The organism is Streptomyces sp. NPDC057950, from assembly GCF_042887295.1.
Classification (GTDB): Bacteria; Actinomycetota; Actinomycetes; order Streptomycetales; family Streptomycetaceae; genus Streptomyces; species Streptomyces kaempferi.
The window spans coordinates 1-56,821 of sequence record NZ_JBHVPP010000037.1; the positions used below are offsets into that span (position 1 = coordinate 1).

At 67.7% G+C, this 56,821-nt stretch carries 50 protein-coding genes and 4 pseudogenes (1 of these 54 cut by a window edge); 18 read left to right on the forward strand and 36 right to left on the reverse strand.

All coding sequences use genetic code 11. The features are described 5' to 3' along the window. Positions 1-148 precede the first annotated feature (148 nt). Positions 149-1,309, forward strand: a complete 1,161-nt coding sequence (locus ACFVTC_RS40185; protein ID WP_390134400.1) for an IS701 family transposase — start codon at positions 149-151, stop codon at positions 1,307-1,309. A 273-nt stretch (positions 1,310-1,582) separates the two neighbouring features. On the opposite strand, the gene ACFVTC_RS40190 is transcribed toward ACFVTC_RS40185, so the two are convergent. From ACFVTC_RS40190 to ACFVTC_RS40205, 4 genes are all read right to left on the reverse strand, one after another. Continuing rightward, positions 1,583-2,125, reverse strand: a complete 543-nt coding sequence (locus ACFVTC_RS40190) for a DUF6328 family protein (RefSeq protein ID WP_390134402.1) — start codon at positions 2,123-2,125, stop codon at positions 1,583-1,585. Between the two features lie 472 nt (positions 2,126-2,597). Continuing rightward, complete coding sequence (locus ACFVTC_RS40195; protein ID WP_390134404.1) at positions 2,598-2,942, reverse strand: STAS domain-containing protein; 345 nt, start codon at positions 2,940-2,942, stop codon at positions 2,598-2,600. Between the two features lie 426 nt (positions 2,943-3,368). Beyond that, positions 3,369-3,647: a hypothetical protein gene (locus ACFVTC_RS40200; protein ID WP_390134405.1), complete on the reverse strand. Its 279-nt coding sequence runs from the start codon at positions 3,645-3,647 to the stop codon at positions 3,369-3,371. Positions 3,648-5,531: 1,884 nt separating this feature from the next. Beyond that, on the reverse strand, positions 5,532-6,221 hold the full coding sequence (locus ACFVTC_RS40205; protein ID WP_390134407.1) for an ANTAR domain-containing protein: 690 nt from the start codon (positions 6,219-6,221) through the stop codon (positions 5,532-5,534). Positions 6,222-6,443: 222 nt separating this feature from the next. Between ACFVTC_RS40205 and ACFVTC_RS40210 the strand changes: the two genes are divergently transcribed. The 3 genes from ACFVTC_RS40210 (at position 6,444) to ACFVTC_RS40220 (ending at position 9,213) form a co-directional block, all read left to right on the forward strand. After that, positions 6,444-7,448 (forward strand): ATP-dependent DNA ligase, encoded by a 1,005-nt coding sequence (locus tag ACFVTC_RS40210; RefSeq protein ID WP_390134409.1) that lies wholly within the window; start codon positions 6,444-6,446, stop codon positions 7,446-7,448. A gap of 1,113 nt (positions 7,449-8,561) precedes the next feature. Then, the gene (locus tag ACFVTC_RS40215; protein WP_390134411.1) at positions 8,562-8,699 is read left to right on the forward strand and encodes a hypothetical protein; all 138 of its coding nucleotides are present in this window, start codon (positions 8,562-8,564) and stop codon (positions 8,697-8,699) included. A gap of 283 nt (positions 8,700-8,982) precedes the next feature. Then, the gene (locus ACFVTC_RS40220; RefSeq protein WP_390134413.1) at positions 8,983-9,213 is read left to right on the forward strand and encodes a DUF5133 domain-containing protein; all 231 of its coding nucleotides are present in this window, start codon (positions 8,983-8,985) and stop codon (positions 9,211-9,213) included. Between the two features lie 691 nt (positions 9,214-9,904). Here ACFVTC_RS40220 and ACFVTC_RS40225 read toward each other — a convergent pair. Further along, positions 9,905-10,744 (reverse strand): alpha/beta hydrolase, encoded by an 840-nt coding sequence (locus tag ACFVTC_RS40225; protein WP_390134415.1) that lies wholly within the window; start codon positions 10,742-10,744, stop codon positions 9,905-9,907. 1,124 nt (positions 10,745-11,868) lie between these two features. On the opposite strand from ACFVTC_RS40225, the pseudogene gvpO reads away from it, so the two are divergent. From gvpO to ACFVTC_RS40250, 5 genes and pseudogenes are all read left to right on the forward strand, one after another. Beyond that, positions 11,869-12,159 (forward strand): annotated as a pseudogene (gvpO, locus tag ACFVTC_RS40230) (gas vesicle protein GvpO). Positions 12,160-12,192: 33 nt separating this feature from the next. Continuing rightward, positions 12,193-12,607: pseudogene (gene gvpJ, locus ACFVTC_RS40235) on the forward strand (gas vesicle protein GvpJ). Positions 12,608-12,649: 42 nt separating this feature from the next. Next, complete coding sequence (locus ACFVTC_RS40240) at positions 12,650-13,369, forward strand: histone protein (protein ID WP_390134417.1); 720 nt, start codon at positions 12,650-12,652, stop codon at positions 13,367-13,369. A 6-nt stretch (positions 13,370-13,375) separates the two neighbouring features. Continuing rightward, complete coding sequence (locus tag ACFVTC_RS40245) at positions 13,376-14,443, forward strand: SRPBCC family protein (RefSeq protein ID WP_390134420.1); 1,068 nt, start codon at positions 13,376-13,378, stop codon at positions 14,441-14,443. Positions 14,444-14,567: 124 nt separating this feature from the next. Then, positions 14,568-15,334 (forward strand): annotated as a pseudogene (locus tag ACFVTC_RS40250) (transposase). Between the two features lie 54 nt (positions 15,335-15,388). On the opposite strand, the gene ACFVTC_RS40255 reads toward ACFVTC_RS40250, so the two are convergent. Continuing rightward, complete coding sequence (locus tag ACFVTC_RS40255) at positions 15,389-16,006, reverse strand: hypothetical protein (RefSeq protein WP_390134422.1); 618 nt, start codon at positions 16,004-16,006, stop codon at positions 15,389-15,391. A 160-nt stretch (positions 16,007-16,166) separates the two neighbouring features. Here ACFVTC_RS40255 and ACFVTC_RS40260 point away from each other — a divergent pair. Further along, positions 16,167-16,984, forward strand: a protein-coding gene (locus ACFVTC_RS40260) for an IS5 family transposase (RefSeq protein WP_390134424.1) whose coding sequence is annotated in 2 segments (ribosomal slippage) — positions 16,167-16,518 and positions 16,518-16,984 — 819 coding nt in all. Because the reading frame shifts where the segments join, the coding sequence is not laid out codon by codon here. Positions 16,985-17,105: 121 nt separating this feature from the next. On the opposite strand, the gene ACFVTC_RS40265 is transcribed toward ACFVTC_RS40260, so the two are convergent. Continuing rightward, positions 17,106-18,302 carry an MFS transporter gene (locus ACFVTC_RS40265; protein ID WP_390134426.1) on the reverse strand — a complete coding sequence of 399 codons (1,197 nt, stop codon included), beginning with the start codon at positions 18,300-18,302 and terminating at the stop codon, positions 17,106-17,108. Positions 18,303-18,306: 4 nt separating this feature from the next. Then, a complete protein-coding gene (locus ACFVTC_RS40270) occupies positions 18,307-19,671 on the reverse strand; it encodes an FAD-dependent oxidoreductase (RefSeq protein ID WP_390134428.1) in 1,365 nt (454 codons plus the stop codon). 111 nt (positions 19,672-19,782) lie between these two features. On the opposite strand from ACFVTC_RS40270, the gene ACFVTC_RS40275 reads away from it, so the two are divergent. After that, positions 19,783-20,157 carry an ArsR/SmtB family transcription factor gene (locus tag ACFVTC_RS40275; RefSeq protein ID WP_390134430.1) on the forward strand — a complete coding sequence of 125 codons (375 nt, stop codon included), beginning with the start codon at positions 19,783-19,785 and terminating at the stop codon, positions 20,155-20,157. Between the two features lie 78 nt (positions 20,158-20,235). Continuing rightward, positions 20,236-20,607, forward strand: coding sequence for an ArsR/SmtB family transcription factor (locus ACFVTC_RS40280; RefSeq protein WP_390134433.1), 372 nt, complete (start codon positions 20,236-20,238; stop codon positions 20,605-20,607). Between the two features lie 117 nt (positions 20,608-20,724). On the opposite strand, the gene ACFVTC_RS40285 is transcribed toward ACFVTC_RS40280, so the two are convergent. From ACFVTC_RS40285 to aroA, 19 genes are all read right to left on the reverse strand, one after another. Further along, complete coding sequence (locus tag ACFVTC_RS40285) at positions 20,725-21,663, reverse strand: GNAT family N-acetyltransferase (protein WP_390134435.1); 939 nt, start codon at positions 21,661-21,663, stop codon at positions 20,725-20,727. Then, the gene (locus tag ACFVTC_RS40290; protein ID WP_390134437.1) at positions 21,660-23,996 is read right to left on the reverse strand and encodes a heavy metal translocating P-type ATPase; all 2,337 of its coding nucleotides are present in this window, start codon (positions 23,994-23,996) and stop codon (positions 21,660-21,662) included. Before ACFVTC_RS40290 ends, ACFVTC_RS40285 begins: the two co-directional genes overlap by 4 nt. A 133-nt stretch (positions 23,997-24,129) precedes the next feature. Continuing rightward, a complete protein-coding gene (locus ACFVTC_RS40295) occupies positions 24,130-24,354 on the reverse strand; it encodes a heavy-metal-associated domain-containing protein (RefSeq protein WP_390134439.1) in 225 nt (74 codons plus the stop codon). Then, positions 24,351-25,544, reverse strand: a complete 1,194-nt coding sequence (locus tag ACFVTC_RS40300) for a pyridoxal phosphate-dependent aminotransferase (RefSeq protein ID WP_390134441.1) — start codon at positions 25,542-25,544, stop codon at positions 24,351-24,353. Before ACFVTC_RS40300 ends, ACFVTC_RS40295 begins: the two co-directional genes overlap by 4 nt. A 6-nt stretch (positions 25,545-25,550) precedes the next feature. Next, a complete protein-coding gene (locus ACFVTC_RS40305) occupies positions 25,551-26,057 on the reverse strand; it encodes a FixH family protein (RefSeq protein WP_390134443.1) in 507 nt (168 codons plus the stop codon). A gap of 36 nt (positions 26,058-26,093) precedes the next feature. After that, complete coding sequence (locus tag ACFVTC_RS40310) at positions 26,094-26,405, reverse strand: hypothetical protein (protein WP_390134445.1); 312 nt, start codon at positions 26,403-26,405, stop codon at positions 26,094-26,096. Further along, entirely contained in the window at positions 26,398-28,320 is a 1,923-nt protein-coding gene (locus ACFVTC_RS40315; protein WP_390134447.1) for an ABC transporter ATP-binding protein, read from the reverse strand. The genes ACFVTC_RS40310 and ACFVTC_RS40315 overlap by 8 nt, the downstream gene beginning before the upstream one ends. Beyond that, a complete protein-coding gene (locus tag ACFVTC_RS40320; RefSeq protein WP_390134449.1) occupies positions 28,320-30,014 on the reverse strand; it encodes an ABC transporter ATP-binding protein in 1,695 nt (564 codons plus the stop codon). Before ACFVTC_RS40320 ends, ACFVTC_RS40315 begins: the two co-directional genes overlap by 1 nt. 289 nt (positions 30,015-30,303) lie before the next feature. After that, complete coding sequence (locus tag ACFVTC_RS40325; protein WP_390134451.1) at positions 30,304-31,551, reverse strand: acetyl-CoA carboxylase biotin carboxylase subunit family protein; 1,248 nt, start codon at positions 31,549-31,551, stop codon at positions 30,304-30,306. Positions 31,552-31,559: 8 nt separating this feature from the next. Continuing rightward, complete coding sequence (locus tag ACFVTC_RS40330) at positions 31,560-32,741, reverse strand: acetyl-CoA carboxylase biotin carboxylase subunit family protein (RefSeq protein ID WP_390134453.1); 1,182 nt, start codon at positions 32,739-32,741, stop codon at positions 31,560-31,562. Beyond that, complete coding sequence (locus ACFVTC_RS40335; RefSeq protein ID WP_390134455.1) at positions 32,741-33,868, reverse strand: GNAT family N-acetyltransferase; 1,128 nt, start codon at positions 33,866-33,868, stop codon at positions 32,741-32,743. Before ACFVTC_RS40335 ends, ACFVTC_RS40330 begins: the two co-directional genes overlap by 1 nt. 9 nt (positions 33,869-33,877) lie before the next feature. Then, positions 33,878-35,077: an acetyl-CoA carboxylase biotin carboxylase subunit family protein gene (locus ACFVTC_RS40340; RefSeq protein ID WP_390134456.1), complete on the reverse strand. Its 1,200-nt coding sequence runs from the start codon at positions 35,075-35,077 to the stop codon at positions 33,878-33,880. Positions 35,078-35,186: 109 nt separating this feature from the next. Continuing rightward, on the reverse strand, positions 35,187-35,534 hold the full coding sequence (locus ACFVTC_RS40345; protein WP_365869618.1) for a carboxymuconolactone decarboxylase family protein: 348 nt from the start codon (positions 35,532-35,534) through the stop codon (positions 35,187-35,189). A 33-nt stretch (positions 35,535-35,567) separates the two neighbouring features. Beyond that, positions 35,568-36,797, reverse strand: coding sequence for a M28 family metallopeptidase (locus ACFVTC_RS40350; protein ID WP_390134458.1), 1,230 nt, complete (start codon positions 36,795-36,797; stop codon positions 35,568-35,570). A 12-nt stretch (positions 36,798-36,809) separates the two neighbouring features. Beyond that, entirely contained in the window at positions 36,810-36,989 is a 180-nt protein-coding gene (locus tag ACFVTC_RS40355) for a hypothetical protein (protein ID WP_390134459.1), read from the reverse strand. An 85-nt stretch (positions 36,990-37,074) separates the two neighbouring features. Then, a complete protein-coding gene (locus tag ACFVTC_RS40360; protein WP_390134461.1) occupies positions 37,075-38,103 on the reverse strand; it encodes an anion permease in 1,029 nt (342 codons plus the stop codon). Between the two features lie 59 nt (positions 38,104-38,162). Then, positions 38,163-38,861 carry a hypothetical protein gene (locus tag ACFVTC_RS40365; RefSeq protein ID WP_390134463.1) on the reverse strand — a complete coding sequence of 233 codons (699 nt, stop codon included), beginning with the start codon at positions 38,859-38,861 and terminating at the stop codon, positions 38,163-38,165. 49 nt (positions 38,862-38,910) lie between these two features. Further along, a complete protein-coding gene (gene gpmI, locus ACFVTC_RS40370; RefSeq protein WP_390134464.1) occupies positions 38,911-40,428 on the reverse strand; it encodes a 2,3-bisphosphoglycerate-independent phosphoglycerate mutase in 1,518 nt (505 codons plus the stop codon). Then, positions 40,425-41,723 carry a 3-phosphoshikimate 1-carboxyvinyltransferase gene (gene aroA, locus ACFVTC_RS40375; protein ID WP_390134500.1) on the reverse strand — a complete coding sequence of 433 codons (1,299 nt, stop codon included), beginning with the start codon at positions 41,721-41,723 and terminating at the stop codon, positions 40,425-40,427. The genes gpmI and aroA overlap by 4 nt, the downstream gene beginning before the upstream one ends. Before the next feature lie 243 nt (positions 41,724-41,966). Between aroA and ACFVTC_RS40380 the strand changes: the two genes are divergently transcribed. Continuing rightward, a complete protein-coding gene (locus tag ACFVTC_RS40380) occupies positions 41,967-43,040 on the forward strand; it encodes a LuxR C-terminal-related transcriptional regulator (RefSeq protein ID WP_390134466.1) in 1,074 nt (357 codons plus the stop codon). 89 nt (positions 43,041-43,129) lie between these two features. Here ACFVTC_RS40380 and moaA read toward each other — a convergent pair whose 3' ends face one another. The 4 genes from moaA to ACFVTC_RS40400 form a co-directional block, all read right to left on the reverse strand. Next, positions 43,130-44,128 (reverse strand): GTP 3',8-cyclase MoaA, encoded by a 999-nt coding sequence (gene moaA / locus ACFVTC_RS40385; protein WP_390134468.1) that lies wholly within the window; start codon positions 44,126-44,128, stop codon positions 43,130-43,132. A gap of 77 nt (positions 44,129-44,205) precedes the next feature. After that, positions 44,206-44,592, reverse strand: a complete 387-nt coding sequence (locus ACFVTC_RS40390; protein WP_390134470.1) for an ArsR/SmtB family transcription factor — start codon at positions 44,590-44,592, stop codon at positions 44,206-44,208. A gap of 182 nt (positions 44,593-44,774) precedes the next feature. Then, positions 44,775-47,282, reverse strand: coding sequence for a molybdopterin-dependent oxidoreductase (locus tag ACFVTC_RS40395; protein ID WP_390134472.1), 2,508 nt, complete (start codon positions 47,280-47,282; stop codon positions 44,775-44,777). Positions 47,283-47,624: 342 nt separating this feature from the next. Beyond that, positions 47,625-48,002, reverse strand: a complete 378-nt coding sequence (locus tag ACFVTC_RS40400) for a hypothetical protein (protein ID WP_390134474.1) — start codon at positions 48,000-48,002, stop codon at positions 47,625-47,627. Between the two features lie 337 nt (positions 48,003-48,339). Between ACFVTC_RS40400 and ACFVTC_RS40405 the strand changes: the two genes are divergently transcribed. Continuing rightward, positions 48,340-49,080, forward strand: a complete 741-nt coding sequence (locus tag ACFVTC_RS40405) for a YcnI family protein (protein WP_390134476.1) — start codon at positions 48,340-48,342, stop codon at positions 49,078-49,080. 18 nt (positions 49,081-49,098) lie between these two features. Further along, positions 49,099-50,904, forward strand: a complete 1,806-nt coding sequence (locus ACFVTC_RS40410) for a copper resistance CopC/CopD family protein (protein WP_390134478.1) — start codon at positions 49,099-49,101, stop codon at positions 50,902-50,904. Here ACFVTC_RS40410 and ACFVTC_RS40415 read toward each other — a convergent pair. Then, positions 50,891-51,322, reverse strand: a complete 432-nt coding sequence (locus ACFVTC_RS40415; protein ID WP_390134480.1) for an arsenate reductase ArsC — start codon at positions 51,320-51,322, stop codon at positions 50,891-50,893. The genes ACFVTC_RS40410 and ACFVTC_RS40415 overlap by 14 nt on opposite strands. A gap of 118 nt (positions 51,323-51,440) precedes the next feature. Between ACFVTC_RS40415 and ACFVTC_RS40420 the strand changes: the two genes are divergently transcribed. Continuing rightward, positions 51,441-51,752 (forward strand): ArsR/SmtB family transcription factor, encoded by a 312-nt coding sequence (locus tag ACFVTC_RS40420; RefSeq protein WP_390134482.1) that lies wholly within the window; start codon positions 51,441-51,443, stop codon positions 51,750-51,752. 129 nt (positions 51,753-51,881) lie between these two features. Here the strand turns inward: ACFVTC_RS40420 and ACFVTC_RS40425 are convergent, their stop codons facing one another. Then, a complete protein-coding gene (locus ACFVTC_RS40425; RefSeq protein ID WP_390134484.1) occupies positions 51,882-52,313 on the reverse strand; it encodes an arsenate reductase ArsC in 432 nt (143 codons plus the stop codon). A gap of 222 nt (positions 52,314-52,535) precedes the next feature. Between ACFVTC_RS40425 and arsB the strand changes: the two genes are divergently transcribed. After that, positions 52,536-53,651 carry an ACR3 family arsenite efflux transporter gene (arsB, locus tag ACFVTC_RS40430; protein WP_390134486.1) on the forward strand — a complete coding sequence of 372 codons (1,116 nt, stop codon included), beginning with the start codon at positions 52,536-52,538 and terminating at the stop codon, positions 53,649-53,651. A gap of 326 nt (positions 53,652-53,977) precedes the next feature. On the opposite strand, the pseudogene ACFVTC_RS40435 reads toward arsB, so the two are convergent. The 3 genes and pseudogenes from ACFVTC_RS40435 to ACFVTC_RS40445 all read right to left on the reverse strand — a co-directional run. Next, positions 53,978-54,223, reverse strand: a pseudogene (locus tag ACFVTC_RS40435) (IS481 family transposase); the annotation flags it as partial. Between the two features lie 58 nt (positions 54,224-54,281). Continuing rightward, positions 54,282-55,709: a sensor histidine kinase gene (locus ACFVTC_RS40440; RefSeq protein WP_390134487.1), complete on the reverse strand. Its 1,428-nt coding sequence runs from the start codon at positions 55,707-55,709 to the stop codon at positions 54,282-54,284. Then, the gene (locus tag ACFVTC_RS40445; protein ID WP_390134489.1) at positions 55,706-56,440 is read right to left on the reverse strand and encodes a response regulator transcription factor; all 735 of its coding nucleotides are present in this window, start codon (positions 56,438-56,440) and stop codon (positions 55,706-55,708) included. The genes ACFVTC_RS40440 and ACFVTC_RS40445 overlap by 4 nt, the downstream gene beginning before the upstream one ends. 169 nt (positions 56,441-56,609) lie before the next feature. Here ACFVTC_RS40445 and ACFVTC_RS40450 point away from each other — a divergent pair, with 169 nt between their 5' ends. Continuing rightward, positions 56,610-56,821, forward strand: partial view of a ferric reductase-like transmembrane domain-containing protein gene (locus ACFVTC_RS40450; RefSeq protein ID WP_390134491.1) — the beginning only. The gene runs 1,156 nt beyond the window's last position; only the first 212 of its 1,368 coding nucleotides appear in the window; the start codon lies at positions 56,610-56,612; its stop codon lies off the right edge, out of view.

A 56,821-nucleotide genomic window follows, 5' to 3' on the forward strand; every position in this document is an offset into this window, starting at 1 on the left:
ATCGCCACCTTGGTATCCGACCGCAGCATCACCACCTGACGGGCGCCATGAGCAGGACAAGCACGGCCCACGCGCTATCACGCACCAACTCGTAATACTGCAACGGTCTATGCCGTGACTGTTGGCCAGTCTGGTCGTTGGTCTGGTTATGGGTGGGGACCTTGCTGATGTCAGGTTGTGGGCTGATGAGTTGGGCCGGTTGCAGGAGCGGTTCGTGCATCGGTTCAGCAGGACGGAGCCCCGGGAGACGGCCCTTGCGTATATGCGGGGGCTGATCGCTCCGCTGGATCGGAAGAATGGCTGGACACTCGCCGAACAGGCAGGCCATACGGCTCCGGACCGTATCCACCGGTTGCTGAACCGGATCGAGTGGGACGCCGATGAGGTCCTGGACGACGTGCGTGACTATGTCGTAGAACACCTCGGGGACCGGGACGCCGTGCTGATCGTCGATGACACCGGCTTCCTGAAGAAGGGCGTCCGTTCGGCCGGGGTCCAGAGGCAGTACTCCGGCACCGCGGGACGCACCGAGAACTCCCAGATCGGGGTCTTCCTCGCCTATGCCAGTGCCCGCGGCCGCACGCTGATCGACCGGCGGTTGTATCTGCCCACGTCATGGACCGACGACCGGGAACGCTGCTGGCGGGCCGGCATCGGCGACAGCGTCGCCTTCGAGACGAAAGTGGCGATGGCCAAGGCGATGGTCCGCAAAGCCATCTCAGACCGGATCCCGTTCGCCTGGGTGACCGCGGACGCGGCCTACGGCTTCAGCAAGGGCTGGCGGTTCGAACTCGAGCAGGCCGACGTCTTCCACGTCATGGCCACCACACGGCACGACACCGTCGTCACCCGCTGGTCCATCGACCATCCCGTCCACGACCTGTTCCCCGACCTGCCGCGGCAGAAGTGGAAACGCCGTTCCTGCGGCGACGGCGCCCACGGAAAGCGGGTCTATGACTGGGCCAGGGTCGAAGTCCGCCCCTGGCACCGCGAAGACCGCCGGCACTGGGTCATCGCCCGCCGCAGCGTCAGCCGGCCCGAACAGATCTCCTACTACATCGCCTACTGCCCCGCCGACACCACCCTGGACCAGCTCATCCGCATCGCCGGCACCCGGTGGGCGGTCGAGGAATGCTTCCAGAGCGCGAAGCAGGAATGCGGCCTCGACGACTACCAGGTCCGTCGCTACCCGGGCTGGCACCGCCACATCACCCTCGCCATCGCCGCCCACGCCTGCCTCACCGTCCTGCGAGCCCGCCAGCTGGACACAGAGAAAGCAGAAACGGATCCTCCCCGCTCATCCGCCTGAGTCTCGCCGAGATCCGGCGCCTGATCACCCGCCTCACCAACCGCCGGCCCACCCCCGTCGAGCACATCCTGCACTGGTCGACATGGCGCCGCAGACGCCAACACCAAGCCCGCATCAGCCACTACAAACAACGCGGACACACCCCACCAGAGACCACCCAACCATCAGAACAAACACCGTTGCAGTACTAAGCGGCCCGATCGGGACCCCAGCGTCGCCGAATCGGCGCATGGCGTGCCTGACTGTCTGATTGCTTTGGACCGCAGCACGTCGTCAAGTGGCGTCCTCTGTCCGGGTCGTGTACCGCTGCCGTGCCCACATCGGCAGCACCACCCAGCACGCGAGGTACCAGGCCACCACCCCACCCACCAGCCAGGGTACGAAGCCGTCATGCGTGGCCACCCTTAGGATTAGGAACAAGGCCGAGGTGAGCGTGGCGATCAACAGCGCCAGGCCCAGGAAGGTGAGACGCGCGGCCCAACGCACCGTCTGCGCCTTGATACTGCGGCCAGACACCCATCGGTGGAACGGGACCGGTGCGATGAGTGCGCCGGTCGCGGTCGCGCCGAACACAACCGTGGTGATGTAGATGATCCGGTCCGTGTCGGACAGGTGCCCGAAAGCCGGAGTGAAGGCTACGCTCAGCAGGAATCCGAAGAGGATCTGGACACCCGTCTGCGCGACCCGGATCTCCTGCATCAGTTCGTTCCACTGCCGGTCGGCACGCTCAGCCTCGGACTCCTGCCGTCCTGCCTGCACGGCTCCATCTGCAGGCCTTGCCGTTGGTATCGCTTCCGCAACCCTGTCGTCCGCCATGACCCCTCCCAGTGTCGTCACCCGTGTCGGCATGTACCCCCGATTGCCGTATTCGTGCCCAGCGAACTTGGCCTCGTGTTGACCTTTCATTTGGGTCTGCTATACGCGATGAGGGCGTACGCGAGCACCGGTTACCTGCACCTCAACTTCTTTCGCCGTGACGACCACCGTCTTCAGGCGTGCGTCGACGCACAAAGACGTTCCTGACCGACGGCCAGGAACGCCCGGTGAAAGTCGGGGTTCCGCCGTGCACGGGCCTGACGAGGGGAAAGGCCGCGCACGGCGAGGGGCGCCCTGTGCCGCGCCGAGCGGGGCACTCGCCAGCATGGTGGCATCGTAATAAGAGCGTGCCGTGTTGAAGGTGGCATCTGTATTGCCGGCCGGCCTCTGGAGAACTGATCGTCGTGGAGGCCGGGGCGGAGGAACGTAGTGCACCGCCGGGCGGGAGCTGCCGGGCGCGGTCGTGCGGGCGTCAGCGGGCTGCCGCGAGGAGGCCGCCGGGCAGAAAGTCGTCCCAGTGATGATCGGGGAACAGTTCCCAGGCTAGGTCGAGCAGCCGCTTCGACTGCTGCTGCAGGCCGACGACGGTCAGGATCCGGCCCGTGTCCTGGCAGGCTTGCCGCTGATGGGTCAGCAGGTGCAGGCCCGCGACATCCATGAACTGTGCGTGCCGCAGGTCCCAGGTCACGCCGGTGACGGGCTGCGGCAGCTCCCGGGCCCGGGCGAGCACGCTGGGCAGCGTGTCGAAATCAATCTCCCCGCGCGGGGTGAAGACGGCCGTGACCCCTGTGTCCCTGACAGTGATGGTGAAGATCATGCTGGGCGCGCCCCCTCTGGGGGTCATGAGCCCAAAGACACCGGAGCGATGGACCCGGCTCTGGCGGCGATGGCGGGACCGGATGCCTGTGAAGGAGGCAACGCCCGGAGCCCGTGAACCAGCCCTCCACCACCGCGGCGGCAGAAAACCGATCAATCTCGCGTTCCGCCATCGTGGCACAGCAAGCGTTTCCCGCCTACAGGCCCGCACCCGCCGCCCCACCCCGCTGGCGTGCGTGGGGTGCTCCCATCCCGTCCGCCGCCGACCCAGGCAGAGCCGAGCAGTCGCGGCCCAGGGCGTCAAGGTCGTTCGTCCAGCAGGGCGCTCCACCTTGACGCCCTGAACCACGCCCGCTCCACGGTGTGTGGGTCGACGGCGGACGGGATGGGAGCTGGGGTGCATGGTGGGTCGAGGGCGGGTAGGCAATCAGCCGGTGAGCGTGCCTGCAACAAGCAGGGCGCCCCCCGTGAAGAAGACCGCTCCCCAAAGCATCAGGAAGTACGGGAGGGCCATGGTCATGATTCTCTGAACGGATTGACGGCCGCGGGGATCGGGTCCGGTCGGCTTCGGGGGCAGGCCGTCCCGACGCAATTTGCGGCGCATGGCCACGCCCAACCCGAGCGCGGCCACCCCGAGCAAGAGGAACGGAAGATCGAAGGAAAGGGGTGGCGCCACCACGAATTCGCAGTGCCCGTTCTGCCACACCGTGCCGTTTCCGCACCCAGACAAGTCTCTGCCCCTCCTGCCGACCGTCCGGGATCGTAGCGCGCAGGAGCCGTCAGCCACGTCGTCTCGGTGAACGAACGTCGCTACTGCAATGGCTTAGTTACCTCACGCTTCACGGGAAGCCGCTTCAGATACCGGGCGATCGTGCCCGATCGATCGGGGAACCACGACAAGCCAGCCGGAGGAGCAAGGCACCCTCGCCAAGGACCGCCGCGGTCCGAATGGTACCGACTGCCGGTCAGCCCACGGCTCAGGGACGGCCGACGCGGGGCCGTCTCTGGGCCGTCCCAGGGCGGCCGACGACGACCAACGCCGACAACCACCGACAGCCAAGCCGCAGGTCGCAGCATTTATCGTCAACATGTCCGCAGGTCAGGAAACCGGTCCCGCACTTCTTCGTCGACTGACACGTCCCGCAGCGGTGGCGCGACAGCACAGCAGCGGAGTACAGCAACCTCGGTACCTACGACTGACCCCCGCTGGCCGCAGGCGACCGGCTGACGCTCTCAGGAAACCTCGAAGACCGCCCCGCCCGTAGTTCGCATCGAGAGGGCTACGGGCTTCACGACCCCCGTCAACCGTGCCCCCATCGTCGCCGTAGCGCAGGCGGGACGAAGGTCAGACAACGAAGGGCCTACCCGCCTCCAGCCGGGTCATACCCGGCGATTCGACAGCCCGGCCACGGTGCCGGGTTGAGAACAGGTGAGAGGGATACCCGTCTGGTACACGAGGTTTAGCCCCAAGCCCCGTGCGGCGGTTCGCCCGGATGACATCCGGGCGAACCGCCCCGATCCTTTGTCTGCCGGGGCGGACTCCAGGACCTGCCCGTACCCGCCGGGCCCGGCTAGGGGCGAGTACTCTTGACCGCACCGTGATGCCCCACCGCGCCTGCTGCTCGGTCATGCACCAACTGCACAGCGGCAGGCCTCCGTGGCCGTAGCGCCACGTCTGGCGCTGGCACCCGCACACAGGCCGATCTGACTCCGGGCGCAGTGCATCGTGCTGGGATCCGGCTCCGACACCCGGGGCGCTGCGCTCGTCATTGCTGTGTCCTCAACCGGGCAGCGAACGCTCACCGCTTCGAACGAAGAACAGAACACTCCCTGATTGTCGGACCCCCGCCATCCCGTGCTGGTATGCCACGAGTCCAGACGGGCACTCACTGTCAGTATTCGGCAGGTCCGCGCGGCTGCGGGTACCGGCCGCCTGAATAGAATCGAACGCATGTTCGATATGCCGCCCGATCCCGCTCGCCTACGCGTGATCCTGGCTCACTTCGACATGCAGCTCGCCGAAGCGGACACCATACGTACTTACCTCCGTCTGCAACGCGACGAGGTGCAGTGTGCTCTCCAGGCCGCCGGCCGGCCGACCCGCCCGTCCCTGCCGCAGCTATGGCCGGCTCTGACGCTGGCACCGTTCCCCTCCGAACGGTCTCCCAGCGGCCCCGCCGGGGCGGGAGACGGCTACATGCTGGGGAGCAAGCGCCACCCCGAAGACCCCAGCCAGCCTGCTGTCCTGCACGTCGAATGCTGCACCAGGGCGAGCCGGAAGACGTCGCCGATCTCCGCAGTTCAGTTCCGCGTCGCACCCCGTGACGCCGAGTACATCAAGACCTGCGGCTTCTGCCGACCGGAAGACAAGCGGACGACGCTTCCGAATGAGACGCTGTGCAGCCGGTGCGCAAGGACCAGCTGTGCGCCGCTTACTGCGCAACCCGGTTCCCGGACCACCCCAGTGGGCATCGATCGCTGCGCACTGATGGGGCGCCACCAGTGCCCGACCACGACCACAGCAGGTCTCAACGTCGCGCAGTCGATAGGCACCATCTGTGCAGCCCGGCCGACGAGACTACGCAACGAGTCAGCTCAGGCCGCCCTTCTCGCATACCTGGCGGGCCACCTCCCGCAGCTTGACGTTGTTTTCCTGCGAGTAGCGGCGCAGCGTGGCGAACGCCTGGTCCTCGGTGAGGCGCAGTTCGCTCATGAGGATTCCCATGGCTTCCCCGATCTGGTGGCGGGTGGCGACGGCCTGTTCCAGCTGTGCGTGGGTGCGGGCGCTGGAAAGAGCGACCGCGGCGTGGGAGGCCAGCATCACGGCGGCGTCCTCGCTGACCTTCGTGAATGCTCCGGGCCTGCGGGAGTAGAAGTTCAGCGCGCCGAAGTCCTCGTCGTCGGTGAACAGCAGGAAGCCCATCATGCTGCCCACCCCCTGTTCCAGCGCCGCGGAGACGAAGTGGGGCCAGCGCAGTTCTTCCGCTGTGAAGTCGAGGATGCGGAACACGCGTTCCTTCTCCGATTCCCGGGCCGCGTCGAAGCACGGCCCCTGTCCCAGCCGCTGCTGCAGCCGGTCGAGGTCGGCCACCAGCTGCTCGGTCGGCGCCAGCGTCTCCACCTCGAGGCCGTGCACGAGGAGGATCCCGGCAGCGTCGCAGCCCTCCACCAGCTCGGTCGCCGACCCTGTGATCCGCTCCAGCGTCGCAGCCACCGACGACTGTGCCAGCAGATCACGTGCCATCGACGCCATCTGCTGCGCAAACCGGTGCCAGTCCATGCCCTTTTCCTCGCTCTCAGCCAGGTATGCCCTGATCAGACTGCTACCCCCTCCCCTGACGAGCATCTCCCGAACGCTCCGCACGCCACCCCTGCGGACAATGCCTCCCGGCTGGCCCCATAGGCACCCGTCCGGAAGCGACAGCGCGGGCACGGCGGTGTACATGGACGGCGGCACCGCCTTGTGGAAGAACTCACGGGTGACCTGGACGCTGCCCGACCGATGCTCACCACCCCCGTACCCGTCCCCAACCTGCCGCCGGGATGGGCCGGTGAACCGAAGTGGGACAGCTTCCGCGCCCTGCTCCATACCGAAGCGGGAGGGGTCGTACTGCGCTCCCGCCGCGGCACCGAGATGGCGCCCGCGTTCCCCGAGATCGCGGCTGCCGCAGCGCAACTGCCGGACGCCACGGCCCTGGACGGCGAGCTCGTCGTGTGGGAGGACGGCCGGCTCGCGTTCGAGCGGCTGCAGAACCGGCTCCAGTGCCGCGGTGCCGCAGCCGCCCGGGCCGCCGATGCGTGGCCGGCGCACTTCGTCGCGTTCGACTTGCTCCGCTTGGCCGGGGCGGACACGACCGGCTGGCCGTACCGCCGCCGCCGGGCCGAACTCGAATCGATGTTCGCCGCCCGCCGGCTGCACGCCCCGTGGACACTCAGCCCCTTCACCACCAACCCCGACACCGTCCGCGAGTGGCTGACCTGGACCTCAGCAGGAGTGGAAGGCATCGTCCTCAAAAAGATCGACGCCCCCTACCGGCCCGCGGCGAGAGGCTGGTTGAAGTACATGGTGCGCCAGACCACTGAAGCGATCGTCTGCGCTGTAACCGGGCCCCCAGCCACTCCTCACGGCCTCCTGCTCGGCAGATACGACGACCACGGACAACGTCAGTACATCGGGCGCACCATCACCCTCCCCCGCACCGCCGGCGCCGCAGTCTCCGAACACCTCACCGCAGCACAGCGCGAACACCCTTGGGCGGGCTGGTCGTTCGCCTCCGGCTGGGGCACCCAAGAAGCTCTGGACGTCGCCCTCGTCGAACCCGACCTGGTCGTCGAAGTCGGAGCCGACGTCGCCCGCGACATTGCCGGCCGGTGGCGGCACCCAGCACGCTGGCACCGCACCTGCACCTGCACCTGCACCTGCACCTGCACCTGCACCTGCACCTGCACCTGCACCTGCACCGACCTAACCCCCACTGACATCCCCCACACCACGATCCGCCGGTGAGAGGCACGCAGCCCCGCCCCGACTGCACAACCGCGCAGCGGCCGGGCTGGCTGCACCGGTGTGGGCTGTGGGGAGACCACACCAGCGCCCTACTGCGAACGAGGTGAGGCCCTCCTCTCGTTCGGGTCCAGCCGTGGCGCCGGGGCACTGCGCAGTCCCGGCACGTTGCGCAGCAACACTGCGCACCACGCCGGCCGATGCCCTGCACGCGCGCCACCCTGGTTCCAGCCTCCAGATCCCTGCGCGCGCGGGTCGCGCCAGGGGCCCTTCAGCGTGAGGGGCAGTCGTCACGTGGTGACACGTACGGCAATGGCCGTTCGGCGCGTCATGCGCCTTCAACGGCGTCGTGACGCGTACGCCACGCCCTGGTTCGGCACTTCGGCGAGCAGTACACCGCATCCGTCCTCTTCTGCAACGGGACCGACACCCGACACACCGGGCACCGGCCCTGCCCTCGCAGGAACTCGCCCCTGACGACGTCACGGCTCTGCTCGACAGCACGCCGGTAGATCTGGCTGTACCGCTGCGCCCGCCGCCAGTGACGGTTGCGGCACGTCGAATCGCAGTACCGCCGGCCGGCGCTAGCATCCGCGGGCAGCAACTCCCGGCACTGCGCACACCGCCGCCTGGACTTCCTCGACACCCCACCAGCCTCCCGCCCAAGACCCCGGGCGGGAAGCGCGCGAACGGGTGCTCAGTACTCCGCCGGCCTCCGCAGCCGCAGGAGCAGAATCGCTGCTGAACAGTTCCGGACCTGATCAGTGACACTGGACATGTCTCACGGTGGGCAAAACGGCGGTCCGATGACACAGGCACGGCATCAGCCATCAGGAGACTCCGGGGGCCGGTGGCGACCGGCAGCCGGGCTGCGAGGCAGCGCGGCGTGTCTGGCCGCAACAGCTGTCGTTGAACGGGCATGGCACACGGGTCCCCTATAGCCCGTGGGCGGGGCGAGGGCTCGGGCTGCTTTGTGGCTTCGGGCCCTTAGCTCGCCCCAGGCCGAGAGAGCCTGACGGAGCATGGAACTGGCGAAGACCGCCCCGACACCGATCACGTGAAGTGGCGCGCAGCGGCCAGACAAGCCGCTGCGCGCCATGAAACAGAACTCAGCCGGTGATCGATTCCACGGTCACCCGGAACGCGGGATCAGTGCTGACCACTCTCTTGCTGGCCGCCACCCTGGCCGCCCTGCTGCTGGCCGCCGCCCCGACCGTTCTGACCCTGGTGGCCACCCTGGCCCCGGTGGCCTGATGGCCTTGGTTGCCCCGATCTCACCTCACCAGTGCGCAGCCATTAGCCGGGGCAACTGCACCGTTGGGGCTGCGGGGCGGCCATCCCGCTGCCCCATTACGCACACGGAAATCCCCCGCATCCAGCCTGAGGCCAGCGCCCGGAGCCCGGTGCCGTCTCAGGCACTCCTCTCCCCAGCACGCAGGTGGCAGTCGACGATCTGTCCGAAACAGTCACCGCGTGGGGACCTTGAGCCGGGGTATCCGGGATATCGGTAATGGTGCGGTTGGTAGAGGAGATTTTCATGTTGATGGCCCACCCGATAGTCCTGCAGGGCCTGGTCAGCGAATATGAGACGCTGCGAGACCTGCACGCGCAGAACGGGAGCCCGAGCGCGGACATGCGCATGCAGGACGTGGCCTACACGCTGTGCGTGTCCACCGGCACCCGTGACGTGGACACCGCCCTGATCGCCGCACGCCATCAACTGCCCGGGGCCCGGCCCGAAGACGACTCTCTGCTCGCCGCCGGCTGAACCCCACCCGGCCAGAAAGCCCCTGCGACACACCGTCCATCACCGCCCGGCTCAACGTCCGTGCCGGACATAGAGCTCGCGAACCCGCAGTCGCATCCCATAGATCACGATCCCAGCCTCCCCCGTTGCCGCTGCCCTACCCCCTCTCCAAATCTCCCCTAGAGGGCAGGGCAGGGCGCACTGCGGCTGAAATCACCAAAAGGTCTCGATCGCGCAGGCTTTGCGATCAGGGCACTGCAGAGGGAAGCCGCGTACAGCTCGCGCCGCGCCTGCTGTGTCAGCCGGGCCTGCTGCGTGTCCTCAGCGAGCCCTGTGGCGTTGAGCGAATGACGCGTGCGTTTCGTCCATCCGAGACGTCGCTTAGGGCCCTGGATGCCACGCCCGGCCGTCCGGGGCCCGCACCAACACAACACGCACCGCACGCCCCCGTCCCGTGCGATCAGAACACGAGCCTGTGAAGACGAGCTGTCCAAACCACACCAGCCGATGGCGCACCCGCCCGATAGCGCGGGGCCGTCTGCGCAACGACCGGTTTGGAGGGGATGCCCTCGCCGGTGGGTGTGGGCTGTGGGAATGCCACACCACTTACGCGTAAAGCCGCGTACGGGGATGGGGTTTCCGGCCGGCGTACACCAGATGCCACACGCCGCGCGGCATGTACAGCACGCCGGCCCGCGACGGGCCCTCTGCCTCAGGACCGGTTCTGCAGCAGGCTGGTGATCGTGCGGGTGAACTCGGCTGGCTGCTCGACATGGCCGAAGTGGCCACTGTGTTCGAGGACGGTCAACCGGGCCCCGGGAATGGCGTCCCGGAGCATCACGGCCCAGCGGGGGCCGCAGATGAAGTCCCGCCGCCCGGCGATCACGACGGTCGGTGTGGTGATCGCGCCCAGCCGGTCGCGGACGTCGAACGGCTCCGAGTTGGGCGCGGTGGCCGGCTCGGCGGAGATGCGTACGCCAGAGAGGAAGTCGGCGAACTCCTCCCGACGGGCCCAGAAGTCGGCGAAGTAGACCGGCAGTGCTTCGCGCAGTCTCCTGCTGACCTGCTCGTCGTCGGCTGCGTTGAGCGCGTTCTGGAAGGCTCCAGGAACGTCGGCCGCCTCGGGCTGGTCGGGATAGAGGTCCGGGTATGCCTTCAGTCCTGCCATCGCGGCCGCCCACCAGTCCGGGCCCGCGACCGGTGAGGTGTGGTAGAGAATCAGACCGGCCAGCCGGCCGGGATGGTCCAGGGCGTATTGCTGGGCGATGAAACCCCCGTGCGAATGCCCGAGCAGGTGCACCCGCGGCTCCCCGAGGTGGTCGATGAGGGCGGCCAAGAAGTGAACGTAGGTGTCGAGGCCGTAAGCCGGCGGGCTGTCGGACGATCCCGTGCCGACCGGCTCCGGGTAGACCACGGTGAAGTGCTTCTCCAGTTCAGGAGAGCGAAGGTAGGCGTAGTCGAAGCCGGGGCCGCCTGGATGGGCGACGAGCACGGGCCCGCTTCCCGACACGTGGTACTTCATCCGGACGCCGTCGATACTGATGGAGCTCATGCGATGTGTTTCCTGCCCGTTCAGAGGGGTTATGCCTAAGCAGGTAGTGAGCGGTGTGCCGCCCTCGAAGGGCATGGCTGTAGTACGGAGGCTCCCTGGGGTTCGGCCGACTGCGGTGCGGCCTGTTTCGCGCCTGCACTCCGAAGGTAGGCCGCCTCACCATTAACATCAAGTGCATGCCATGCACTCATAAAGTTACCTGCATGCAATTGGATTTGGACCTGCCCACGGCTCTGAGCGCAGTATTCGAAGAGAGCAGTGGCGCTGGCGTCACGACGCGCCTTGATGTCACTGCACCATCACTGAGACGGTTCCCGGGGACGCACGCAAGGCTGGCCGCCCAGGTCGTGCTGCAAGCAATCCCGTCAGGGACCGGTTGCCAGCCAGTCGTGGAGCGCTTCCTCCGAGGCGACCTCCATGACCTGAAACGTCGCCACACGCGTCCTGACCGCCTTCGCCGCGGCGGTAACGTCTTGAGTGCTATCCAGCGGGAAGCTGGCATGTGGTGGACGATATTAGTGAGGCCGCTCCTTACCCGGCCTCCGTCCCGAGCGTCGAGGGACCGATAGATCTGATCCTCGGTTCCTCCGCCGGGTACGGGCTTGCGGCCATGATCGCCGGGATCAGGAGCATCTTGGTGCGCTATTTGATCTCTCCGGCGCGCACCACCGCTGATTGCTTGGGATTGAAACCCATGTGTGATTCCCACGGTTGGGACAGTCAGCTCGCCATCGCGACGGCTGTGCGCGTGGAACGCCCCCCGCGAGTTGCAGGGCCTCGGCCCTGCTCCCTCATCCGTCTCCCGTCCGTCGACCCGAACAGGGCACCCTATGCGACGACCTCCGGGGCTGCGTGAACGGGCTGACAGAGGCCGGGAAAACGCGATTGCGATATCCCGCCGGGGCCCATACAGCGAGCGCCGTGCCAACGCTTGTAGGGCCTGGACAGCCACAGGGCCCTCCTGCCCTGCCACCCCGTATGGGGGCACCGTGGTAAGCATAGCCACCGCCGCCGACACTCCCTGACCTCAGAGACGCCGAAGGATTATCCGCCGTAGGTCCAACACGTGCACGTTCTGATCTGCTCGACGTGCGTGATGCCCGAGATTGACCAGACTTGTAGGCATGGCAGAAGAACGTCGGCCGCGCGCCGGGAGATGTCGCCGGCAGCCGCTCGCCGCCCGCCGGCTGTGAGGGGCGCCGGTCAGGCCGCGCGGGCTGCTTGCCAGAGCCTGGAGGGGCTGATCGGTCACCCCACGGAGGGCGTATCAGCGGTGAAGCGTGTCGAAGAAGGTGCCACGGATTCCTGACACGACGAGTCTTCTCGCCTCGTACGAGGTGCAGCTCGATCAGGTCGGCGAGCTCTTGGAGTACAGCAGGATCCGCCGCTATCGGCATGGATCCGCCGACGAGTGACCCGGATTCTGCCGACGACCGGGAGGACAACCTATGCCTGCGACCACCTACTCCGACGAGATAGTGGCGTGCCCACCGCGCGCCGGCACATTGTGCCACGTGCTGGAACTCATTCTCGATCGGGGCATGGTGATCGACGTCTTCGTCCGGGTCTCCCTGCTCGGCATCGAGATCCTCAAGATCGACGCACGCATCGTCATCGCGAGTGTGGACACCTATCTGCGATTCGCCGAGGCATGCGACCGGCGCGGCCTGGAACGGGACTCCGGCAGCGTGACCGTTCCTTCGCTGTTCTTAAGCGGCAGCGCCGCCAAGTCCATCAGCGAACGAGGTCCGTAAGGCAGTCGGCGGCCGTGCCGACCAATCCGACGAGCAAGAAGAGGACGAGGAAGAGCACCAGGAGCGGCTGCGGCAGCGCCGTCCTCGTACCCGTGGTGGCTCGAGTTGACGACCGATGGAAATTTGAGCCGGGGCCGGCAACGGGGCGTCCGTGTACGCGATCAACCTGACCCGAAAGCTCGAAGGGGACACGCTCATGGATGAGAAGGAAAAGGTAGTGCTCGCGGCCGCTGTAGTGGGCGGCTACGTGCTGGGGCGTACGAAGAAGGGCCGTCTGGCTCTGTCCGTTGCGACGTATCTGGCGGGCCGACGCTTCGGCCTTGAACCTCGCCAGCTCGCGGCCGAGGGAATGCGGAGGCTGGGTGAAATACCCCAGTTCGCCGAACTCCAGGAGCAGTTGCGCGGTGAAGCCCTTGAAGCGGGACGCAAAGCAGTGGCTGCCGCAGCCGACCGGGGGATGAGCACGCTGGCCGACGCCATCAGCGACCGCACGGCCCGGCTCGGCGAAACCTCGGACAGGCATGAGGAGGACGAGGAGGACGAAGAAGAGGAGGCACCGGAAGAGGAGGAAGACGAGCCAGAAGCCGAGTACGAGGAAGAGGAAGAGGACGGGGAGGAGGAGGAGCCTGAGGAGAAGCCGCAGCGTCGCCGTAGCTCGTCTCGAGGGACGCGGCCAGAAAAGGCCTCCGCACCGACTCCCAAGAAGGCTGCCGCGTCGAGAAGGAGCAGGCAGGGCGAGCCCGCGCCGCGGAAGTCCGCGTCGGCATCGAAGACGGCGGCGAAAAAGTCAGCGCCCGCCAAAAACGCCCAGGCCAAGAAGACGACGTCATCGAAGCGAGCAGCATCCAAGCGCGCCGATCGTCGGAGGTAGGCAGTCATGGCCAAGACGGAGAACGAACAGCCCGCAGAAGAAGCTTCGGGCGTGGACCGGATCCGCGGAGAGCTCACAAAGTTCCTGTCCGCGCAGGTGGAGCACCTTGCCGAGAAGGCGGGAGAGAAGCTGACAGACGTCACGGGAAAGCTCTCTGACTCAGCTGAGTCCGGCTCGCTTCCTGCCATCGGCTCCCGCATTCTTCAAGGTGACTCACCGCTGAAGGCATTCGTTTCGGAGAAGGCCAAGGGCGTCAAGGACAACGTCGTGGGCAAGGTGAAGGATGCCTTCGGCGGAGGAAAGGGGAAACGCAAGGCCAGCGGCGGCAAGGTCATGAACATCATCGAGGTCCTCGATGTGGGAGTGCCCCTACGTGACGCCTACGACTACTGGACCCAGTACGACAAGTTCAGCAGCTTCGCCAAGGGCGTTCGCGACGTCTCGAAGACCGACGAGGTCGGAAGCAACTGGAAGGTCAAGGTCGGCCCTTCCTCGCGCGGTTTCAAGGCGACCGTCCAGGAACAGATCCCCGACGACCGTATCGTCTGGACCTCCGAGGGAGCCAAGGGCACCACGCGCGGCGCGGTCAGCTTCCATGAACTGGGCCCGACCCTGACCCGCATCGTCCTGGTCGTCGAGTACTACCCGGCAGGGTTCTTCGAGAAGACCGGCAACCTGTGGCGGGCCCAAGGGCGCAGAATGCGGCTGGACTTCAAGAACTTCCAGCGTTACGTCACGCTCACCAACGAGGAACCCGAAGGCTGGCGCGGCGAAATTCGGGACGGCGAAGTCGTCGTGTCGCACGACGACGCCATCGAAGAAGAAGAGGCCGAGCAGGAGGACTCCGAGTACGAGGAGCCCGAAAGCGATGAGGACGGTCCCGAGGAAGACGCCGACTCCGCATACGAAGACGATGCCGAAGCTGCCTACGAGGACGAACCCGAGGACGAGGAGGAAGCGGGAGCGGAGGACGAAGAAGCCGCCAGGGACGAAGACGAAGAAGCGGACGGCGAGGAGGAAGAAGAAGAGGTTTCCAAGACATCACGGCAGAAACGACATCGTGGCCAGCGCTGACTTGCGGCAGAGGAACAACCATTCAAATATCGTTGCCGGTGGCCCATGAGGCGTGGGTTGGGTCCGGCTGCTTCGCACTAAGGGCTGTCCCGTAACTGCCGGTCGCGGGTGAGATGATCTTGTCGTGGCTGTTGTGATCACGGCGTCTGAGCCGTCCTGGATAGCCCCGTTCACCGGGCCGAGTTCGCGTCAGTTCGGCAGGCTGGTCACCGCACTGCGGCGCGAAGGCGCGGATCCGGTCCGCAAGGGTCGGCCGTGGGGCCTGCCGCTGGAGGACCGAGTCCTGCTGGTCGCCGCGTACTGGCGAACGAACCTGACCCTGCGCCAACTCGCCCCGCTTTTCGGGGTATCGAAGTCGGCGGGGGACCGTGTCATCGACCATCTCGGACCGGCGCTGGCACTGCAGCCGCGCAAACGGTTCCGCGACGACGCCGTGCTGATCGTGGACGGCACCCTCGTCCCCACCCGCGACCACCAGGTCGCCGAGCAGTCGAAGAACTACCGGTATTCGACCAACCACCAGGTCGTCATCGACGCCGACACCCGCCTCGTGGTCGCCGTCGGCCGGCCCTTGCCAGGCAACCGCAACGACTGCAAGGCATGGGTGCTGTCCGGCGCGACGCCATCGGCAACACCACGGTGATCGCAGATGGCGGTTATCGGGGCACCGGGCTGATCATCCCGCACCGCCGTGAGCCCGGCCAGCCCGAACTCCCGGCCTGGAAAGAGGAACACAACACCTCTCACCGCAAGGTCCGCGCGCGGGTCGAGCACACCTTCGCTCGCATGAAAACCTGGAAGATCCTCCGCGACTGTCGCCTCAAAGGCGACGGCATCCACCACGCCATGCTCGGGATCGCTCGCCTGCACAATCTCACCCTCGCTGGGTGACCTGCAAGAACAGGCAGGACAGCCAGCACGACGAAGACCCAGGAAGCAGGCTGGTTATAGCTCCTCTCTCAACCGCGCCCAGGTGTGAGTGTCCAGGCTGTCATTAGGGCCGATGCGGGAGAGTTCGGCGCCGTCGCGTCCCAGGGCCACGATGACGGGACGGACTCCGCGGCTGATGTAGGGGGACGTCCAAACCGTGATGAGCTCGCAGTGCTTGGGGTTCTCGATCCGGCGGGCACCGATGAGAACTTGACCCACGTCCCGCCTCAGGCGCACTTTGGCGCAACCGATCCACGGGGCTGCGGTGATGGAATGTGGAGGGTCAGTGCTGCGAGTAAGGCTGAGGACGCCCCCGCCGCTGCGAACGTTGAGTACATCGACGTTGACAGGATCGTCTCCTGGGCCGCTGCCGCCCCCCACGTACCGCCACTGCTCGCCGAACCACTCCAGGAGCGCAACGTGCTCACGCATCCGCAGTGACTTCGGACGCCACACGATCCAGATCGCCCCGACACCGGCAGCGGCGTCGACATCGGCCGACACCACACTCAGCACGCGCCGCGGGATCCACCACGGCTGCGGCGCATCTCTCGCCAGCACCCGCCGCACCACGCCCCGCAGAAAAGTCTCCCACCGGGGTCCCGTCCACATGGCTTCTCCCCATGCCTGCATGCGCCTGCGATACCCGGCGTGCGAGAGCATCAAGCCCGAAGCCGGTGAGGCAAAGCCTCACAACCCTCCGACCAAAAGATCATTACGGGACAAGTCTTACTGGCTCTAACAAAAGCTGTTGGTCATGTGACTGTTGGCTTGCCCGCTCGTTGGTCTCGTCGTGGGGAAACGTCAGTCGCGACCGTGGATCGTGTCGGATGAACTCTGGTCACTCATCGAGCCGTTGCTGCCCGACCCGGCGCCGAAGCAGGTCGAGGGCAGACCTCGAGTGCCGGACCGCCAGGCCCTGTGCGGGATCCTCTTCGTCCTGCATACCGGCATCCAGTGGGAGTACCTGCCCCAGGAGCTGGGCTTTGGCTCGGGGATGACCTGCTGGCGGCGCCTGGCGGCCTGGAACGAGGCCGGCGTCTGGGACCAGCTGCACGTGCTGCTGCTGGAGAAGCTGCGGTCGAAGAACCAGCTGGACTGGTCGAGGGCGGTGATCGACTCCTCGCACGTCCGCGCGGCCCGACGGGGCCCAAAAGCGGACCCAGCCCGGTCGACCGCGCACGGCCGGGCAGCAAGCACCACCTCATCGTCGACGGGCAGGGCATCCCGCTCGCGGTGTCGCTGACCGGCGGGAACCGCAACGACGTCACCCAACTCGAGCCGCTGCTGGACAAGATCCCGGCCGTCGCGGGCCGGGCCGGCAGACCTCGCCGGCGGCCGGACGCGCTGCTGGCCGACCGTGGCTACGACCATGACAAGTACCGACGCCTGCTCTGGCAGCGAGGGATCCGCCCCGTGATCGCGAAGCGAGGCGAGCCGCACGGCACTGGCCTGGGCATCTTCCGCTACGTCGTCGAGCGCACGATCGCCTGGCTCCACGGCTTCCGCCGCCTGCGCATCCGCTGGGAACGACGCGACGACATCCACGAAGCGTTCCTCGGACTCGCCATCTGTTTGATCACCCACCGCCACGTCCAACGCCTTTGTTAGGACCTCTAAGCGCGCCTCCGAATCGGCGTACTCGGTGACGCCCAACGGCATGCCCCGCAGGCGATGCTGCGCAGTAGCGTGGCGTTGAGAGTTCGTCCCGCGCCGCAGCTCTACTCGCTTCTCAAGTGGCGTAGGCGAGCATCGATGCGACGAAAGCGACCAAGGCAAGAGCCAGGAAGAGCGGCGCGTAGCCGCCCACGGGGCCAGCCAGCACGGCGCCGGCGAACGGGGAAATGGCCGAAGCAGTGGTGACAGGGGCACCGAGAATGCCGGACAGACGGCCGTAGTCTGCGGCAGCCCCCCATCGGTCGGTCACTGCTGTTGCCTGAAGGAGAGTGAGGTTTCCCCGGACCATGCCCGCGGTCATAGAGAGCACGACGATCAGTGCGTAGGGCCCTGGGGTAAGGGCGAGAGCGACGGTAGCGGCCCCGCCGAGCGCCATCAGCGCTGTGGCCCGACGGGCAGGGCCCGTACGGCTTGCAAGGCGTGCGTAGAGAGTGCGCCCGAGTGTCTGCCCGGCTCCGCCCAGGCCGAGGGCCCACGCTGCTTGCGAGGTGGTGTAGCCGCGTTCGATGAGAAGCGGCACCAGCGCGATCACTACGGCGTAGGAAGCCAGCGCGGACAGGGTGAGAGCTCCGGCAAGGATCCAGAACGTTCGTGTGCGTTCCGCCTGTACAGCAGTGGTCGCTGAAACCTTCGCCGTGGACGGACGGGTTCTTGGCCAAGGGGCGTTGAGGGCGACAGCGTGGGCGGGGACGGTGATGGCCGCCAGGAGGAGGGCCAAGACTGTGTAGGTGGCCCGCCAGGACAGTTGGTCGGAGAGGAGGGCTGTGATGGGGGCGAAGAGTGTGGAGGCGAGGCCGCCGGCCAGGGTCACGTAGGTGAGGGCCCTGATGTGGTCGGGGGCCCACCAGCGTGTGAGGGCGGTGAAGGCTGGCTGGTAGAGGATGGCAGCCATCGCTGTTCCGGCGAGGAGCCAGCCGGCGGTGAAGCAGAGCAAGTTCGGAGCGGCAGCGATCAGCAGCAGCGCGGCAGCGGCCAGGACGGATCCTGCGGTCATGAAGAGGCGCGGCCCGTGACGGTCGATGATGCGGCCGACGGGGATGCCCGTGAGCGCGGAGGCGATCAGTGCGATTGAGAAGGCTGCTGTGGTGGCACCTGGTGGCCAGCCGGTTTCGCGGGTGATCTGTGGATTGAGTACAGGGAAGGCGTAGTAGACGATTCCCCAGCTGGTTATCTGGGTCGCGCAGAGGGCTGGCAGAGCCCGGCGCGGACGGTGACCTGGGTCGCTGTCCGGCCGGGCCGCGACGGGCTGCACAGCGTCAGTTGCCGGTGGTGAAGGTGGCCGGGGCTCCGATGCCGATTTGCAGGGTCTGGGGTGTTACGCAGCAGCTGCTGCCGGAGTTCTCGGCCGCGGGCTCGTCGTAGAGGCCGGATCCGCCGCAGACCCCGGTGTCGGGGAGGGTGAGCTCGACTCGTTCGGCTGCTTCCTGGTCGCCGGCGAGGGCGGCTGCGATGGAACGGACCTGCTCGTAGCCGGTCACGGCGAGGAAGGTGGGGGCGCGGCCGTAGGACTTCATGCCGACGAGGTAGAGGTTGCGCTCTGGGTGGGCGAGTTCCTTTTCGCCGTGGGGATAGACCGTGCCGCAGGAGTGGACGTTGGGGTCGATGAGGGGGGCCAGTTCGGTGGGCGCCTGGAGGCGTTCGTCGAGTCGGAGGCGGACTTCGCTGAGGTGGGAGAGGTCCGGGCGGAAGCCGGTCAGGACGATGACTTCGTCGACGGGGTCGGAGCGGGTGCCGTCGTCGGAGACGAGGGTGAGGGTCCCGTCGGTGTTGAGGGAGATTTCGGCGAGGCGGAATCCGGTGAGGGTGTGCGCGTGTCCGGCGTCGACCGCTGCCTTTGCGGCGAGACCGAGGGCTCCGCGGGCGGGCAGTTGGTCTGCTTCGCCGCCTCCGTAGGTGGAGGAGCTGATGCCTCGGCGCAGGACCCAGACGCCGTGGGTCCCGGGTGTGGTCTTGGCGAGTGCGGCGAGGGAGGCGAGAGCGGTGAAGGCGGAGGCGCCGCTGCCGATCACAGCGGTGCGCTTGCCTGCGTAGCGGTCGCGGTCCTGGTCGCTGGTGAGGTCCGGGACACGGTAGGCGATGCGGCCGGTGAGGGATTGCTCCCCGAGTGCGGGCAGGCCGTTGGCGCCAGCCGGGTTGGGCGTGGTCCAGGTGCCGGAGGCGTCGATGACCGCGCTGGCCAGGATGCGGGATTCGCTGCCGTCACTGTGGGTGGTGTGGAGGGTGTAGGGCTGCTGATCGCGATCGGCGTCGACGATGCGGTCACGTCCCTGGCGGGCGACGCCGGTGACGGTGGTGTTGTAGCGAATGCGGGTGCTCAGGGTGTCGGCGAGGGGTTGCAGGTAGTCGTCGGCCCAGGCTGCGCCGGTGGGGTAGGTGGCGCCGTCGGGCCGGGTCCAGGTGGTGCTGGCGAGGAGCTTTTCCGCGGCGGGGTCGATGACTTCGTCCCATGTGGAGAAGAGCCGCACGTGGCCCCAGTCCCGGACGGAGGTTGCGGCGCTGGAGCCGCTCTCGAGGATGAGGGGGTCGAGGCCGCGGTCGACGAGGTGGGCTGCGGCTGCCAGGCCGACGGGGCCTGCCCCGATGATGACGATGGGGAGTTCAGCAGGGACTGGTGCTGTCATCGTTCCTGTCCTTCGGTGTGGTGAGGGGCGCCGACCGGCTACTGATTAGATAACTGTCTATGCATCTTCCGTTAGCTTGCCTCGGATATCGACGAGTGTCAACATAGATGCATGTCTAAACCCCGGAACGCGGACACGCAGCAATCGACAACTCCCTGCTGCGCACCCCTCACTTCCGCGGCCCTGTCGGAGAATGGCGCCGAGCAGATGGCCTTGATGTTCAAGGCGCTCGCGGATCCCGTTCGGCTGCGCCTGTTCTCGCGGGTGGCTTCACACCCCGAAGGCGAAGCCTGCGTGTGCGACATCTCCGACGTCGGGGTGTCGCAGCCGACCGTCTCTCACCACTTGAAGAAGCTCCGCGAGGCGGGGCTGTTGACGTCGGAGCGCCGCGGAACTTGGATCTACTACCGCATCGCCCCGCAGTCGGTGGCATCCATGTCGGCACTGCTGGCACTGCAGGAACAGGACGCGGTGCCGCACGCTTGACCCCTCGGCCCATGGTCGGCGGACACCGTCCCCTCTCCGGCCATTGCCCGCTGTATCGACGCATGCAAAAATAGAGACATGTCGAACCTGAGTACGGTTCCGCCCGAGGAGACCGCTGCCAGTGCGGCAGTCCCCTGCTGCTCCCCCATCATCGCCGCCGAATTGTCGCCCCTGGACGCGGAGAAGCTGGCGGCCCTGTTCAAGGCTCTTTCCGACCCGATCCGGCTGCGCCTGCTGTCCCGGGTGGCTTCGCACCCCGCGGGAGAGGCCTGCGTCTGCGATATCGCCGACGTAGGGGTCTCGCAGCCCACGGTGTCGCATCACCTGAAGAAGCTGCGCGAGGCGGGGCTTCTGACTTCGCAGCGCCGTCGCACCTGGGTCTATTACCGCATCGATCCTCAGGTCCTCACGGCGCTCGCCGCCGTGTTGGTCCTCCCCGCCCGCGTCTGACTCACGGCCGCACCAGGGCTGTTGCCTCGCCTGCCGTCTTCGACGTGCCGGCGCTTCCCGCTGAGGGTGGGCAGGCGTGGGGCGTCGCCGGCACGCAGGCCGGTGACGCCCCACGGGTCAGGTGGTCTTGAGCTCGTGCACCGCTGTTCCAGCAAGCTCGACGCCCCGGTAGGAGAGGACATCGAGTGACGCGGCGTCCGTGGTGAACACGTTGAGAAAGAGCGCTGATGCAACGGCTGCCGGAGCATCGTCGGCCGGCCCGTAGGAAAGCACGAGAGCCGGGTCGCTCAGCGCCGCGAGACGGACAACACGGTCGGCCTGGTGGGACCCGCTTGAAGGCTCGGCCCGCTGGGAGGGAACGGCCGCGAATCCCAGCCGGGACTTGAAACTGAACAGCCCAGCGTTGCCGACGTGACCGTAGAGGTTGATGTCACGGCCGAGACAGACCCTGGACCGTCCTCGCAGACGGGCTTCGCGCATCATCTCCCAGTACAGCACCCGTGCCAGACTGCTGGTTCGCTGTTCAGCCGTCACAGCGGAGAAGCGGGCACGGACCTCGTCCGCCGCCGTGAGGTCCTGGCTGAGGCACACACCGACCAATTCCCCGCAGGAACGTGCCATGACGGCGAAGTACGTGTCCGCCTCGGCCAGGATCCGGTCGCGCTGCTCGACTGCGACGGCCCACCCGTGCCGCATCCGACCGATCTGCTCCTCGTACAGGACCAGGAAGGCTTCCAGAGCCGAGGCGGTGAGGGCTTCGGTGGTGAGGGCGAGTTGAGAGTCTGCGGCGTTGCGGTAGGAGACACGGATGTCGTAGCGGTCTTTGCGGGGCAGTGCCGCCAGATATGCCTCCTCGCTGTCGCAGGTCCTGGCCTGCCACTCCAGCACCTGCGGTTTGGGCAGAAACCCTGCGTCCCGCAGCCTGGGCCAGGTATGGGCAGGCGGATCCTGGACGCGTACGACGTCGATGTCGTGGGCGTAGTGGCGCCACTCGCCGTTGACGGCCTCGTCGACGTCGACGAGGGCCATGGCCAGGCCCTTTGAGGTCACTCTCACGAGGCGGCGACCGGAGTTTTGGGCGGTGCGGTCCGGGCGGTGCTGCGTGGCGAGGCCGACGCGTCATTGCGTGGCCGGGTCCTGAAGCGGCGCAGGCGCAGGCTGTTGGTGACGACGAAGATACTGGACAGAGCCATGGCGGCTCCGGCGATCATCGGATTGAGGGTGCCGGAGGCTGCCAGTGGGATACCGGCCAGGTTGTAGACGAACGCCCAGAACAGATTGCCCTTGATGGTGCCGAGCGTGCGGCGGGACAGGCGGACGGCGTCGGCCGCATCACGCAGGTCTCCGCGCACCAGAGTGATGTCGCTGGCTTCGATGGCGGCATCGGTGCCGCCTCCGATCGCAATGCCCAGGTCGGCTTGGGCCAGGGCGGCTGCGTCGTTGACACCGTCACCGACCATGGCGACGTTGTGGCCTTGCTCCTGAAGGCGGCGCACCACGGCCGCCTTGTCCTGTGGCAGGACCTCAGCCTCGACGTCGGTGATGGCCATCTCCGCGGCGATGCGGGCAGCAGCCCCGGGGTTGTCGCCGGTGAGGAGGATGGGGGTCAGTCCGAGCTGGCGCAGCTCATCGATGGCCTGCCGGCTGGTGGGTTTGGCTTCGTCGGCGACGAAGAGCAGGCCGCGGACCTGTTCCTCCCAGCCGACTGCGACCAGGGTGTAGCCGCGCTCTTCGGCGGCTGCAAGCTGAACGGCAAGGTTCTCGGGCATGGTCATGCGGTCGCCGACCCAGGAGGGACGCCCGGCGATGATCTCGCGGTCACCGGCCTTTCCGCACACGCCGTAGCCGGCGCTGGCCTGGAAGTCGCTCACTGAGGGCAGCTGCCCTGTCAGTGCGCGGGCTGCGTCTGTGACAGCTGCGGCGATGGGATGTTCTGAGGCGTGCTCGACAGCGCCGGCCAGGGTGAGCAGTTCGTCGCGGTCGACGCCGTCGGCGCAGGCGATGTCGACGAGCTGCATGGTTCCTGTAGTGACGGTGCCGGTCTTGTCGAGAACGATCGTGTCGATGCGGCGGGTGGACTCAAGGATGTGCGGGCCGCGGATGACGATGCCGAGTTGGGCGCCGCGGCCGGTGCCGACCAGGAGGGCGGTGGGTGTGGCCAGTCCGAGCGAGCAGGGACAGGCGACGACGAGGACGGCGACCGCCGCGGTCAGAGCGACGGCGGCGTCTCCTCCGTTGCCAAGCCAGAACCCGCAGACGGCCACGGCGACAGCGATCACGACGGGGACGAAGACGGCGGCAACACGGTCGGCGAGGCGCTGTACGGGCGCCTTGCCCGCCTGGGCTTCGGAGACGAGGCGGCTGATGTGGGCGAGCTGGGTGTCGGCGCCGACCCGTTCGGCGCGCACGATGAGGCGGCCGTTGGTGTTGACGGTCGCCCCGATCACGCTGTCGCCGGCGGCAACTTCCTTCGGGACGCTTTCGCCGGTGAGCATCGAGGCGTCGACGGCGGAGGCGCCTTCGGTGACGATCCCGTCCGTGGCGATCTTCTCGCCCGGGCGGGCGACGAAGAGGTCTCCCACACGGAGCTGAGAGATGGGGAGGGTGACTTCCTGTCCCGCCCGCACCACCGTGACGTCCTTGGCGCCCAGCTCGAGGAGGGCCCGCACTGCGCTGCCCGCACGGCGTTTGGCACGGTGTTCGGCATAGCGGCCGACCAGGACGAACAGGGTGAGGGAGGTGGCGACTTCGAGGTAGATGTGGTGAAGGCCCTGCCCGGGCACGGGGGTCATGACGAACGACATCTGCATGCCGGTTATCCCGGCGTAGCCGAAGAACAAGGTGTACAGGGACCAGCCGTAGGAAGCCAGGACACCGATGGAGACAAGGGTGTCCATGGTGCCGCCAGCTTGTCGCAGATTCTTCCACGCAGCCGTATGGAAGGGCCACGCTCCCCAGACCGCGACGGGTGAGGCCAGGGTGAGGGAGAGCCACTGCCAGTTGTCGATCTGCAGGGGCGTGATCATCGCCATGGCGATGACGGGCACGGTCAGAGCGAGGCAGACCCAGATGCGCTGGCGCATGGAGGCGAGCTCGCGGTCGGCGGCATCCTCCTCGCTGTCGGCGGACTTCCCGGAAAGAGCCTCTTCGGGCGGCGGAGGCTGAACAGCCGTGTACCCCATCTTCTCGACGGTCGAGATGACGTCATCGAGGTTGTGGCGCTCGTCGAAGCTGACGTGGGCGCGTTCCAGGGCGAAGTTGACCTCGGCGGTGACGCCGTCGAGTTTGTTGAGTTTGCGTTCGATGCGGGCTGAGCAGGCACCGCAGGTCATGCCGCCGATGTCGAGCGTGACCAGGGCTGGTACAGCCGTTGTGACGATGCCGGCCATGGGCTGCACTCTCCTTCAAGTGTGTGAGGTGGGTGGGGATGCTACTGAGGTGGCAGAACAGCACCGAGCACGTATGCCGCGGCGAAGCAGACAGCGAGGATCAGTCCGAACAGGCCAAGGCGGGTGCCGGCGCTCACGCCTGGGTTCCGGCGAACTCGTAGCCGGTGCGCTCGACGGCGGCCTGGACGTCGTCGGGGGTGAAGGTGCGCGGGCTGATGATCGTGACGCGACCGCTCTTGTGGTCGACGCTGACTTCGGTGCCATCGCCGAGATCGGACTCGATCGCGGTGCGGATGCGCTTGGCGCAGCCGCCGCAGGTCATGCCGCGGACTTCGAAGACGCTGGGGGTGCTGGTCATGGAGTACTCCGGTGGGTTGCGGTTTTCACGTAGGTGGAGATGCGGTCCAGGGCCCGGGCGATATCGGTGGAGCTGACGGCGTAGGACATACGGACGTGGTGCGGAGCGGCGAAGTCCCGGCCGGGCATAACTGCGACGCCGGCCTGCTCCAGTAGCTCTTGTGCGATGGCGGCTGCGTCGTGCTCCGGGTGCCGGTAGAGGCCGCTGACGTCGACGAAGGCGAAGAAGCCGCCCTGGGGTTCAACGGCCAGGCGCAGTGGCGGCAGGGATGTCAGGCCGTCGCGCAAGGCAGTGCGGCGGGCGCCGAGTTCGCGTGCCCTGCGGGCCAGTTCAGTGTCGGTTTCCTGGGCGAGGACGGCGAGGGCGGCGTACTGGGAGATGGATGAGGGGGCGGAGCTGGTATGGCCCTGTACCGCGGTGAGAGCTTTGGCTACCGGCAGGGGGGCGGCGGCGAACCCGATGCGCCAGCCGGTCATGGCGTAGGTCTTGGAGAAGCCTGCGACTGTGACCGTTCGCGCGGCGATCTCGTCGCCGAGGGAGGCGACGGAGGTGAAGGTGGCCCCGTCGTGGACGAGGTCGCCGTAGATTTCGTCGCTGACGATGGTCAGGCCGTGTCGGACGGCGAGGTCGGCCAGGGCCTGCAGTTCCCTCTTGGTGTAGACCAGGCCGGTGGGGTTGGAGGGGTTGTTGAGCAGCAGGACCTTGGTGCGGGTGGTGAGGTGGGCCTGGAGGGACTCCGGGGTGATTTTGAAGCCCGTGTCCTGGGTGGGGATGACCACGGGGGTGGCTCCGGCGAGGCGGATCATGTGGGGGAAGCTGACCCAGTGCGGGGCCTGAAGGAGGACCTCGTCTCCGGGTTCGCACAGCACAGTGAACAGCTGGGCCAGGGCTTGTTTGGCGCCGTTGGTGGTGATGATCTGAGCCGGATCGTAGGCGCAGCCCCAGTGGGTGTTCAGCCGTCGGGCGATGGCCTCGCGCAGCGCGGTGATACCCGCGACGGCCGTGTAGCGGGTGTGTCCGGCGGTGATGGCCTGCCGGGCGCCGTCGGCGGCCTGCTGGGGGGTGGGGAAGTCGAGTTCTCCGCCGGTGAGGTTGATGATGTCAGCGCCGTCGGCGAGCAGGCTCTTGATGTGGGCGTCCAGGGCCGCGGTGCTGGAGGCGGGCAGGGTCCGTGCGCGGGGGCTGAGCACGGGCGCCTACTTCGCCGTCAGATCGAATTGGGCTGTTGCCTTCTGGCCGCTGGACGGGGTCACGTGGACCGTGACTTTCCAGTCGCCGGGCATGCCCAGGACGATCTTGGTCTGGTAGCCGCCCGCCGTGGCGTCGGCTGTCTGGTCGCCGCCTTTCATCTTCATCGACGGCATCTCGGGGTTGACCTCGACCTTGGCGCCGTCGACCGCCTTGCCTGCGGAGTCCTTGACGGTGATGGTCGCTGTCCCGGTTTTGCCGCCCTGCAGCGGGCACGGTGTGGCGGCGAGGGTGATCTTCATGCCTGCGCTGCTTTTGGTGCTGTTGCAGCTGGCCCCGCCTGCGGAGGCGGAGCCGGCGGCGGTGCCGTTGCTGCAGCCGCTCAGGACGGCGGCTGCCAGCATGGCGGCGGCGAGGAGGGCTGTCCGGCGCACGGCAGGCGTGCGGCGCATTGCCGGAAGTAGTGCGGGGGTGCGGGGTGCGGCCGGCTGAGAGGTGGCCGTGCGCCGGTTCATCGGTCCTCCTGGTGAAGAGATGTGCAGGTGAGTCGGTCAGCCGCAGCAGGACTTCTTCTGCGGAACGCTTTCGGCTGCCGGCTTGTCACCGGTGTTGGCGGCGGCCGGCTTCGGGCCGCAGCACGACGAGGCGGCCTTCTTCGGCTCGGCGTCTGTCTCCGCGGCGGCCTTGGGGCCGCAGCACGACGATGCCTTCTTCGGTTCCGCGGCCGGCTCTGCGGCGGTCTCGGCGGCCGGCTTCGGGCCGCAGCAGGACGAGGCGGCCTTCTTCGGCTCGGCGGTGGCCGTGGCGGCGGGCTGGGACTGGGCGGCGGCCCAGAACATGGAGCCGGGGCTGTTGTCAGACACGGGTATTGTCCTTTCCGGTGGTGTTCTTTGGTGTGGGGCCTTCTTGGGCCTGGCACAGCTCGGTGAGCCTGCCGCCTGCGGTGAGGAGTTCGACGGGACGGCCGGATTCGACGATGCGGCCGTCTTCCATGACGAAGACGCGGTCGAGGTCCTCGACAAGGGTCAGCCAGTGCGCGACGACGACGGCGGTGCGGCCTTGCAGCAGGCGTCGGATGGCGGCGAAGACGTGGCGCTGCCGATCGGGGTCAACGCTGGAGACTGCTTCGTCCAGGACGATGACGCGGGGGTCGGTGAGCATCGCGCGGGCCAGGGCGATGAGTTGGCGCTCGCCGACTGACAGTCGCGAGCCCCGTTCGCCGACGCGGGTCTGGTAGCTCTCGCGCAGTTCGGTGATGACGTCGTGGGCACCCACGGCCTGCGCTGCGGCTATGACGTCGTCCTGACTGGCTTCGGGCCGTCCGAACAGAATGTTCTCGGTGACCGTTCCGTCGAAGAGCTGGGCTTCCTGGGTGACCAGGAGGACCTGTGAGCGGACGGAGGCGCTGCTGATGCCTGCGAGGTCGTGTCCGTCGATGCGGATGCTGCCGGCGGTGGGGCTGTAGAGGCGCACCAGCAGCTGCATGAGGGTGGACTTGCCTGCTCCGCTGGTGCCGACGATACCGATGTGCTCGCCTGGCTCGGCGTGGAGGGTGACGTCGTGCAGCACGTCGGGGCCGTCGCCGTAGGCGAAGGTGACCTGGTCGATGTCGAGGACACCGGCGACCGGGGGCAGTGTGCCGGTTCCGCTTTGTTCTTCTTCCAGATCGAGGACGTCGAGGATGCGGCGGGCGGAGACGGCGACGTCGGAGGACTGTCCGAGCTGGTGCGCGAGGTCGCGTACCGGGTTGAGCATGCGTTTGACGAAGAGTGCGAATGCAGCCAGCGTGCCCGCGGCGAGGGCGGTGCCGGAGGCCATGCCCATGGACGCCATCATCGTGTTCGTGCCCAGGAGCATCCAGGTCATTGGCATCATGCCGGAGGCCAGGTCGAAGAAGAACCCGGATCCGAGCTGGTGTCCGTTGATGATCTGCAGGCCGCCGAAGAAGATGAGCAGGGCGAGTGCCAGGAAGACGCTGAAGCCGAGGTGGGAGGTCAGCCACAGGCGCTTTCGGGAGAGCCGGTTGTGGACGGTGCTGTAGTCCTCCGAGCGCACGCGCAGGTCCGCCAGGACGGCTTCTTCCTGGCCGAAGGCACGGATGTCTGCCAGGCCGTCGATGCGCTGGTTGAGGTAGCCGACCATGCGGTCCCAGCCCTCGCGCTGGGCGCGGGTGTCGGGGCGCAGGCGCTTGGTCCACAGGACGGCGATCCACACCATCAGCGGGATGGTGATGAGGGTGGGCAGCGCGACGGTAGGGCTGAGGGCGAGCAGGAAGACGGCGAAGGCGATGAACCAGATGACGCTGTTGGCGACTTCCATGAGCGACTTGGTCAGGAAGCTGCGGAAGCGGTTGGCCTCGAACAGGACGCGGGTGACCCATTCGCCGCTGGCCTGGGACACGTGCCGGGACAGTTGCACATTGTGCAGGCGGGCCACCAGGTCGTTGCGGATGGTGACCGACAGCCGCTCGTTGATGCGGATCATCGCGGAGTTGTAGATGATCCGGATGATGTTCTCGATGACCGTCAGGACGATGAGGTTGATCGCCGTGGAGTGCACGGCTTTCAGGTCGCCGAGGACGATGTGGCCGATGCCGGCCATCACTGTGTACATCACGGCGATGGTGGCGATGGAGTTGAGGACGGCCATGAACGTGGCCACGGTCAGCCAGAACCAGTGGGGCCGCAGGTAAGGAAGGAAGCGGCGGATGGCCTTGAGGAGGGTCTTGCGGGCTTCGCGGCCCTCCAGGGGAACGGCCTCGGCGGTGGCGGCGGTCATCAGTCGGTGCCTCCTTCGAGGCTCGTCGCACCGGCCAGCGGAGCGGCTTGGTCGGTGGGGTCGTTGCCGTGGGGGCCGTCCAGGCTGACCGTGCGGTCCACGTAGCGGGCAACGGCGGGCTGCTGGGAGGCGATGATCAAGGTGCGGCCGTTGCGGACCTTGAGGATGGTCTCCAACAGTGCGGCTTCGGTCTCGGCATCGAGGTTGGCGGTGGGATTGTCCAGCAGCAGGATGTCGGGATCGACCAGCAGGACGCGGGCCAGGCCGATGCGTTGGCGCTCACCAGCGGACAGGTCGAGGGTACTGGCGCCGAAGCGTCGCTCGAGGGGTATGTGGGCGAGGCCTGCGGCAGTGACGGCGGCCTGGACTTCCTCGCGGGAGGCGTCGGGCCTGGCGAAGCGGACGTTGTCCTCCAACGTGCCCTCAAAGACCCACTGGCGCTGGGGCAGACACACGATGTGACGGCGCAGGGCTGCGGGGGCGTAGGTGAGGGCGTTGACGCCGTTGTAGGTGACGGTGCCGCCCTCCGGATCCCTCAGGCGGGCCAGAACGTGCAGGAGGGTGGTTTTGCCGCTGCCGGTCGGGCCGATCAGGGCGATGCTCTCCCCTGCACGGACGTGCAGCTGGGCTTTGTCAAGAATGCGGCGGCCGGCGACGTCGACGTCTATGTCGGTGGCGTCCATGGCATCGAGAGTCGGGATGTCGCTGGAGCCGGTGTGCTGGCGGATGACGGATTGTGCGTCGACGACGCGCAGCAGGCGGTTGGCGGTGACGGCGCTGCGGAACGCGCCGTTGGTGTGCATGGCGAGCATGTGCACGCTCATCTGGAACATCATCACGAGGGCGACGACGGCGACGAGGTCTCCGACCGTGCTGGTGCCGTTGACGACTGCGCTGCCCCCGGCCCACAGGGCGATGGGGGTGGGCAGGCCGCCGATGATGTTGAGGACCGCTTCCCAGCGGCTGTAGGTGCGCTTCATCTGGCCGTCGCGGGCTGAGTGTTCGGCGTTGACCTTGTGCAGGCGGCCGGAGGCATCTGACTCTCGCCCGTAGGACTTGACGACGTTGATGTTGGCGAGGGATTCGCCGACGCCGGCGAGGAGCTTGGTGAACTGGCCCTTGAGGTCGACGAAGGCGCGCTGCAGGCGTAGTTGCACGGTGAGGTTGCCCGTGATGACGAAGGCCATGGGGATGATGGCGAGCAGCGTGGTGCGCGGGTCGATGAGCAGTGCGGTGACGAGCATCGCGAGTGTGACCAGGACCTGGTTGAGCAGCTCGAGCAGTCCGCCGTTGGTGAGGCCGCGCACGGCGACGGCGTCGGAGACGAGGCGGGTCAGGGCACGGCCGCCGGATGCTTCGGCGACATCGGCGGGGCCCATGCGCATCATCTGGCGTACGAGGTCTTCGCGCAGGTCGTTGACGGCCTTGCTGGCGATGGTGAACCGCATGCGCTTGCCCCAGTGGAGCAGGGCCGTGGTGGCGGCGCCTGCGACCAGCACGCCGAGTGAGGTCAGCAGCAGAGTGCTGGATTTTCCGCCGATCACGCCGACATCGATGGCCGAGCGCATGAGCAGCGGCACGGCGATGTTGCCCAGGAGGCCGAGGAACATCACCACGGTGGCGATGGTCATCTCGCGGCGATAGCGCAGCGGGTAACCGTAGATGAAGCGCAGCGCGCGCAGCGAGTCCTTCAACGTCGAGCCCCCTCTTGTGTGGTGTGTGGGTGGTGTTTCAGCGGGCCGCGCCCGTGGGACGCGGCCCGCCGTGGTGCTTGGGTGGCGTGGCCTACTCGCAGCAGGCGCAGGCGCAGCCGCACTCGGTGCCGTCTTCTGCGACGTCCTCGTTTCCGCTGGTCTCGCAGCAGCCGGAACCGATCATGTCGTCCGCCATGACTCCTCCCCTCCAAGCTTGATTCGATAATTTCAAAATTATCGAATCATGTTGTCTGATGGTCGTCAAGGAGTCGGCGTGACACGGGAGTTGTTAGCAGCAGGACGTGTGTGCGCGGTCCACGGCATCGTCGGCGACCGGCTCGTCGACCAGGCGGATGGCGAGCTGCTCCAGCACCTTGGCGAGGTCGCTTTCGAGCTGCTGCGGGCTGTCCCCGCTCAGCACGATGCGGCCGAAGGCGCCGCCGCGCGGGTGCCCCACGTCCAGGACGGCCTCGCCCGGCTGCACGTCGAACTCGATGAACGGGGCCGCGGGTGACTCCAGGCCGGTCAGTGAGGCTGCGGCCGACGGGTTGTAGTCGATGCGGCCGGGCCGGTCGAAGACGATGCTTCGGTACAGCCCGCAGGCGACGCGTGGCGCCTGCGGAGCCGTCTCGCGGCCCAGGGCAGCGTCCGCCGCGATCAGGCTGGGTTCGTAGCCGGTGGTGGACAGGATCATTTCCACTGCCTGTCCGCCGGGTACGCGCGGGTTGATCTCGCCGGCGCGCCAGCCGTTGGGTGTGAGCATGAACTGCAGTGCCGCCACCCAGTCGTCCAGACCGACGGCAGCCAGCGCGCGGTCGGTGAGTTCCTCCAGTTCCGCCAGCTGCTCGGCCGGCAGGTGGCTGGGGAAATGACCGCCGACCTTGACGAAGGTGGGCGGCGGTCCGACTTCCGCCTCCACCACCCACACCACCCGGGTGCGTCCCTGCACGCGGGCGGCGAAGACCCCGAACTCGGGGCCGGTGAGGAACTCCTCGATCAGGGCGCTGTCGCGTCCGGTGGCGAGAATGTCGTTGACGGCCTGGCGCACGTCGCGCTCGGTGTCGCAGTACTTCAGTCCTGCGGCGCTGGAGGCGTCCCGGGGTTTGACCACGACAGGCAGGGCCAGTTCGGCTGCGGCTGTTGCCCCGTCGTCTGCACTGGTGACGACGTGGTGGCTTGCGACGGGGACTCCGGCCTCGGTGAGCAGGCGGTGTGTTGCGGCTTTGTCGATGCAGTTGCGGGCGGCTTGCTCGGTGACGCCGTGGGCCAGTCCGAGGCGCTCTCGCAGGATGCCGGCCAGCGGGACCAGCCGCTCGACTCCGGTGACGACCGCGTCGATGGGTTGCGCGGCGTGGGCCTGGGTCACCTGGTCTGCGACCTTGGACCAATCGCCGAAGTCGACCTCCAGCGGGTAGTCGGCCAGCATCACTTGATCGAGTGTCATGTCCTGTTCGGCGAAGAGGACGTCGTAGTCGGTCAGTTCCTTCAGCTGCTGCACGGTTCGCTGACCGGACAGCACGAGCACGCGTGTGGGCACGGGGCCACCTACTGGATGTCTGGCTCGACACGGGGTCGGAGCGATTCGAGGATGGTGCGGTAGCGGTTCTCGAGCACAGTGGGGTCGTCGCCGTAGACGACGATGCGTCCGTAGCTGCCGCCGTCGAGGTCGCTGACGTCGAGGACGCTGTCACCGTCCTCGACGTCGAGCATCAGACCGGGTGTGTCCGCGGGGTCGGCGGCGAAGCGGACTCTGCCGGGGCTGTCGAAGGTCACGCATCGATACAGGACCCGGGCGGCGCTGGCCGGGCCGCGGGTGACGGATCGGCCGAGTGCTATCTCGGCGGCCGCGCGGGTGAGGTCGATGCCGGAGATGCGTTCGGTGGCCGCGCAGAGCTGCCCGCCCGGTGGTCGGGCGGCGACGTTGATCAGTACAGGTCCCTCGTCGCCGAGGCGGATCTGGGTGTGTGCGACGCTGTGGTCGAAGCCGAGAGCGGCCAGGGCACGGACGGTGAATGCGACGAGCCGACGTTCGGTATCGGGATCCAGGCCGCTGGGGTAGTCGTAGCCGGTCTCCGCTTGGCGGGGGCCGGGTCCGACGTGCTGGGCGAGGATGCTGACGACTTCGGTGATGCCGCCAGAGGTGATGCTCTGCACGGCGTATTCGGGCCCGGGGATGTAGGACTCGACGATGAGCGGCCCCGGCCCAAGGACGTTGACGGCGCGGGTGACTTCGCCGGCGGACTGGCACAGCAGGCTGCCTCGGCCGGCTGATCCGGTGCGCTTTTTGATCACGACAGGCAGGCCCAGCGTCTGGGCGGCGGGCAGGGCGTCGTGTCCGTCGCCGACCGCAAGGTGGTCGGGGGCGCGGATCCCGGCGCTGGCCAGGGTCATGCGCATACGGCTCTTGTCGTGGCAGTTCATGGCCGCGTTCAGTGCCAGGCCCCGGGTCTCGAGGCGGGCTGCCAGATAGCTGGCCAGTGGCAGGTGTGCGTCGTAGACGGTGAAGACGCCGTCCAGCGGGCGGGTTTCGTGCAGCCAGCGCAGGGCGGCCTCTGCCGCGGGCCAGTCGTCGAGGTCGACGTCGAGCGGGATGTCGACCTTGCAGGCCAGATCCAAAGGGGTGGGGTCGGCCAGTAGAACGGAGCGCACATCGAGCCTGGACAGGACGTCGACGATGCGGCGGCCTGAGATGCAGGCCACGCTCTGGCGGGTGTCACTTGAGGTCATCAGCAGCACCGCCGCGCCATGTCGAGTTGGTCGTCCGGGCCCTGGCAGCGCTCTTCCAGGCGGCGGCAGGCGGCGTGCAGTGCTGCGTCGGTGCGCCGGTCACCGGTCTTGATGGCTAGGTACAGCGGGGTGGGCTGGGCGCCGAGCCGCCGCTTCTGTGCGGCGTTGGCACGGCCGAGGTCCACGGTGGGGATGCCGTCATGGACGGCTGTTTCGATGATGTCGGCTGCCAGGGCGCGGTAGGGCAGGAAGCTGGGCAGCCGGGCGGTGTCGAGGCCGGCCAGCCATACCGACCAGGTGTTGGCGAACCGCCAGCTCGCGAACAGGGCGACGATCTGCTGATCTTCGTCCGTGGCGGCGAGGGTGCGTTCGAAAGGGGCGAGCCTGCTGTGCAGAGCCCTCAAGAAGGCTTCGGGCAGTACGTCGGTGGGGGTGCTGCGGTCCTTGAGCAGCGCATGCACCAGGTGGACGAGCGTGTCCGGGTCCGTCGGCCTCTCGTTGATGGTGAAGCGGCGCTTGATGGCGCGGCGTTCCTGAACGAGTTTGCGGCGGTGCCGGCCGTCGGCGAAGGCCCAGTAGTCCGCGGTAGCGGTCACCTGTGTGGTGCACCGGTAGGACGTGGTGATGTGGGCGGCGGCGAAACCGTCGTGCAGGAGCTGGCCGGTCAGCGGTCCGTGGGGCGCGTTGGCCACTGCGGCGGCCCATGCGCCCAGGCGGCGGGCGGCGTGCTGCAGAGCGCTCAGCAGGGCGGGAACGGCGGAGTCGTGGCCGGGCCTGACGAGGGGGCCGCCGTCGAGGGCGGCGAGGCTGTGCGCCATCAGAACAGGTCCGCCCAGGCGCAGTTCGGCGAGGTCGGCCAGGTAGGTGAGCCGGGGGCACTGGTGGGTGAGGAAGGCGGGGCAGACGGCGACGAGCTCGTCGTTGTCCCACGCCAGCAGATGGTGGGGGTCGGCTTGTCCGGGCGGTGCGTCTTCGTAGGCTGCCAGCCACTGCCAGCTGTGGAAGACGCTTCCGCCCGCGGCCGAGACGACACTGTTCCACGCCTCGGGCTCGACGGCGTGAATGCTGGTGACGGTCTCGATCCGGTGTCGGCCGGTGAGCGGCGCGGTGGAATCGGTGAGGGTCATCGGGGCACCTCAGCAGCACGACTTGAATTCGCGGCTGTCCGCGCCGATCCAGTCCAGTCCTTCGGCGGCTATGACGCGGAGGTCGAGCTGGTCGCGGACGGCCTGCTCTGTCCTGTCCACTTCGGCGGGTGTGCTGCCGAAGACCACGATGCGTCCATAGACGCCGCCGTTGGGGTGTTCCTTGGGCAGCACGGGCTCCCCCGGGTCGACTTCGAGTTCCACGATCGGTGCTGCCGCGTCGTTCGTGGCCGGCACCGGGTCGTACAGGACGGTGCCGGCGGTGTCGAAGACGATGCTGCTGTAGCGGGCGCAGGCGACGGTCGGTTGGGCAGGCGCCTGTGGCAGTCCCAGAGCGAGACGGGTGACGGCCTCGGTCATGTCGACGCCGCTGACGGCTGTGGTCATCTCTACCAGGCGGCCCCCGGGACGGCGGGCGTTGACCTCGATGACACGGAAGCCCTGTGCTGCGCGGCGGATCTGGGTGTGGCTGATCCAGTTGTCGACACCGAGGGCGGGCAGCACGCTCTGCACGAGGTCGTCGAGCTGGCGGTGTTCCTGCTCAGTCAGCCCGCTGGGATGGTCGTAGCCGAGTTCGACGAACACGGGCGGCTCGGTGACATGCTGGCGAAAGGTGCTCAGCACGCGGGTGGTGCCGTTCTGGGTGAGGGTCTGTACCGCGTATTCGGGACCGTCGATGTATTCCTCTACCAAGGCGCCGGCCAGGGCGCCGGGCGGCGCGTCGAGCAGTGCGGTGACGGCAGCGGTGACTTCGGCGTCGTTGGTGCACAGGCGTACACCGAACGCTCCTGCCCCGTCTCGTGGTTTGACAATGACCGGGAAGCCGATGTCGCCGGCGGCGTGTACCGCTTCCTCCGCGGTGACGGCGAGAAAGAAAGCGGGCACGGGCAGACCGTGCTCCTTCAGCGCGGTGCGGGTGCGCCATTTGTCGCGGCAGTTGAGTGCCGCTTGCTCGGTGAGTCCTTTGGGTGCGCCGCACAGGGTGTTCGACAGGTGCGCCATGAGCGGCAAACGGGGTTCGGTGTGGGTCAGCACCGCGGCGGGTGGTGTGTCGCCGAGGTCGTCGCGGATGACGTCGGCTACTGCGGCGAAGTCGTTGATGTCGACGTCGATGGGGACGTCTACCCAGGGCATGCAGTGCCAGGGCACCTGTTCGTCCAGCAGCACCACACGGTAGCCGAGTTCGCGCACGATGCTGAATTCGCGTTCGCTGCGGCCGCCGAGTACGACGACCGTGCCCGCGGGGGTGTGGGTCACTGCCACGTTCCTCCGGAAAGTCAGCGGATGGGTTGGTCGGTGGTCAGCAGCAGGTGTTGGCCTTCTTCGCGGCCGCGGCGACGGCCTGGACGGCGGGACGTTGCAGGGCGTCGAGCTTCATCGCCTCGACGATGCCGGCGACCTGGCCGATCTCTTCGTTCTTCAGTCCGAGCTGCTTGGCTGCGGCCAGGAAGGAGCGGACGGTGTCTTCGCGGTCCTGCATGAGCGCCGCGGTCAGTGCGACTGCGGCGCGGGTCTTGGCGTCGAGGGCGTCGTGGTCGAAGACGGCGCCGAAGAACTCCTGGTAGCTCTTGGAGAAGGTGGCGTGGTTTTCGCCGATGGCGGGGGCGAGCTGCATGAGCTGGGTGGATACGGGCTGCTGGGCGGCCATGGTGCGGACTCCTTCAACGGGTGGAGGGGGTGGTCAGGTATGCATCAGGTGGGCGACGGCGGCCAGTAGGAGGCGGCCTGCCTTGCTGAGGGCGTCGGGGTCGATTCGTTCAAGGCTGTCGAGCGGTGAGTGGTAATGGGCGGCACCGAGGCCGATCCCGGCAGCCGGGAACCCGCTCTGGGCGTAGCGGCGGTTGTCGGAAGAGACCGGCGCGGCGTACAGCGGGAGGCGGAGTTGGCGTCCGGCGGCGTCGAGGGCTGCGATCAGCTGCCTGGGTGCCGGGTCGGCGGGGCCGAGCTCGATGGCGATCTTGCCGTTGAATTTGCCGGCCATGTCGATGTTGAGGACGTCGGGCTGCAGGCCATCCTCGGACAGTCGCCGGGCGTGATGGTGCGAGCCTATGGTGCCGAGTTCTTCCGCATCCAGCAGAGCGATGTGCACGGGCCGGGGTAGCGCAGCCGCGCGGGAGAGCACGCGGGCCGCCTCGCACAGCACGCTGGTGCCGCTGGCGTTGTCTCCGGCGCAGGGGAAGTGCAGTTCGGGATCGGATCCGACGCCGTCGTAGTGTGCGGTGAGCAGGACTGGCCGCGCTGCGGGTCGGGTGCCGGGGAGGGTCGCGAGGATGTTGGTGCCGGTGGCGGGTTCGCGGACCAGGGGCACGTGAGCCGTCAGTTCTGCGCCGACAGCGGTGGTGAGCAGGTCGGGCCTGATCGCGACGACGGGCAGTGGCACGGGGGCGGCGCCTTGTACGCGTTTGGTGAGGTATCCCGAGCCGTCGGCGTTCTGCGCGGTAAGGATGCCGACCGCTCCACGGGCGGCAAGTTGGTCGGCGAGGTCGGCGAACGCACGGCCTTGGGGCACGTTGGCCACGGCTGCCCACTGGCCGTGGCGGGCTTCGTCGGCCTCGGCGACAAGGCCGGTGAGAGGGTTCGGCATGGGGCCCGAACGGGGGTGCTCGGCGAATTCCGAGCGGTGGGTCAGCGTGCGTGCCAGTCCTGGGGCTTCGAGGCGGCAGAGCGGCTGGTGGGCCAGCCGCATGACCTCCCGGACCGGAAAGGTTTCTTGACGGACTGTGAGTCCGGTTGCGGTGAGGGTCTCGCTGAGGTGCCGGATGGCCCGGTCATGTCCGGCGCTGCCCAGGGAGCGTCCGGACATGTCTGGGGTGCACAGTGATTCGACCGTGGCCAGGGCGTGCGGTGCCTCGAAAGCGGCAGCCAGGTCCTGGGCGGCGGTGTGCGCCGCGTTCTGGGCGGTGTCGGTCATGGGCGTGGGGTCTCAGCTTTCGCCGGCGGGTTCGCCGCAGCAGCCGCTGCTCTGGCCTCCTGGTACCAGGCCGGCAGCATCGGCGGGTTCGCCGCAGCAGCCGCTCTGGACGACAGGCAGGGTGGCGGTCGGATCGGTGATAAAGCCGCCGGTGAGTTCGTCGTCGGTGTTCTGCTGGTGTTCGGTGGTCATGGCGGGTGTCCTCCCGAGGACCTCTCTGATTCGAACTCTCTTTACTTACATGAGTATCGAATCAGAGAGATCGTCGTGTCAATGCTCAGGCGAGGAGCCAGTAAGCGGCCGCGGCGACGGCGAACCCGAACGGCGGGGTGGCCAGCCAGGCGATGGCGAAGTCGCGCAGTGTCTTGCGCTTGATGCGTCCGACGTCCTTGCCGACGGTGCCGGAGATGGCGCCGACGGAGACGTGGGTGGTGGACATCGGCATGCCGCGGAAGGCGCCGAGTCCGACGAGCAGGGCTGTGGTGAGGTTCGCGGTGAAGCCGTCGACGTGGGTGAGGTTGTCGACGCAGGAGTTGAGGGACTTGGCCACCCGTGCACCGGCGACGAGTCCGCCGATGGCCATGACCGCGGTGACGGCGAACAGCAGCCGCTGTGGAGTCCACCCGCCGAGCAGGGCGAAGGAGCCGATCGCCACGATCTTGGGTGCGTCGTTCATACCGCGGGCGAAGCTGGTGAATCCGCTCGTTGCCCAGTGCAGGGCGGTGAGCACGTTCACCCGTGAGGCGGTGGTCTGCATCTCGGCCACGGACGCGGCGCCGGGTCCGGCGCCGGCGGTTGCTTCCAGGGCGCGTCGGCGGCGCTGTTCCGCGGAGGTGGCGATGCGGTTGCCGATGAAGGTGAGCACGGCCGAGACCAGGTAGGCCACGAAAACGCTGAGCAACAGTGGCAGGACCACCTTGTTGACCAGGACGTCCCAGTGCACATCGTTGCGGGCGAAGAGGACGCCCGCTCCCAGCAGTGATCCGACCAGGGCATGGGTGGTGGAGACCGGCAGCTTGAGCACGGTTGCCAGGGCGACCCAGGCGCATGTGCCGATCAGGACGGACACGGCGAACTCGGCCGTCGGGGCGGCGGAGACGATCTCCTTGGAGAACAGGGAGGTGAGTTTGGCTGCGAAGGTCAGTGAGACCAGGCAGCCTGCCGCGGTGGTGACGGTGCCCCACCACACGGCGGTGCGGATGTTGGCCACGCCGGCACCGGCGAGCGTGGCCACACCCTTGGGGACATCGTTCGCGCCGTTGGCCGCGGCCAGGGCGAGAACGAGGAAGAAAACGATGGCTTCCATGAACGGACTCCGAGGGGCTGAAGTGAGCTGCTGGCGGACAGTTCGGGTGTTTCAGCTCGTCAGAGGGAGTGCTGGCTGCGTCTGGTGACGGCAGCCAGAAACGCCTCGATGAGGGGGTGCACATCGGCGGGACTAGAGGACAGCTCGGGCTGGAACAGCGTGCCGATGAAGAACGGATGGTCGGGTAGTTCGATGGCCCGTGGGGCCTTCTCGCTGTCCCAGCCGCTGATGTGCAGCGAACTGGCCAGGACTGCGTCGACGTAGGTCGGGTTGAGGCCGTACTTGCAGTGATAGGTCTCCACGACGGACTCGCGGCCGGGATAGACCGAAGCCAGTCGGCTGCCGGGGCTGAGGTACAGGGGTGCGGTCTCCCCCACCAGCGAGCAGGCCAGCGGGACGATCAGGGGGGTGGTGGCGTTGGCGTCGTACTGGACGTCCTCCGCGTCGACGATGCCCAGGACATTGCGCGTGTATTCGATCAGTGCGTGCTGGAACCCGCCGCACGTTCCCAGGTAGGGAATGCCGCAGGTGCGGGCGGCGCGGATCGCATGCAGCACCTTGGCCTGGTCGGCATAGGGCGATCCAGGGACAACCCAGATGCCGTCGTAGTCGACGATGGCCTCGCCGACCGTGTCGCTGGCCATCCATTCGACGTCGAGGTCGGCTTGCAGGTGCGGGATGAGGTTGGCGAGTTTGCCGTGGGCCGGTACGCGGTCGCTGCGGTCGCCGACTACGGCGAGCCTCGGGCGAGCGGTCACGCGCTGATCCCCTTTCGGTCGGTGGGGCCGGGCAGCGTGCCAGCGATGTTCACCACAGGGGACGCCCGATCATGACCTTGGTGGGCGGCAGGGCGAGCAGGGACAGCACGCTGGGCGCGATGTCGGCGAGTGTCGCCGTACCTGTGGGCCGGTGGACGCTCTGGCTCTCGGCGGGCACCAGCACTGCGGGCACAGGGTTGGTCGTGTGGCCGCCGTAGGGGCGGGTCTGGCCGTCTGTGTCGGTGCGCATCTTCTCCGCGTTTCCGTGGTCACCGACCAGCAGTACCCAGCGCCCTGCGGCACGGGCCGCGTCGCAGATGTTCTTGACGGCGCGGTCGGTGTGTTCAGCGGCCTGTTTGGTTGCTTCGAAATGGCCGGTGTGGCCGACGACATCGATGTTGGCGAGGTTGGCGATCACCAGGGGTACGTCGGGCCGGGCTGCGGCTGTCCGGACGGCCTCGGTGACCTTGGCGAGATTCATCGCGGGTCGCGTCTGATAGTCGGCCGGCTCGTCACCGGTGACCTTGAGGTGCTCCTCGGTCGGCTGCGCGGTCGCGTCACGCCCGTTGAGGTAGTACGTGACATGCTCGAACTTCTCGGCCTCGGCGATGCGGACCGAGCGGATGCCGTGCTCGGCGAGCTGGGCTGCCAGGCCGTCCCCGGCATCGGCGCGCTGCACCAGTGCGGGGATGGCGGCCCGGGTGTCGTACTGGGCCAGGCTGAGCAGAGTGACTGCGCGTGCCGCGAGGCGGCTGTGGAGCAGGTCGGCGAGCTGCTGGATGCGGTCACTGCGGAAGTTGGTGAACAGCACCGCGTCGCCGTCCCGGACAGGACCGACAGGCAGGTCTTCGCCGGTCGTGATCACACAGGCCGGTACCCATTCGTCTCCTCGCGTTGTCAGCTCGAGGGCGTCCTGGGGTTCGCTGATCGCTTCTCCCGTGCCGTTCGTGATGGCGTCGGCTGCCTGCTCGGTCAGCTGCAGGTTGCCGCTCTTGTCCAACGCGTAGCCGCGGCCCGTCACTGTCGCAATGCGTCCGACGCCGGCTTCGGAGGCGTACTTGCCCACCAGACCGAGGTAGGCCGCCGCTGTGTGGTCGGAGACGTCGCGCCCGTCGGTGATGGCGTGGATGAAAACCTCGGCTACCTTCGACTCGGCCGCCACGCGGAGCAGCTCCGGCAGGTGGTGGACGCTGGCATGGATCATTCCGTCCGAGCACAGCCCGATGAGGTGCAGGGCTTTGCCCGTCGCGGCCAGACGGCTGCAGACTTCCGTCAACTGCGGGTTGGAGCGCAGTTGTCCGCTGTCGATCTGCTCCTGTACCAGCACGCTGTCATAGAGCAGCGGCCGTCCGGCGCCGATGACCATGTGCCCGATCTCGGAGTTGCCGACGGTGCCGGGCAGGAGACCGACGGCTGTGCCGGAGGCGCTGGCCAGGATGGCCGGACACTCTGTGAGCAGGCGGTCCAGGTAGGGAGTGTCGGCGGCTGCCAACGCGTTGGCTTCGCTGGGTTCGGCATGCCCCCAGCCGTCAAGTACCAGCAGGATGCCCGGTACGGGGGCGCTCATATGGTGCCGCTGGCGTCGTCGTGGAGCGTGTCCAGCGTCTGCCAGAACGCAGGGAAGGACTTGGCGACGCAGCCCGGTTCCTTGATGACGACGCCTTCGGTGCGCAGACCGGCGATGGCAAAGCACATGGCGATGCGGTGGTCGTCATAGGTGTCGATGACCGCGCCGCGGGGGCTGCCTCCCGTGATGGTCATCGCGTCGGGCTGCTCTTCGACGGTGATGCCCATCTTGCGCAGTTCGGCGGTGACCGCCGCGATGCGGTCGCACTCCTTGATACGCAGGCTGGCAATGTTGCTGATGTGGGTGGTGCCCTCGGCGAATGCGGCGACGACGGCCAGCGTGGGTACGACGTCCGGCATCGCCTCCATGTCGATGTCGATGCCGTGCAGCGATCCTCCCGTCAGGGTGATCGAGTCTTCGCTGACCTCGGCGCTGCACCCCATGCGCACCAGGGCGTCGACCAGACCGACGTCGCCCTGACGCGAGCTGCTGCCGATACCGGGGATGGTGACGGTGCCGCCCGTGACGGCGGCGGCGGCCAGGAAGTAGGACATGCCGGAGGCATCCGGCTCGACCGTGACGCTGCCGCCGCGCAGTTGCTGGCCGGCGGCGACATGGAAGCGGGTGTAGCCCTCACGCTTTACGGTGACACCCATCTCGGCAAGGGCCGCGATGGTCATCTCAACGTAGGGCTTGGAGATGAGGTCGTCGATGACCGTGACCTCGGTGTCCTGTTCGGCGCGGGTAGCGTTGATCAGGAGGCTGGAGGTGAACTGGGAGCTGACGGCGCCGCTGATGCGGGTGGAACCGCCGCGGAAGCTGGGCCCGGTGACCTTGATGGGCGGGCTGCCGTTGCCGCGGACGGCCTCGGCGCTCACCCCCAGCGCGGGCAGTGCCTCGAGCAGCGAGCCCATCGGGCGCTCCTGCATCCGCTGGGTACCCGTCAGCACGGTGGTGCCCTCGGCGTGGCCGGCCATGGCGATCAGGAAGCGGATCGGGGTCCCGGCGGCGCCGACGTATACGTCCTCGGACGGCGCCCGCATCGGAGCACCGGTGGGCGTGACAGTGATGCGCTCGGCGGCGGCATCGATGTCGACGCTGACGTGGCCGAACTGGCGCAGGGCATTGGCGAGGTACTGCGTGTCATCGCAGATGAGTGCGCCCTCGATGACGGTCGGCTGCCCGGACAGGGCGGAAATCGCCAGGTACCGGTTGGAGTAGCTCTTGGAGCCGAGGACCTTCACCTGCTTACTGAAGGACTCCAGCGGACGGATGGTGACACTCTCGGCCTGCATACGCGGATCGGCTGCGAACGAACTCACGGTCTTCTCCCCATCGTCGTTGGCGTGGCGGCGCCAGTGGTGACGCGGAAGAGACTGCGAGTCGATCAGCCTCGGAGGAAAGTTGTTCGGAAGGCAGCAAGTTGCCGGGCAGCTTGCTGCCACATTCGGTCACCGGGCGATCACAAACGGTCCGTCAAGTTGCCGCCTACCGTGCTATCTTCAAGAAATTCAATTCAGCAGCACACCGGGGGGCAGATGTTGCAGCCGCTGGGATTGGACGAACTGGCCTACGTCGTCTATCGATTCACGCTCAGCCAGCCCGGATGCCGCCTCGAAGATCTGCTCCATCATCTCGATGGCGATGAGAACGCCATCCGCGTCAGCGTTGACCGCCTGCTGGAGCTCGCACTGCTGCGCCCGGTCTCCGGCACTCTGGTCCCTACGCGGCCGCCACTGGCTCTGCGCACGCTGCTGCAGCGCCAGCAGTCCGAACTGCTGCGCCAGGAACGCGAGTTCACTCAGATCAAGACAGCCGTCGACCGGCTGTCGGAAGAATACGAGTACGCGCAGGCACCTGGCTCCCACGCGGGCTGGGATCGTCTGGAGACGCCTGCCGCCATCCACGCGCGCATGGAACGCCTGGCAGGCAAAGCGACTGTCGAATGTCTGTCGCTGCTGCCTGCCGACATCCCCGTCGACACTCTCGATGCCCGGCGATCGATGGATCACCACATGCTCGAGCGCAGCGTTTCGGTGTGGAACCTCCACCTGGAGAGCATCTACAACGACCGCTCCGCGGTGAGCTACGCGCGTTGGTTAGTATCGAACGGCGGCGGCGTGGGCACCGTGCCGACCCTTCCGCTGTGGCTGGTCATCTACGACCGCACCACCGCCTTATTGTCCGTCGATCCCTGTGATCCGGCGGCAGGCGCAGTCGAGGTCACCGGCGCCGGCTTCCTGACCGGCCTCGTCGCGCTGTTCGAGCGGATCTGGGCTTCGATGACGCCGCTGGACGTCGACGCAGCAGCATCAGGTGACGAGCCGTCACCCGTCGAGCGGGAGGTGTTGCGTCTGATGGGGCAGGGGCTGACCGATGAAGCGGTGTGCAAGAAGCTCGGAATCGGCCTGCGCACCCTTCGGCGCACGATTGCCGAGTTGATGGAACGCCTCGGCGCCCGGAGCCGCTTCGAGGCCGGAGCCAACGCGGTGGACCGCGGCTGGCTCCGCCCGTGTCCGTGCAGCAGTGACCGCCCCCCTCGCCCCAGGGACAAGGCGCAGCCCGCCGAAACCGAGCACGGACAGAGCGTGAAGACGTCGGTGTTCGTGTAGCTACGTGGCCAGGGCGCGCCGCTCAGACGGTGCGCCCTGGCCACGTAGTTTCTGGTCGGTTCGTGGGCTCATAGAGCAAGTCGCGGTACTCATCCGCCGATCGCGGACATGGGCCTTTTCGGCTGTTGGTAGTCCACCTCTGCGATTCCGGGGCTGAGTGCTTTGGCGCGTGTCGCGTGCTGCCATCGACGGGCGATGGCGTCGTCGGTGCCATCTGTTCCGGCGGAGCGCAGGGCTGCGCGCAGGTCTGTTTCCGTGGTGGCGAACAGGCAGGTGCGCAGTTGGCCGTCGGCCGTGAGGCGGGTGCGGTCGCAGGTGCGGCAGAAGGGCCGGGTGACGGAGGCGATGACGCCTACGCGGTGTGGTCCGCCGTTGACGACGAAGCGTTCGGCCGGTGCTGTACCGCGGTGGACGGCGGGTTCCGGGGTCAGGGTGAAGCGGGTGCGCAGGCTGGCGAGGATGTGCTCAGCATCGATCATGGTGGTGCGTTGCCAGCCGTGCTGGGCGTCGAGGGGCATCTGCTCGATGAAGCGGAGCTCGTAGCCGTGTTGTATGGCCCAGGCGAGCAGGTCGGGGGCTTCGTCGTCGTTGAGTCCCGGCATCAGAACGGCGTTGATCTTGACCGGCTGGAGGCCGGCCTGGTGGGCGGTGGCGATGCCGTCGAGGACGTTCTGGTGGCGGTTTCGGCGGGTCAGCTGGGTGAAGATGTCGGGTCTGAGGGTGTCCAGTGAGACGTTGACCCGGTTCAGCCCTGCCTCTTTCAGAGGTCCGGCGAGCCGGGCGAGCCCGATGCCGTTGGTGGTCAGCGCGATGTGCGGGCGGGGCGTGAGCGCTGCGGTGCGTTCGACGATGCCGACAAGGCCGCGGCGCAGCAGGGGTTCTCCGCCCGTGAAGCGGACGTCGCGGATGCCGAGTCGGGTGACGGCGATGCGGATGAGGCGGCAGACCTCGTCGTCGCTGAGCAGTTCGGGTCTGGGCAGCCAGTCGAGGCCTTCTTCGGGCATGCAGTAGGTGCAGCGCAGGTTGCAGCGGTCGGTGAGGGAGACCCGCAGATCGGTGGCAGTGCGGCCGTGGGTGTCGGTGAGCACGTGAGGAGTCCTGCCCTGGGGGTGAAGCCGGCGCGGGACGGCAGCCCGGGAGCGCGGCGGCCGGTTTCGAGACCCGGTTAACCGCAGGGGGTGACGGCGAGCGTGCCGGTGACGCCGGGGACGGCGAGCATGTCGGACAGCATGCGGAGGTGGTCGCGCTGGAGGCGGTAGTAGACCCAGGTGCCTCGCCGGTCGGAGGTCACCAGGCCTGCCTCGCGCAGGATTTTGAGGTGGTAGGAGATGGTGGGCGCCGACAGGTCGAAGGGCGCGGTGAGGTCGCATACGCAGACCTCGCCGTCATCGGGGGCGGAGGCGATCATCGAGAGCAGGCGCAGCCGGATGGAGTCGCCCAGTGCCTTGAACATCTTGGCCATGTCGACTGCGCGCTCCGCTTCGAGCGGCGCTGCGACAACAGGAGTGCAGCAGGACGCGGCCGGGGCCACCGCCGCTTCGACCTTTGACATTTGCCTAGTTTTACAGTTGTCGAATCTTTCTGCAACTGGCCTGAATAAAACGGGCTTGGCTGATTTCTGTCACTTCTGGCGGGTTGGTGGCCCTGCCAGCGCCCCGGGGCGCAACGGGACGGAGGCAAGGCCGGTGCCTGGCCGGCGCGGGGGGCGACGCCGGCTCGGCTGGAGGAGGGTCTTTACGCCGGCGCCTTGCTGACGCGGCATGCAAAGCACTTGTACGCCTGCTGGCCTGAGAGGTTGTCGTAATAGCGGTCGTCGACCAGGGTGTTGGCCGCCTCGTAGCGGGGGTCGTGGAACTGATCGGCCACTTTCTGGGCGGGCCCGAAGGTGTTGGGCAAGAAGACGGTGTCCTTGCGGATGCCTGGCCAGTAGAGAGCGGTGGCCCTCACGGAGCCGCGGGGGCTCTCGACGACGACGTCGTCCCGGTCGGCGATGCCGAGCCGGTGCGCGGTGTCGGGGTGGATCTGGAGCAGGCGGATGCCGTTGAGCTGTTCTCCGGTGGGTGTCCAGTGGGTGACGGAGGCGAAGTGGACGACGCTGGGGCGTCCGGTCATGCCCATCAGCGGGAAGTCGCGGTGCACCTCGCCGTTGCCAGGAACGCCGAGTTTGACCGGATGGGTGACGGCCTGGGGGTTTATGGGGCTGGTGACGAAGCGCTTCTCGTAGGCGAGCGTCGGGTGGGCCCCGGTGACTTCGGGGTGGGTGTAGAAGGCGGGAAGTGCAGCGTGCCCGGCGGTGGCGAGCTGCTTGTCGAGAGCTTCGGTGTAGATCTCGATCTTGCCGCTGGGTGTGAGGAACCGCTGCCCCTTCTGGGCGCCGAGTGCTTCCGCGGCCTGGTACCACCGGGGGTGATCCTGGTACAGGGCGCTGACACCAGGGTGGTCGGTGCTGGGGCAGGGCCAGCGCAGCGGCTCGGAGCGCTGCTGGAGCCGCTTTTGCGTCATGCCGCCCATGCCTGGGGTGTGTTTGACGAACTCCGCCCACAGGGCGGGGTAGTCCATCCAGGTGCGGGGGAAGGCGTCCTGCCAGTACGAGGCGGGTTTGCGGCGGTCGTTGCGGCCCAGGGCATGGGCGAGGTCGATCCATATCTGCCAGTCGGGCTTCGTCTGCCCGGCGGGAGGGACAGCGGCCTCCTGCCAGCGGATGGCGCGGTCGTCGCGGCGCATGTAGACGCCGTCGAACTCCAGGCCCGCGCTGACGGGCAGTACAACGTCGGCGTAGTAGGCGGCTTCTTCCATGAACAGGCCCGTATAGACGTAGAAGTCGAGCCGGCGGAACGCGTCCTTGACCTTGCCGGTGTTGGCGGAGGAGATGAGCGGGTTGCCCTGGGTGATGAGGGCCTTCAGCTGGTACGGCTTGCCGGTGAGGATCGATTCGGCGAAGTAGTCGGGGCCGACGGGCAGGGCCTGGGTGAGTTCAGGCGTCTTGGCAGCCAGTTCCGGAAGGTGCAGGTCCCCGGGCCAGGTGTTGTGCATGAAGTTGCAGCCGGTGCCGAGTTTTCCGATGTTGCCGGTGACGGCAGCCAGGAACGTCAACACCCGGTAGGTGTCGAAGGCGCCGAGCTGGTGAGAGATGCCGGCGTTGCAGAAGATGGCCGCCTTGTCGGCACTGGCGTAGTCGCGGGCGAGTCGGCGGACGGTGTCGGCCGGCACTCCGGTGACGCCCGCAGCCCAGTCCGGGGTATAGCCGGACGTCGCCATGTGTGTCTTCAGCTCGTCGAAGCCGACGACCCAGCGGTCGATGAACGTCCGGTCGTACAGGCGCTGGTCGAGGATTTGGTGCAGCATGCCCAGTGCCAGGGCAAGGTCCGTGTGCGGCTTGGGAGCGATCCATTCGTCGGCCTGCGCGCCGGTGGGGGTACGCCGGGGGTCCACGACGACGAGCTTGGCGCCGGTGCGGCTGCGGCCGCGCAGGAGGTAGTCGAAAGTGACGGGGTGAGTCTCGGCCTGGTTGGTGCCCAGGAACAGGAAGTAGTCGGCCGAGCCGAGATCGTCCTTGCCGGTGGCGCCGTCGGTGCCGTATCCGTTGGTGAAGTTGCCGAGGCCGAAGGATGCCTTGAGGGCGTTGCCTCCTGCGTCGTTGCAGACCGGGCCGACGTCGGTGTTGTTGGGGCTGCCCAGGAGCGCGAAGAGCCGGGCGACCAGTGAGCCGGTGCCACGCGGCAGTCGCCCGGTGGTCCGGTTGGCGATGGTGTGCGCCTCCCCGGCATCCCGCAGCTTCAACAGGCGTCCGGCGATGACATCGAGAGCCTCGTCCCAACTCGCCTCACGGAAGGTGGATTCGTTGGATCCTTTGCGTCCACCGGTGCGGATCAGGGGCTTGGTCACGCGCAGCGGACTGTAGACGAGTTCCGCCATCATGGGCGCCTTGACGCAGATGTTGCCCTGCTGCACCGGGTCTCCGGAGGCGCCCTGGACACCGATGATGCGGTCCGCTCTCAGACTCACGGTCAGTGCGCAGTTGGAGTTGCAGAACTGGCAGGCGCTGGTGACCGTGCGATCGGGGTGCAGTGCGGCCGATTCATCGGTGAAGCTGAGCTGGCGCCCCTCCTCGCTTGCAGGCGTTCCGGCGCCGGTAGCGGTCGTGGCGCCGGCTGTGGCGGGTGGCGCGTTGACCAGCAGAGCCGCGCTCGTCAGTGCGGCGCCCTGGACCAGATGACGTCTGGAAACGGCGTTGTGCGTCACGTCCAACTACCCCCTGTGGTTGATCGGGCGGCCCGAGCTTAGGGTCACCATTGATGCCTGTCTAGAGACTTATCGAATCAGTCGGGCTAGGCTGTTTGCCCTCAGCCCTGTGCTCCAAGGGGCTTTATTTGCATGCGTGATGACAGGTCGTCAGCTGCTGCCTGCGGTGCGGACTCCCGTGGCGGCAGCTTTGGGGAGGGGGAGGTGGATGACAGGCCGTATACGGGCGGGCCATGCCGCTGACCTGACACCGCCGGCCGCCCCAGGGCACCTGGTCAGGCTCGACCGGCTGGTGCGGACGGCCGCTTTCACCGGGGTATGCGTCCTGCTGTCGGCGGGTGGTCACATACTGGCCACAGGCACGTCGCCGTCGTGGCGTGTGCTGGTGTTCGGGACTGTCCTGGCCTCAGCGCTGATCGCACCGTTGTCCGGCAGGCGCAATTCCCGGGTGTTCGGGTCTGTGTTGCTGTCGGTGCTGCAGATCGCGCTGCACTCATTCTTTACCCTCGCCATGCCGGCCGCCGGGATGACGCACCATCCCATGGCCGGCGAGCAGCACATGGTGATGCCGCCCTCGGGGATGTCCTCGGTCGTGCCGACGGCGCCCATGCTGGGAGGGCATGCGCTGGCGGCGGCCTGCGCGGCGTGGCTGCTGCACTGCGGGGACGCTGCGGTGAGCCGGCTGTGTTCGCTGGCGGGCAGCCAGCTGAACGTGGCCATGCGGGCGCTGGTGCGCGCTGCGGCGGGACAGAAGCGGTCGTCCTGCTGCCGTGTGCAGGCTCTTGCCCAGTTGTTGTGCTGTCCTCCCTGCTGGCGCGAGGCACAGCGGCCAGGGTGGACGGCGCGGGCGGGCGCGCATGTACTGACCCGGCGCGGACCTCCGGTGGGTTCGCCCGTATCCGTCTGACGCGGGCCGCCCTGCAACGGGCGGCCGTGCGTGCGGTCGTCCGTGCCCGGACAGGGCACGTCGCCCCTCCCTTTTCCTTGCGTGGCCCCTGCTTCCCGCGCTGCGACGCAGTGATGTGCGCGCTCGGGCCTCACTACCACCGGAGTCTTCATGCGTTCTTCTGTGCGTGTCGGCGTTGCCGCCGCGGCCGCGGCGGCCGGCCTCATGACGTTGGTCGTACCCGCGTCCGCCCACGTTTCCGTACAGCCGGAGGGCCAGGCCGCCAAGGGCGGCTATGCCACGGTGAACTTCAAGGTCCCCAACGAACGGGACAACGCTTCCACGACCAAACTTGAGGTGGCCTTTCCCGCCGAGCACCCGCTGGCCTCGGTCATGCCGCAGCCGCTTTCCGGCTGGGACATCGAGGTCACCAAGAGCAAGCTGAAAAAGCCGCTGACGCTCCACGGCGAGAGCGTCACCGAAGCCGTCTCGAAGGTGACGTGGACCGCCACCGGCAAGGGCATCGCGCCGGGCTTCTTCCAGAAGTTTTCGCTGTCTCTGGGGCAACTCCCCCAGGACGTCGATGAGTTGGTGTTCAAGGCTCTGCAGACCTACAGCAACCAGGAAGTCGTGCGGTGGATCGAGCCGCAGCAGGACGGCCAGGAGGAGCCGGAGCACCCTGCCCCGGTTCTGGCCCTGTCTGCATCCGAAGGAGACGAGCACGAAGAGCAGGCAACGGAGAAGACAACCGCCGAACCCTCCTCACCGAGTGGCAGCAGCGAGGAGGCCGCCAGTTCCTCTCCTGACAAAAGCGACGGCACAGCCCGCGCCCTGGGCATCGCCGGCATCGTGATCGGTGCTGTCGGTGTCACCTTCGCAGTCGTGGCCAGCTGGCGCCGCAGCGGCGCCTGACCTCTCGGGAGACTGCGGATGACGGTCACCGTTTCCTGGCCGCGCTGTCTTGCTGTGATGGCGGCGGCGTTCGTTCTGCTGTGGTGTGCGGCCGGACCGGCCCCCGCGCATGCAGCGCTGGTCAGCAGTATGCCTGCACAGGGAGCGGTGACCGCCAATGCGCCCGCCAGGGTTGTGCTGAACTTTTCTGAAAAGGTCGCGCTCTCGCCGGACGCCCTGCGCGTTCTCCGTCGGGACGGCCGCCGTGTCGATGACGGGCGTCCCACGGCCTTGGGCGGCACAGCCTATTCGGTGCGGCTGCAAGGCCTGCTGCCCGACGGCACCTACACGGTGACCTTCCACGTGGTCTCTGCGGACAGTCATCCCGTCTCGGGCGCTTTCACTTTCTCTGTGGGCGCTCCGTCGACCACAGACACCGAGGTGCTGCCGGCCGCCGGCAACACGGCGGTCGATGACCTCTACGGGGTCGCCCGGTTCATTGCCTACACGGGACTGGTCCTGCTGCTCGGCAGCACGGGGTTTGTGCTGTTTTGCTGGCCCACCGGGTATGCACAGCCTCTGGTGCGGCGACTGGTGGCTGCGGGCTGGCTGACAGTCGTCGCAGGCACCGCGACGCTGCTGGTGCTTCGCGGCTCCTACACCGGCTCCGGGAGCTGGCAGGAGGCGGCCGATCTGTCGCGGTCGTGGCAGGTGCTGCACACCAAGTTCGGTCTGCTGCTGTGGGTGCGCTTGCTCCTGCTGACCGTGCTCGCCGGGGTCTGGCGCATGCGGCGGGCATTGGAAGGCAGGCGCCTGCGCGCCGACTGGCCGGTGTGGGCAGCGGCCGCGGGCGGGCTGACGGTGACGTGGGCCGCGGCCGAGCATGCCTCCGCAGGTGTTCAGGTGGGGTTGGCGATCCCGGTGGACATGCTGCACCTGGTGACAGCGGGTGTCTGGTTGGGTGGGCTGTCCGTGCTGGCCGTGCTCTTGTGGCGGGTGCCTGCCGTAGTGGAGCCGGATACGGTCGGGCGCTTTTCCCGCCTGGCGTTCGGCTGCGTGTGTGTACTCGTCCTCACCGGCGCGTATCAGGTGTGGCGGCAGGTGGGTTCCCTGTCCGCCTTAGACACCCGCTATGGCCAGCTACTGCTGATCAAGCTGGGCCTGGCGGCAGGGCTGCTGGCCTTCGCCTTCTTCTCACGCCGGTTCACACGCCGGCTGCTTGCTACGGCCAGGCCCACGGCAAAAGCGCCGTCAGCTCTCGTGCCGCTCGCCGTCGGGCAGCACGACCGGCCCCCCGTCACTGCCGGCCTGCCCGGTCCGAAGACAGAAGAGATGACCTGGGCAGGATCTGACCGCGACAGCGGGACGCGGCGCGGGATGCGGTGGTCTGTGGCGGCAGAGGCCTGCGTCGGCCTGAGCGTGCTGGCCGTAACGACGCTGTTGACGACTTCCGAGCCTGCCCGTACGGAGCGCGCGGTGGCCGCCGCTCAGGCGCGCACCGCCGCCCCGGTGTCACTGCAGCTGCCCTTCGACACTCAGGGAGCCCACGGCCGTGGAACGGTCAGCGTGGTTCTGGATCCGGGCCGGGTGGGCGGCAACAGCGTGCACGTGTCGGTCACGAGCCCCGGTGGAACCATACTCGACGTCCCTGAGATCCGCGTGGCACTGACTTCGGTGGGCCGCCGGATCGGTCCACTGCCCGTGCCGTTGCGGCGCGCGGGGCCCGGGCACTGGACCACGTCGGGCTTTCAGGTGCCCGCAGCAGGGGTGTGGGACGTGGCAGTGACCGTGCGCACGTCGGCCGTCGACCAGGTGACTGTGCGCAAGGACGTCAGGATCGGCTGACGTGGAGACCGTGGAGGGCGTCGATCTCGGCGATGAGGTCTTCGACGCGTCCCTTGATGGCGTCGCGGATCCCGCGAACGGTGTCCAGGTCGGCGCCCGCAGGGTCGGGCAGGTCCCAGTCGCGGTAGGTCTTTCCGGGAAAAATAGGGCAGGTGTCGCCGCAGCCCATGGTGATGACGAAGTCGCTGGCCTGCACTGCCTCTATGTCCAGCAGCGCGGGGCTCTGGCCGGTCAGGTCGATGCCCACTTCACGCATGGCCTGGACGGCTTGGGGGTTGACGTCCTTCGCGGGCAGGGTCCCCGCGGAACGGACCTCGACGCGCCCTCCGGACAGGTGCGTGAGCCAGGCAGCGGCCATCTGGGAGCGGCCGGCGTTGTGGACACAGACGAAGAGGACAGAGGCACGTGAGTCAGCCATGATCGTTCCTTGCGGTGCGGGTGGTGCGTGTCTCGGCGGGTGCGCCGGAACGGCATTACTGTGCTGGGCGTGCGGCAACCGGTGGCCGCAACCCCCCACCATGTGAGATTATCAGTGCATGCTGACATCAGTCGACACTGACCTATTGCGGGTGCTCAGTGACCCCCTGCGACTGCAGATCGTGACACTGCTGGCCCGCGAGTCGCTCTGCACCACTCATCTCGTCGAGGAGACCGGTGCGCGGCAGACCAACGTCTCCAATCACATGAAGGTGCTGCGTGAGGCGGGCGTGGTGGACACCGAGCCGTGCGGGCGTTGGATGTACTACCGGCTCAAGCCCGAGGTCATGGCCGCCCTGTCGGGCCAGTTCGCGGAACTTGCCACCGAAGCGCAGCAGACCGCCGAGGCCGGCCGCAAGCGGCCCTGCTGACCGCTTGCCCGCACCACTCCCGCACCTGAACTGGTCAGGTCGGGGCCGGGGCTCCGCCAGGCGCCCCGGCCCCGGGCTTTCATTCCGGCCGCCGCGGCGCCTTCGGCACTGCGGCAGGCGCACATGGCGTCAGCCGGTCGCAGAGCGTCGGTCTGGGGCAAGTTCGCGGATCAGGCCTTCGACCAGCACCTTGATCTCGTCACGGACACGTCGCACGGTCTCCGTGTCCTGCCCTGCCGGGTCCTGCAGGGTCCAGTCGAGGTAGCGCTTGCCGGGAAAGACGGGGCAGGTGTCGCCGCAGCCCATCGTGACGCAGACATCCGCCTCCAGCACGGTTGCGACATCGAGAGCCTTGGGCAGCTCAGCGGAGATGTCGACACCCGCTTCCGCCATGACCGCGACCGCCGCGGAGTCGATTTCATCGGCCGGATCAGTGCCCGCCGAGTAGACCCGCACACTCCCCCGCGCCAGATGGCTTAGCCAGGCGGCGGCCATCTGCGAACGACCGGCGTTGTGGACGCAGACGAACAGCACGCACGGCACATGTAGGGAATCAGCCATGGCGGTATGCCCCTTCCTGGTACGCAGCAGCCCAACCGCTCGCGGCATCACCCTGAACTGGTGTCAGTCGCAAGTGATGTGACAGTATCAGCGCATGCTGACTTCAGTCGACACTGATGCTTTTTTGCGCCGGGCAGCCCGGCCGCAGGCACGTCCCGCTGAGCCGCCCTGTTCCCGGGCCAGTGCCGGTGTCGCCGCACTGTGCTGTCCGGAGGTCACTTCGTGACCTCCGCCGAGCGCACGGCGCACCGTGCGGACACCGCGGCCGGTGACTCCGTCCCCGGCCGGCTGTCGACCTTCGACCGCTATCTCGCCCTCTGGATCCTGCTCGCCATGGCTGCAGGTCTCGCCCTGGGACGGCTCCTGCCTGGACTGAACACCGCGCTGACCCGGATCGAAGTGGGTGGCATCTCGCTGCCGATCGCGTTCGGTCTGCTGGTGATGATGTATCCGGTCCTGGCCAAGGTGCGCTACGACCGGCTCGACGCCGTGACCGGCGACAGGAAGCTGATGGCGTCCTCACTGGTCGTCAACTGGCTTGTCGGCCCGGCAGTGATGTTCGCCCTTGCCTGGACTTTCCTGGCCGATCTGCCCGAGTACCGCACCGGCCTCATCATCGTCGGCCTTGCCCGGTGCATCGCTATGGTCATCATCTGGAACGACCTCGCGTGCGGAGACCGCGAGGCCGCCGCCGTGCTGGTCGCACTCAACTCCGTCTTCCAGGTCCTCGCCTTCGGCCTGCTGGGCTGGTTCTACCTCGACCTGCTCCCAGGCTGGCTCGGTCTGGGCGACGGCGAACAACTCGACATTTCCATGTGGAAGATCGCGCTCAACGTGGCGGTGTTCCTCGGGGTGCCGCTCCTCGCCGGGTTCCTGACCCGCAGGGTGGGCGAGAAGAGACTGACCCGTCGCGGCTACGAGGCAGACTTCCTTCCGAAGATCGCCCCGTTCGCGCTGTACGGGCTACTGTTCACGATCGTCGTGCTCTTCGCCCTGCAAGGCAGGAAGATCACCTCTCAGCCCCTGGACGTCGCCCGCATCGCCCTCCCCCTGCTGGCGTACTTCGCACTCATGTGGTTCGGCTCCTTCGCCCTCGGAAAGGCGATCGGCCTGACCTACGACCGGACCGCGACTCTGGCCTTCACCGCAGCCGGGAACAACTTCGAACTCGCCATCGCCGTAGCCATCACCACCTTTGGCGTCACCTCAGGACAAGCCCTCTCCGGTGTCGTCGGCCCTCTCATCGAAGTCCCCGTACTGGTCGCGCTCGTCTACGTCGCCTTGGCCTGGCGCCGCAAGTTCTACCCGCAGGCGGCGGCACAGCACCAACATCCCTAGCTCCGCTCGTCTGCTTCCGTCGTTGCAGTAGCCCGGGATGCGTCACCAACGGGGTCCGACTTCCGCGACCGGTACGCAAGCAGCCCCGGCCGGTGTCAGTCCCGGCCGGGGCCGGACTTGCCGTTCACCGGCCGAAAACCGTCGGTCCGGCCGGCCTCGACCACCTTGTGACCGGCCCGGCGAGGGAACGAGGCCAGGGTGGCGCCGTAGGAGCCGGTGCCCTCGACCCCGAACGCGATGACCAAGAACCACAGCCGTAAGTGCCGGCCAGAAGGACTAGCCACCGCCTTCGCCGCGGCCAACGCCGGAAGGCTGTCGGTGGTGTTCATCCGTGACTTTCTGGCCCGGCCAGCCTGGCGGCCCAAGTCGACGCCGCCGTCCGAGATCCGGCCGAGCTTCTTGACGTCGACGGGCAGGAGTTCGCCGGGCCGGTCGCGTTTGTAGCGGCGGATGCCCTGGCCGGTGGGCCGGTCCAGGAACGCGAGCCGGTTCAGGCCGTGGCGGACCAGGATGCGGTGCACGGTCGAGGCGGGTAGGTCCAGGACCGGCCGGAGCCGTGCGGGATCGTCCTCGCCTGCTTGGACGCCCATGCACGTATGCACGCGGCGCGAGACGGCGTCCCAGCGGGGTTCACCGTGGGAGTGTGAGGCGGAATGTCGTGCGTCCGGGACGGCTGGTGACAGTGACGGCTCCGCCGTGTGCGGTGGTGACGGCGTCGACGATGGCGAGGCCGAGGCCGGTGCTCCCGGTGCTGCGGGAGCGCGCATGGTCCGCACGGACAAAGCGGCCGAAGACCTCCCGTTCGAGATCTTGGGGGATGCCGGGCCCGTTGTCGCTCACGCTGAGGGAGACCTCGGCCTCGTCGGTAGCGAGGGTGATGGTGACTTCAGATCCGGGGGGTGTGTGAGTGCGGGCGTTGGCAAGAAGATTGCCGATGGCCTGCTGGAGGCGGTGGGCGTCACCGACGACGGTGACAGGTTCTTCGGGCAGGTCGAGGAACCAATGTTGGGCGGGGCCCGCAGCGCGGGCATCGTCCGTGGCATTGAGGATCAGCAGGGTCAGGTCGACCCGTTCGTTTTCGAGGGGCCGGCCGGCATCGAGGCGAGCGAGGAGGAGCAGGTCGTCGACGAGCCGGGTCATGCGCTGTGACTCGCCGTCGATGCGCTGCAGGGCATGGCGTACTTCGTCGGGGACGGGGCCTGGGTGGCGCAGTGCGAGTTCGGCGTGGCCGCGGATGTTGGCCACGGGGGTGCGCAGCTCGTGGCTGGCGTCGGCGGCGAAGTGGCGCAGCCTCTCTTCGCTTGCCTGGCGGCGGGTGAGGGCGTCTTCGACGTGGCCGATCATGTGGTTGAGCGCGGTGCCGACCTGGCCGACCTCGGTGCGCGGGTCGGTGTCGGTCAGCGGTCCTGGCATGGCGATCTCGCCGCTGGCGAGTGGCAGCCCTGCCACCTCCGCGGCTCGCGCGGTGACCCGTTGCAAGGGACGCAGGGAGATGCGTACCCATAGGGCTCCGGCGATACCGGTGATCACGAGGGCGGCACCGAACAGCACAGCCTCGACGGCCTCGAGTCGGTGGACGGTCTCCTCGACCGGTTGCAGGGGCAGACCGGTGATCAGGATGTCCTGGTCGTCGCCGTTGAACGCCATGACGCGGTAACCGCCCAGCGAGGAAAGACGGATGCTGTGCCCCTGGCCGTCGGTGGGTACTGCGGACAGAACGCGTCGGTCCTGGCTGGTGAGGTCGACGGGGTGGTCGGTGGCTTCATCGACGGCGGCGGCCTGGGTGACGGTGCCGTCGAGGAGGCGGGCACCGAACGTGTGGTCGGACTGGCCTCGAGTGTCGGGACGGTTGTCGGCGTCGGGGGCCGCCTCGTGTTCCAGGCTCGCAGGAAAGCGCCCACCGGATGCGGTGAGCTGCTCATCCAGGCGCCCCATGAGAAACCCGCGCAACGCGAGGGCCGTGGTGACGCCGGCAGCGAGGCAGGCCAGGGCGAGCAGGGCAACAAGCCCGGCCGTGAGCTGGCCGCGCAGGGTGCGGGGCGGTGGACGACGCCTCATGCGGATTCCGGCTTGAGGACATAGCCGACGCCGCGCACTGTGTGGATCATCGGGGTGCGTCCGGCGTCGATCTTCTTTCGGAGATAACTGATGTAGAGCTCGACGACGTGCGCCCGGCCGCCGAAGTCGTAGGCCCAGACGCGGTCGAGGATCTGGGCTTTGGACAGGACTCGGCGCGGATTACGCATCAAAAACCGCAGAAGTTCGAACTCTGTACGCGACAGCTCCACCACAGCTCCCGCACGACGCACTTCTCTGGCTTCCTCGTCCATCGTGAGGTCGCCCACGGTGAGGTGGTTCGTACCCGGCTCGGCGGTCATGCCAGCCCTTCGCAGAAGCCCGCGCAGCCGCGCCAGGACTTCTTCCAGACTGTAGGGCTTGGTGACGTAGTCGTCGCCGCCGGCGGTGATGCCGGCGATGCGGTCCTCCACCGCGTCCCGGGCGGTCAGGAAGAGCACGCACACGCGGGGCGCCTCACGTCGCAGGGCACGCAAGACCTGCAGCCCGTCGAAGTCAGGGAGCATCCAGTCCAGGACGACCGCATCGGGCCGGAAGTCGTGGGCTACGGTCAAGGCGCTCGCGCCGTCGGCGGCCGTGCGGACCTGCATGCCCTCGCTCACCATCACAGCGGCCAGGACCTCGGTCACGTCGGGTTCGTCGTCGACAACGAGGATCCGTACCGGGTGTCCGTCGGGGCGGTGCAATGGGGATGTGGTGTGCGGCTCGTCCATGGTTCCTCCAGCATCCCCCGGGACCGGGCGTCACAGGGCACGCCATGCGTCTGAGTTCCCTCTGAATCAGCGCTGAGCAGGGGCCAGCGGGCCGGTTTCAGAAGGTTCACAGAGGTTGAGCTGTGAGTCTGACCGCTCGTCGCCGGATCGAGTCCTTTTGGAGGTGCCCGTGACCACCACGTTCACCAGCCCGCCCTATGCGGGCCATGGCACGCGTCACCGTCGCCGTCCACATCGCAGCTTGGTGCCGTTCCTGACGCAGCTGGCCATCTGGGCCGGTGCCGCGGGGGTGCTGGCCCTGTGGTGGAGCGATACGACGTCGGTGGTGGGCCTGGCAGGCTGGCTCACCGGCGCTGGGCGTATCACCGGGCTGCTGGCGGG

Coding starts and splice junctions, on each gene's coding strand:
- ACFVTC_RS40185 (WP_390134400.1), top strand. CDS start 149: ATGGGTGGGGACCTTGCTGATGTCAGGTTGTGGGCTGATGAGTTGGGC.
- ACFVTC_RS40190 (WP_390134402.1), bottom strand. CDS start 2,125: ATGGCGGACGACAGGGTTGCGGAAGCGATACCAACGGCAAGGCCTGCA.
- ACFVTC_RS40195 (WP_390134404.1), bottom strand. CDS start 2,942: ATGATCTTCACCATCACTGTCAGGGACACAGGGGTCACGGCCGTCTTC.
- ACFVTC_RS40205 (WP_390134407.1), bottom strand. CDS start 6,221: ATGGACTGGCACCGGTTTGCGCAGCAGATGGCGTCGATGGCACGTGAT.
- ACFVTC_RS40210 (WP_390134409.1), top strand. CDS start 6,444: ATGCTCACCACCCCCGTACCCGTCCCCAACCTGCCGCCGGGATGGGCC.
- ACFVTC_RS40220 (WP_390134413.1), top strand. CDS start 8,983: ATGTTGATGGCCCACCCGATAGTCCTGCAGGGCCTGGTCAGCGAATAT.
- ACFVTC_RS40225 (WP_390134415.1), bottom strand. CDS start 10,744: ATGAGCTCCATCAGTATCGACGGCGTCCGGATGAAGTACCACGTGTCG.
- ACFVTC_RS40245 (WP_390134420.1), top strand. CDS start 13,376: ATGGCCAAGACGGAGAACGAACAGCCCGCAGAAGAAGCTTCGGGCGTG.
- ACFVTC_RS40255 (WP_390134422.1), bottom strand. CDS start 16,006: ATGCAGGCATGGGGAGAAGCCATGTGGACGGGACCCCGGTGGGAGACT.
- ACFVTC_RS40270 (WP_390134428.1), bottom strand. CDS start 19,671: ATGACAGCACCAGTCCCTGCTGAACTCCCCATCGTCATCATCGGGGCA.
- ACFVTC_RS40275 (WP_390134430.1), top strand. CDS start 19,783: ATGTCTAAACCCCGGAACGCGGACACGCAGCAATCGACAACTCCCTGC.
- ACFVTC_RS40280 (WP_390134433.1), top strand. CDS start 20,236: ATGTCGAACCTGAGTACGGTTCCGCCCGAGGAGACCGCTGCCAGTGCG.
- ACFVTC_RS40290 (WP_390134437.1), bottom strand. CDS start 23,996: ATGGCCGGCATCGTCACAACGGCTGTACCAGCCCTGGTCACGCTCGAC.
- ACFVTC_RS40295 (WP_390134439.1), bottom strand. CDS start 24,354: ATGACCAGCACCCCCAGCGTCTTCGAAGTCCGCGGCATGACCTGCGGC.
- ACFVTC_RS40305 (WP_390134443.1), bottom strand. CDS start 26,057: ATGAACCGGCGCACGGCCACCTCTCAGCCGGCCGCACCCCGCACCCCC.
- ACFVTC_RS40315 (WP_390134447.1), bottom strand. CDS start 28,320: ATGACCGCCGCCACCGCCGAGGCCGTTCCCCTGGAGGGCCGCGAAGCC.
- ACFVTC_RS40330 (WP_390134453.1), bottom strand. CDS start 32,741: ATGACCTCAAGTGACACCCGCCAGAGCGTGGCCTGCATCTCAGGCCGC.
- ACFVTC_RS40335 (WP_390134455.1), bottom strand. CDS start 33,868: ATGACCCTCACCGATTCCACCGCGCCGCTCACCGGCCGACACCGGATC.
- ACFVTC_RS40345 (WP_365869618.1), bottom strand. CDS start 35,534: ATGGCCGCCCAGCAGCCCGTATCCACCCAGCTCATGCAGCTCGCCCCC.
- ACFVTC_RS40350 (WP_390134458.1), bottom strand. CDS start 36,797: ATGACCGACACCGCCCAGAACGCGGCGCACACCGCCGCCCAGGACCTG.
- ACFVTC_RS40355 (WP_390134459.1), bottom strand. CDS start 36,989: ATGACCACCGAACACCAGCAGAACACCGACGACGAACTCACCGGCGGC.
- ACFVTC_RS40360 (WP_390134461.1), bottom strand. CDS start 38,103: ATGGAAGCCATCGTTTTCTTCCTCGTTCTCGCCCTGGCCGCGGCCAAC.
- gpmI (WP_390134464.1), bottom strand. CDS start 40,428: ATGAGCGCCCCCGTACCGGGCATCCTGCTGGTACTTGACGGCTGGGGG.
- aroA (WP_390134500.1), bottom strand. CDS start 41,723: ATGCAGGCCGAGAGTGTCACCATCCGTCCGCTGGAGTCCTTCAGTAAG.
- ACFVTC_RS40380 (WP_390134466.1), top strand. CDS start 41,967: ATGTTGCAGCCGCTGGGATTGGACGAACTGGCCTACGTCGTCTATCGA.
- ACFVTC_RS40390 (WP_390134470.1), bottom strand. CDS start 44,592: ATGTCAAAGGTCGAAGCGGCGGTGGCCCCGGCCGCGTCCTGCTGCACT.
- ACFVTC_RS40400 (WP_390134474.1), bottom strand. CDS start 48,002: ATGGCCACGTTCAGCTGGCTGCCCGCCAGCGAACACAGCCGGCTCACC.
- ACFVTC_RS40405 (WP_390134476.1), top strand. CDS start 48,340: ATGCGTTCTTCTGTGCGTGTCGGCGTTGCCGCCGCGGCCGCGGCGGCC.
- ACFVTC_RS40410 (WP_390134478.1), top strand. CDS start 49,099: ATGACGGTCACCGTTTCCTGGCCGCGCTGTCTTGCTGTGATGGCGGCG.
- ACFVTC_RS40415 (WP_390134480.1), bottom strand. CDS start 51,322: ATGGCTGACTCACGTGCCTCTGTCCTCTTCGTCTGTGTCCACAACGCC.
- ACFVTC_RS40420 (WP_390134482.1), top strand. CDS start 51,441: ATGCTGACATCAGTCGACACTGACCTATTGCGGGTGCTCAGTGACCCC.
- ACFVTC_RS40425 (WP_390134484.1), bottom strand. CDS start 52,313: ATGGCTGATTCCCTACATGTGCCGTGCGTGCTGTTCGTCTGCGTCCAC.
- ACFVTC_RS40440 (WP_390134487.1), bottom strand. CDS start 55,709: ATGAGGCGTCGTCCACCGCCCCGCACCCTGCGCGGCCAGCTCACGGCC.
- ACFVTC_RS40445 (WP_390134489.1), bottom strand. CDS start 56,440: ATGGACGAGCCGCACACCACATCCCCATTGCACCGCCCCGACGGACAC.